The organism is Mycobacterium novum, assembly GCF_010726505.1.
Lineage (GTDB): Bacteria > Actinomycetota > Actinomycetes > Mycobacteriales > Mycobacteriaceae > Mycobacterium > Mycobacterium algericum.
The window spans coordinates 749731-805391 of record NZ_AP022562.1; the positions used below are offsets into that span (position 1 = coordinate 749731).

A 55661-nucleotide genomic window follows, 5' to 3' on the forward strand; every position below is an offset into this window, starting at 1 on the left:
CCGCCGCAGGACTCGCCGCAGCGCCGACGGGTTCGTCATCCGCGCTGCACCCACACCCGGAATCTCGCGCATGCCATATGCGCCACAGTAGCCGCCGGCCCGACGCGCGCAGGGCGCGCCCGCCCGGTCGTCAGGGTTCGCCGGCCGGCCGGCCGGCCGACAGCTGCAGGCGACGCCGCCACAGCAGCCACCCGGGCGGGGCGCTGCCCAGCACGATCATCAACAGCACGCCGTAGGCCATCACGCCGCGGTCGGCGAAGATCAGGTCATCGCCCGGCCCGCCGAGGGTCATCAGCGCGATCGTCAGCAGCCAGGTCCACAGCGGCAGCGCGGCCAGCCGCAGCGAGGACGTGCAGCGCAGGGCGACCCACAGCAGACCCGCATTGACCAAGCCGCCCACCAGTGCGCTGAGCGGAAACGGAACCGCGCCGATGTGCGCGGGCAGCAGCAGGGCGGTGGACACGGCGCAGAGCACGCCGTCGACGGCCAACAGGGCCAGCACCGGGTAGTTGACGGCCCGACCCGGCGGATCGGTGTTCATCGCGGGCTCGGTGAGCGTCGCGACCGGGCTCAAGTCGGGATGCTGTCCAGCTGGCTGACCATCGAACCGACCATCCACTGATAGCTGTCCAGCCACCACTGCCAGTGCTCCAAGTTCGGGTCCAGATCGGGATCCATGCCTTAACCACCTAGCCCTAACGTGTCGGGTACTTGCTCAGCAGGAGCTTACCGCCTGCCCCGCGCCAGCGAGCCCAAGTCCGGCCAGCAGATCGGTCTCCCACCCCCGGCCATCGCGCGGGCCGGCGCTGCCGGCGGCCAGCACGTAGTGCTCACTGTCCAAAATGGGCTGAGCCACGTTGTTGGACAACGCGAACGCCCGGCCGGTGGGGCCGACGGCCACCTGAGTGGCGTGCGCCGCCATGGCCGCCAGCTTGGCCGCGCGTGATCCGGGGGCCTCGATGACGGCGTCGATCCGGTCGTCGGGGAACTCCCCGACCGTGCTTTGCGTGTCGCCTTCGCCCGGCAACGACCAGTGCGGCAGCCGGTCGGGGTCCCGCAGGGCCCGCCGGGCGTCGCGCCAGGCGCTGGCGGCGGTCACCGTCCAGTAGAACTTCGGCGTGGCCCAGGCCCGGCCCGGGCCGGCGTCATCGGCGGCCGCGGCCGCCACCGCCGCGGTGGTGACACGGTGGGCGTGCACATGGTCGGGATGGCCGTAACCGCCGTACGGGTCGTAGCCGACCACGACGTGCGGCCGCACCCGCTGGATGACGGCCACCAGCGCCGGCACGGTCTCGGCGTCGGCGGCGTCGATGAATCGCTGCTGTCGCCGGGGCGAAGTGCCGGCCATCCCCGAGTCGCGCCAGCGCCCGGCGCCGCCGAGAAACTGCGGGTCACCGATCCCGAGTTCCCGCAGTGCGGTGGTGAGCTCGCTGATCCGGTAGCCGCCCAGCTGGTCGGCGTGGTCCACCGCCAGGTGTGCCCAGCGGTCGCCGATGACCTCACCTTCTTCGCCCAGCGTGCAGGTCACCACATGTACGTCGGCGCCGCGTGCGGCGTAGTGGGCGATGGTCGCGCCGGTGGTGAGCGTCTCGTCGTCGGGATGGGCATGCACGAACAGCAACCGTGGGGTCTGATCCGACACGGCCCGAACTCTACCGATCGGTCGAAGGACGCCCGGCTGTCAGAAGAGGCTCAGCAGGAAGCTCGCCAGGTAGCTCGGAATGTCGAGGTCGGTCAGCAGCAACGCGAGGTTGTCGTGCAGCACCGCCGAGACCACGTCCGGGCTGAAGGAGGCCAGCAGGGCATCCCAGTCGGCTCCGAACGCGGCGCTGCTGGCGTCGAAGTCGCCGAACAAGCTGTTGTGCAGGGTGTCCCCGCCGAGATCGATGCCGAGCAGACTGTTCAGCGCGTGCTCGTTCTGGGCGACGATCGAGTTGTTGGCCAAGAAGATGAAGTGGGCGATCTCGCTGGCCGCGCTGCCGTCGTCCAACTGCCCGATGACACTCAGTTGTGCCTCCACCAGGGCGTTGTTGAACGCCAATTCGGCGCTCGCAATGCCGGTGAGCAGCGACTGGTAGGCGGCCGGGAGGCCGTTGAGCGCCAGGGCGATGCTGGCGAAGGCGCTGGCAGCCGCGCTGCTGGCGGCCGTCTCGGTTCCGGTGAACGCGCTGACCGACGGGACCCCGATAACACCGAGGTCGGGGCCGAACGGCAGGGTGCCCATCACACTCTGCGCGTCGAATCCCCCGCTTTCGCCGAGCACGGCGTCCAGCGCGCTTTGGTCCAGGTCGCCGGCGTTGAACGGCGAGCCATCCCCGAGTTCACCGTCGCCGTTGCCGGTGAGCAGATCGCCGAGGTTGATCTGCTGTATCTCGTCGGTGCCGCCGCTGCCGGCCATGTCCGGGCGGACGTGGTTCTCGATGGTTTCGATGATCGAGTTCGTGTCGACGTTCGCCGCGGCCATGTCGATGTCATGAATCTGCACGTCGGGAAGGGCGGGTGTCGTCGACGTCAGTGCCGTGACAAGCCCGCCTACGGCCAGGGCTGCAGTCGCTACTGTGGCGCACCGGTGAGCGAGGTGTTCCATATGACCATCCCCTCCACGTGTCGGCGTGCAAGCTGCTTAATAATAACCAAGGATTATCTGTGCGCAAGCCCTCAGTTCGCCCGGCTTCGGCGGCCGACGCAGCCCCTTGCCACCCCGTTGGCCGACTCCCGTGCAGCGACCCTAACTCCGGACAGCCGATTCGCACCCGCCGCGGAACCTACTCTCAGCAAACCGGAAGTATTTGCTTCGCTTGATCTTCGGCCTTGCACCGCCGCGGTCGATGCCGCCGACGCGTCAGGGCCGCTTCACCCAGGTTCCGGCGTCACCGACGATCCCGACCGGCACCGCTCCCGTCAGGCTGACGTTCGCCACGCTCGGACCCACGGCCACGATCGTGGTGTCCTGCAAGATCGGCAGCACCGTCGCCATGCTCCACAGCCGGGGTTCGACCGCCGAGATCACCTCACCGATGGTCTTGCCGCCGTCGAGCGCCGCGTCGATCTCGGTCTGGATGCCGTGGTCGCAGACGCCGGTGACGTTCGACGGAGCCTGCACCAACGCGCCCGATCCGGCCGGGCGCGGCGGCGCCTGCGACGTCGGCGTCGGCGATCCCGTGACCGGCGGTGACGATGGCGCCGGAACCGGGGCGGGGGCGGGGCCGCTGGACGTCGGCACGGTGGTGGACTCCAGCGCGATGCAGCCGTATCGGGATGCCAGCAGCGTCGCCAGATCGCCCCCGGCCTGCTGCCAGCCGACGATGGCATCGACCTGATGGGTCACCAGCGCCTCCCGGTAGAGCTTCACCGGGTCCAGCGGCAACACGGTCGCGGCGATGCCGACGTTGCGCAGTTGGTCCGCGGCGGTGTTGGCGACCGCCACCGAGGTCGGATCGTTGGCCGCCACCCCGATGACCAGCGACAGTTGTTCGCCGTCCTTGCTGATCCGCCCGCGGGTGATCTCGGGCGGATGCGGCGGGGCGGGCTCGGCGCCCGCCGGGGGGACCAGCGCGGACGGCGGCGCATCCTTCTCGACGCGATAACCGGCCGCCTGCAGCAGCGCGAGCGCCGCCGAATCGGACATGGCCGGCGGCGCGGTCGGCACGTAGCCGGGGTCGCTGGGGGCGCGGATCTGGGCCTGCGCCAGGGTGACGGTGTTGTCGCTGCCCGCACCCACGGTGGCCAGCAACCCGACGTCGAGCAGCCCCAGGACCGCCCGGCGGACCCGCACGTCGGCCAGCTTGGGTTGTCCGGCCCGCAACGCCAACTGCATCACCCGCGGTGTGACCACCCGCGAGGTCTGCACACCCGGGATCACCGACAGTTGGGCGAAGGCCGCCGAACCGCCGTGCACCTGGGCCACCTGGGTGTCGCCGTTTCGAATGGAGTCGGCCAGCGCAGCCGGCGACCCGGCCCGGCGGAACAGCACCAGGTCCGGTTTGGCCGGCGGGCCCCAGTAGCGGTCGTTGCGGGCGAGCAGGATCGCGTCGCGCTGCGGATCGATGTTCTCCACCCGGAACTGGCCGCCGGTGACCGGCAGCGCGCGGGCCAGTCCGGCCGGGAAGCCGCCGGGCACGTCCTTGACGATGTGCGCGGGCAGGATGTTGCTGAACAGCTCCCGCCACGCCGGGTACGGCTTGGCGAAGGTGACCACCACCTGTTTGCCGCCCTCGACCGAGTGCACGCCGGTGATCAGGTCATAACCGGCCGGGTCGACGACGCCCGGCTGGCTGACCATCTGCTGCCACAGGTACCAGAAGTCGTCGGCGGCGATGGGTGCGTTGTCGGTCCAGGACGCCTCCGGTCGGATCCGGTAGGTCACCGTGAACGGCGCCTCGGCGGTCACCGCGGCCGACACCAACAGGGTGGGGTCCATCTCCCAGCGCGAGCCGGTCGGCGTGCCGGCGTCGGGGATCGGCCGGAAGGCGCTGGGCAACACCAGTGCGCTGATGGCCGCGGTGACCGCTGACAGGTCGGAGCGAAGATGCGGGTTGAAGCCGGCGCCGATCGAGTCGATGCCCATGATGATCTGGCTGACCCGTTTCGGCGGAGGCGCGGTGCTCTTCGGCGTCTCGGTGCTCTGCGGCGCCGGCGGCGGGTTGACGGTGCATGCCGCCGTGAGCTGCGTCAACACCAGCAGCATCACCGAAGCCAGTGCTCCCGCCATCACACGGGGACAGCGGACGGGCTTCGGCACGGCCACCAGGGTATCCGGGCGGCCCAAATCTATAGGTTCTTGGCCCGGGCGCGGCTGCGCGCCCGCAACGTCGAGTCCAGCTCGACCTTGCGCACCCGCACCACCTCGGGGGTGACCTCGACGCACTCGTCGACGGCGCAGAACTCCATCGCCTGCTCCAGGTCCAGCTCGATCGGGCGAGCCAACGTCTCCATCACATCGGCCGTCGAGGACCGCATGTTGGTCAGCTTCTTCTCTTTGGTGACGTTGATGTCCAGGTCCTCGGCGCGGGGATTGATCCCCACCACCATGCCCTGGTAGGTGTCCTGGCCCGGCTCGACGAAGAACTGGCCGCGGTCGGACAACTGGATCAGCGCGAACGGCGTGATGGACCCGGGCCGGTCGGAGACCAGCGAGCCGGTGTGCCGGGCGCGGATCTCGCCGGCCCACGGCTGGTAGCCGTCGAAGACCGCGTTGGCGATACCGGTGCCGCGGGTCTCGGTCAGGAAGTCGGTGCGCCAGCCGATCAGGCCGCGGCTGGGGATGATGAACTCCATCCGCACCCAACCGGTGGTGTGGTTGGCCATCTCGGTCATCCGGCCCTTGCGTGCCGCCGCCAGTTGGGTGATGGCGCCCACGTACTCCTCGGGGCAGTCGACGGTCAGGTGCTCGAACGGTTCGTGCACCTTGCCGTCGATCTTCTTGGTCACCACCTGCGGCTTGCCGACGGTCAGCTCGAAGCCCTCCCGGCGCATCTGCTCGACCAGGATCGCCAGCGCCAGTTCGCCGCGGCCCTGCACCTCCCAGGCGTCGGGGCGGCCGATGTCCACCACGCGCACCGAGACATTGCCGATCAGCTCGGTGTCCAGCCGGGTCTTCACCATGCGGGCGGTCAGCTTGTGCCCGGAGACCTTGCCCGCCAGCGGGGAGGTGTTGGTGCCGATCGTCACCGAGATCGCCGGCTCGTCGACGGTGATGCGCGGCAACGCGACCGGGTCGGCGGGGTCCGCCAGGGTGTCGCCGATCATGATCTCGCCGATCCCGGCGACGGCGACGATGTCGCCGGCGCAGGCCTCCTCGGTCGGGGTGCGCTCCACCCCCTCGGTGACCAGCAACTCGGTGATCTTGGCCGTGGTGGTCACCGGCTCGCCGTCGACCTCGCGCAGCCAGGCGACCTGCTGCCCCTTGCGGATCCGGCCGTTGGCGACGCGGATCAGCGCGAGCCGTCCCAGGAAGGCTGAGGCGTCGAGGTTGGTGACCAGTGCCTGCAACGGCGCTTCCGGGTCGCCGGACGGCGGCGGCACGTGCTCGAACAGCACGTCGAACAGTGGGTCGAGATTGTCCCCGTCGGGGATAGCGCCGTCGGCGGGCGCGGTGGTGCTGGCCACCCCGGCACGCCCCGAGGCGTACAGCGTCGGCAGTCCCAGCGCGTGCTCGGCGGCGGCCTGCGCCTCGTCGTCGAGGTCACTGGCCACATCGAGCAGCAGGTCGTGGCTGGCCTCGACCACCTCGGCGATTCGGGCGTCGGGACGGTCGGTCTTGTTGACCACCAGGATCACCGGCAGGTGCGCGGCCAGCGCCTTGCGCAGCACGAACCTGGTCTGCGGCAGCGGGCCCTCGGAGGCGTCGACGAGCAGGACCACCCCGTCGACCATGGACAGCCCGCGCTCCACCTCGCCACCGAAGTCGGCGTGGCCCGGCGTGTCGATCACGTTGATGACGGTGACGGTCCCGTCGGCGTGGTGACGGTGCACGGCCGTGTTCTTGGCCAGGATCGTGATGCCCTTTTCGCGCTCCAGGTCACCGGAGTCCATCACCCGCTCTTGCGCCTCGCCACGTTCGGCCAGCGCGCCGGACTGGCGCAGCATCGCGTCGACCAGCGTGGTCTTGCCGTGGTCTACGTGCGCGACGATGGCGACGTTACGAAAGTTCACCGGGCGATTCTGCCAGCGCAACCTGCCAATCGCGAAAACGTGAAAGCTATCTCACAATGGCTGTCACAGGCCCAGCGGGGACTCGGCGCTGAACCGCTCCAGCTCTTCGAGGTGCAGTTCGGTCAGCGCTTGCAGGCACTGCGCCGCCGCCTCGGTGAGCTGCAGCCGGATCACCCGCTGGTCCTCGTTGTCGCGGACCCGGATGACCAATCCGGCCGCCTCGGCACGCTGGATCAGCTCCCCGGCGCTGTGGTGGCGCAACAGCAGGTATTCCGCGATGTCACCGACCGTCGGCCCCCGCGAGTCGGCGTGCCCGCGGATCGCCAGCAGCAATTGGTGCTGCGCCGGGGTGAGCCCGGCGGCTTGGGCCTGGTCGGCGCTCCACCGCTCGAAGCGCCGCAGCCGGGTCCGGAACGTGAGCAGCCGGGTGTAGACGTCGTCAGGCAGGGCCACGCCGGTAACTTTATGCTGATCGGCCGGCTCGCGCGGAAATCAGCGCAGCCGTGCGGTGACCCGTACCTCGAGCGCGGCCCCCGGGGCCGCCAGTTCGGAAATCCCGACCGCGGTCCACGCCGGGTACGGCTCGCGCAGGAAGGCGTCCTTGACCGCGCAGAACTCGTCGAAGTGCGCGGCGAGGCCGACGTGGTAGGTGGTCATCTCCGTCACGTCGGCGAAGGTGAGCCCCACCTCGGCCAGCAGGCCGCGCAGATTCTCAAAAGCCAGGGTGAACTGCTCGGTCAGATTGTCGGGCACGGTCAGGTCGGGACGAAAGCCGATCATGCCCGAGCAGCGCAGGTACTCGCCGTCGATGACCGCAGGCGCGAAGTGATAGGCCTCGTACATCGGTTGCATCCACGCCGGAATCACGGTGCGGCCCATGGGATCTCCTCGCGCCGTCCAGCCATGCCCTAGGGGGCCGGAACCGGGTTCTGCACCAGCTGGTCCGGGCAGTAGGAGTGTGCCGCGATCCCGACGAACATGCTCCCGTGCTCGGTCGTCAGTCCGGGATTGCGCTCCTTGAGGCCGTCGAGCACCTCGGGGCTCGGTTTGCCCTCCGCGATGAACCTGCACACCATTTTCGCGGTGACGATGGCCTGATCCGGGCGGTTGTAGGTGATGCCGGCCGCCTGCAGGGCCGCCAGGAAGTCGGTGTCGACATCGGCCGGATCGGCCTGCGCGGGCCCGGCCGCCACCAGCATCAGCAGCGCCCCCAGCGGCGCGGCGAGGGCCTTCACCAGCCCCGCCTCGGCGCCCGGGAGCCCATCGGCTGATTCTTCTTCGCATAATCGCGGCTGCGGTAGACGATGTAAGGCCGGAACAGATAGCCGATCGGCGCGCTGAACGCGTGCACCAGACGGGTGAACGGCCACAGCGCGAACAGGATAAACGCGATCAGCACGTGCACCTGGAAGTAGATCGGGGCCTGCAACATCAGGTCTCCTCGCGGGTCAAGGGTGAAGATCGACCGGAACCAGACCGACACCGTCTGCCGGTAGTCGTGCTCCTCACCGTAGGCGGTGGTGCCCAACAGCGTGCAGCACATGCCGGCCACCAGCGCACATCCCAGCACCGCGTACATCAGCTTGTCGTTGACGCTGGTCGCCTTGAACACCGACCGTTCGGTGCGGCGGCGATAGATCAACAACCCGACGCCGACCAGGGTGGCGATACCGGCGGGAAGGCCGAGGATCAACGCCTGCAGGTGATAGACGCGGTCGCTCATTCCCAGCGCGCGGGTCCAGGACTCCGGGACGAACAGTCCCATGATGTGGCCCATGATCACCACGAAGCTGCCGAAGTGAAACATCGGGCTGCCGATGCGCAGCAGCTTGGACTCATACAGCTGCGACGAGCGGGTGGTCCAGCCGAACTTGTCGTATTTGTAGCGCCACCAGGTGGCCACGCCTGCGATGGCCAGCACGAAGTAGGGCACGATGTCCCACCACAGCTCCGCGGTGCTGACGATCGCTATATGCGTCATCGGGTCGGCACCTTCGGCATCCCCAGCGCAACGGTCGCCGAGTACGGCTGCAGCCCAACGGCTTCGGCCGGCGGGCCGGACGTCATCAGCTCGCTCACGTTCCGTACCTCCTGATCGGTTGCCGCCGGCAGCGTGTGGCACACCGCGGCGATGGTGTGGGCATACGGTGACCCGGCGTCGGTCAGCGACTTGTGCAGCACGTCGATCGGCACCCGGTGCGCCAGCAGCAGTCGGCGTCCGGCCTGCGGATCGACCTGCGCGGCGAACTCCAGCACCACCGGCAGGTGATCGGGTGCCTCCCCGGGCGGCGGCTCGGCGCCGGCGTCGCGGTAGGCGGTGGCGAAGGCCAACATCTGCATCCCCCGGTTGCGGGTGTCCCCACCGGTCCAGTAGGTCAGAAACAACGTCGAACGACGTCGCATGTCGAAGGTTTCGACGTAGTCGACGGCCGCGGCCATCGGGTCGGACGCGCGCAGCGCGGTCACGGTGCGCGCCAACAGGCCAGCCGGTGCCTCATCGGCGTGGACGAGCAGCGCGTCGACGGTGTCGAGTCGCTGGTGCAGCTGCTCGTCGGGATAGGCCAGCAGCAACGACGCGGCCTGCCACACCGCCCGGTCGGACGGCCCGCCGGGCTGCCGCCGCAGCGACCGGATGAACCGCTTCACCGGTGCTCCGGGAACATCTCGGGCACCGCCTGATCGCCGCCGCCCCAGTTGAGCAGGTTGGTCCGGCCCCGCGGCCGTTGGGCGTGCCCACCGTTCTCGACCATGTGAAACGACGACCCCGACTCGCCGTCGGCGCTCACGAACGGGTCGTCCTCGTACCCGTTGGGGCCGCCGGTGATGGAGCATCCCATGTGTTCGAGTTCGTGGGCCTTCTGGCTGTAGGCGGTCGGAATCACGTACCGCTCTTCATATTTGGCGATTGCCAGCAGTCGGTACATGTTGTACATCTGCTCTTCGGTCATGCCGACCGAGGCGGGGATGTGCGGCTGGGTGTCACGGCCCAGGCTGATGTCGCGCATGTAGGAGCGCATCGCCGCCAGCCGTCGCAGCACGTCTTCGATGACGGCGGTGTCGCCGGCGGTGAACAGTTCGGCGAGGTAGGCCATCGGGATGCGCAGCGCCTCCAGCGCTCCGAACAGGTTGCCCAGGTCTTCGCCGTCGTGCCCGTCGCGGCTGACGGCGTCGACGACCGGCGACAGCGGCGGGACGTACCAGACCATCGGCATGGTCCGGTATTCCGGGTGCAGCGGCAGCGCCACCTTATAGGTGTTGATCAGCGCGTAGATCGGCGACCGCTGCGCGGCCTCGATCCAGGTGTCGGAGATCCCCTCGGCGCGTGCGCCGGCGATCACCTCGGGGTCGGTCGGGTCCAGGAATACGCCGCACTGGGCTTCATAGAGGTCGGTGTCTTTCTCCACCGACGCCGCTTCGAGCACCTTGTCGGCGTCGTAGAGCACCAGCCCGATGTAGCGCAGCCGGCCCACACAGGTCTCCGAGCAGACGGTCGGCAGCCCGACCTCGATGCGGGGATAGCAGAAGTGACACTTCTCGGCCTTGCCGGTCTTGTGGTTGAAGTACACCTTCTTGTACGGGCAGCCCGACACGCACAGCCGCCAGCCGCGGCAGCGGTCCTGATCGACCAGCACGATGCCGTCTTCCTCGCGCTTGTAGATCGCGCCGGTAGGGCACGACGCCACACACGACGGATTCAGGCAGTGCTCGCAGATCCGCGGCAGGTAGAACATGAAGGTTTCTTCGAACTCGCTTTTGACCTGGTCGCTGACCTTGGCCAGGATCGGGTCGTTGACCAGGTTCTCCGGCGAGCCGGCGAGGTTGTCGTCCCAGTTGGGCCCCCACTCGATGTTCATCGGGTCGCCGGTGATCGAACTCCGCGGCGCGGCCACCGGGATGGTGTCCCCCAGTGGGGCTGACGTGAGGTTCTCGTAGTCGTAGGTCCACGGCTCGTAGTAGTCCTTCAAGCCGGGCAGGTTGGGGTTGGCGAAGATGTTCAGCAGCTTGTGGACGCGGCCGCCCGCCAGCAGCCGCAGCCGGCCCTTTTTGTCCAGCGTCCAGCCGCCCTTCCAGCGGCTCTGGTCTTCGTAGGTGCGCGGATACCCACCACCGGGGCGGGTTTCGACGTTGTTGAACCACACGTACTCGGTGCCCTCGCGGTTGGTCCAGGCCTGTTTGCAGGTCACCGAGCAGGTGTGGCAGCCGATACATTTGTCCAGGTTCATCACCATGGCCATCTGCGCCATTACTTTCATGCTCAGTACCTCACGTCCTGGTTGCGACGACGCCGCACCACCGTCACCTCGTCGCGCTGGTTGCCGGTCGGGCCCAGGTAGTTGAACGCGAACGCGTGCTGGCCGTAGCCGCCGGCGAGGTGACTGGGCTTGACCCGGATCCGGGTCAGCGAGTTGTGGGTGCCGCCGCGCTTGTTGTTGGTCTCTGAGCGCGGGGTGTCCACGGTGCGCTCTTGGACGTGGTAGACGAACACCACCCCGTCCGGCATCCGCTGGCTCACGATCGCCCGGCCGACGAAGATGCCGTTGACGTTGACCGCCTCGATCCAATCGTTGTCCTTCACACCGATTTTCGCGGCGTCGCCCGGGCTCATCCACATGGTCGGCCCGCCGCGCGACAGCGACAGCATGTACAGGTTGTCCTGGTAGGTGGAGTGGAACGACCACTTCGAGTGGGGGGTCAGATACCGCACGGTGATCCCGATGCCGTCGCCGACCTCACCGAGTTCGGGGGCGTCGAACAGCCGAGCCATGTCCAGCGGTGGGCGATACACCGGCATGTGCTCGCCGAGCTCCTCGATCCAGTCGTGCGCGGTGTAGAAGTGCATCCGTCCGGTCAGGGTGTGGAACGGCTTGAGGCACTCGATGTTGATCGTGAAGGGCGCGTAACGCCGGCCACCGGTCTCGCTGCCGGACCACTCCGGGCTGGTGACCACCGGCACCGGACGGGCCTGGGTGTCGGCGTAGGTGATCCGCTTCTCCTCGCTGCCCTCGGACAGGTGCGCCAGCCGCTGACCGGTGCGCTTCTCCAGCTCACGGAAGCCCTCCGTGGCGATCCGGCCGTTGGTGGTGCCCGACAACGCCAGCACCGTGTCGGCCATCCGGGTGGCCGTGGTCAGTGCCGGGCGGCCCTGTCCGGCGCCGGACTTCATCACCCCGAACCGGCCGGCCAGGTCGTCGACCTCCTCATGCGGGAACACGGTGTAGCCCTTGGTGGTCAGCCCCAGGGTCTCGACCAGCGGGCCCAACGTCTGCCACTTGTCGTGGATCGCGGCGTAATCCCGTTCCACCACGGTGACTTTGGGCATCGTCTTGCCCGGAACGGGTGTTTCACCGGTGCGCAGCCAATCGCGTTCGCTCCCTTCGGGATAGGCCATCGCGTCGGCGGTGTCGTGCAGCATCGCGGTCAGCACCACGTCGTTGCGGACACCCAGGTGCTTTTTGGCCAGCCCGCTGAAGGTCCGGGCGATCGCGCCGAAAGCGTCGTAGTCGCTGCGGGTCTCCCACGGCGGGTCGATCGCCGCGGCGAACGAGTGCACATAGGGGTGCATGTCGGTGGACGACAGGTCGGCCTTCTCATACCAGGTCGCGGCAGGCAGCACGACATCGGACATCAGCGTGGTCGAGGTCATCCGAAAATCGATCGACATCAGCAGGTCGAGCTTGCCTTCGGGAATGTCGTTGTCCCAGCGGACGTCCTGCGGTTTCACACCGTCGGCCGGCGGCTCGCCGAGCACGCTGGCGTCGGTGCCCAACAGGTGCTTGAGGAAGTACTCCCCGCCCTTGCCGGATGCACCGATCAGGTTGGCCCGCCACACCGTCAGCACCCGCGGCCAGTTCACCGGGTTGTCGGGGTCGGTCACCGACAGCTTGAGCTCACCGGCGGCGAGCTGCTCGGCGACGTACTCTCCGGCGTCGCGGCCGGCGGCCTCGGCCTCGTCGGCGACCTGCAGGCTGGACTTGTCGAACTGCGGGTAGAACGGGCTCCAGCCCATCGCGGTCGCCGAGGCCAGGATGTCCATGGTGTGCTTGCCGGCGAAGCGGCCGCGGCCCACCGGGGTGGTCAGCTTGTCCGCCCCGTAGCCGTCGTAGCGCCACTGGTCGGTGTGGGCATACCAGTAGGAGGTGCCGGGTACCTGGCGCGGCGGCCGCGACCAGTCATTGCCCGCGGCCATGGTCTGCCAGCCGGTGAGCGGCCGCACCTTCTCCTGACCGACATAGTGTGCCCAGCCGCCGCCGTTGCGGCCCATCGACCCGGTGAGCATCAGCAGCGCCAGCACCGCCCGATAGGTGGCGTCGCCGTGGAACCACTGGCAGATCCCGCTGCCCATGATGATCATCGACCGCCCGCCGGATTCCTCTGCGTTGCGGGCGAATTCGCGTGCAATCCGGATCGCCTGGGAGGCCGAGACCCCGGTGATCGGCTCCTGCCAGGCCGGGGTGTTGACCTGCGTGCCGTCGTCGTATCCGGTGGGCCATTCGCCGGGCAGCCCGGGCCGGCCCACCGAGTAGTTGACCAGCATCAGGTCGAAGACTGTGCAGACCAGGTGCTCGCCGACCTGACGGACCGGCACCCCCCGCTCGACGACGGTGCCGTGGCCGTCCACGGCGTCGAAGCCGGGCAGCGACACCAACGCGGTCCGCCGGTGGCCGTTGCGCTCCGTGGTATCCAGCACGGTCAAGGCCGGGCGCACCTCACCGAGGTCCAGGTTCCACTTGCCGATCCCCTCGTCGCCCCAGCGGTAGCCCAACGAGCCGTTCGGCACCATAACGCTGTCGGTGCTTTCATCCAGCAGGGCCGGCTTGAACGCGGCATTCTCCGATGCCGCCGCCGCCCCACCCAGATCGGCGGCGGTCAGGTTCTTGCCCGGCACCAGCCGGCCGTCGCGCTCCTCCAGCTTGATCAGGAACGGCAGATCGGTATAGCGACGCACGTAGTCGGTGAAGAACGGCACCTCTTGCTTGACGTAGCACTCGGAGAGGATGACGTGGCCCATCGACATGGCCAGCGCGCCATCGGTGCCTGCAGCGCACGGCATCCACTCGTCGGCGAACTTGGTGTTGTCGGCGTAGTCGGGGCTGACGCTGACCACCTTGGTGCCGCGGTAGCGCACTTCGGCCATCCAGTGCGCGTCGGGGGTGCGGGTGATCGGGACGTTGGAGCCCCACATCATCAGGTAGGCCGCATCCCACCAGTCGCCGGATTCCGGCACGTCGGTCTGGTCGCCGAACACCTGCGGGGAGGCGACCGGCAGGTCGGCGTACCAGTCGTAGAACGACGTCATCACCCCGCCGAGCAGCTGGATGAACCGCGATCCGGCGGCGAACGACACCATGGACATCGCCGGAATCGGCGAGAACCCGGCGATCCGGTCCGGGCCGTAGCTCTTGATGGTGTGCACGTGGGCGGCCGCGATCATCTCGGTGGCTTCGGCCCAGCTGACCCGAACCAGGCCGCCCATGCCGCGGGCCTGCTGGTAACGGCGGCGGCGTTCCGGGTCGGCCTGGATGTCGGCCCAGGCCAGCACCGGGTCACCCAGGCGGGCCTTGGCCTCCCGGAACATCTGCACCAGCGGTCCCCGGGCGTACGGGTAGCGGATGCGGGTCGGTGAGTAGGAATACCAGGAGAAGGACGCGCCGCGTGGGCAGCCGCGGGGTTCGTATTCGGGCCGATCCGGCCCCACCGAGGGATAGTCCGTCGCCTGGTTCTCCCAGGTGATGATCCCGTCCTTGACGAAGATCTTCCACGAGCACGATCCGGTGCAGTTGACCCCGTGGGTGGAGCGGACCACCTTGTCGTGGCTCCAGCGGTCCCGGTAGAAGCTGTCGGCCTCGCGGCCGCCCCGGCGGGTGACCGTGCGCAGGTCGGCGGAGACCTCCCCCGGCGTGAAGAATCGACCGCTGCGTTCCAGCAGTTCTTCAAGCGGGCCGCCGATACGGGGAGTGGGCGGCTTTGCCAGTGTCATCCGGGTACTCCTTAGCGGGTCGCCGCACTCAAGCGGTTCAGGTGGCAGGGCGGGGCCGCATCAGCACACCGTCTCAGGCCGAAACCCCAGCGTAGTGGGGTATATCGCCTAACGACCGAATTCATCGGCAGAATTAACAGAGCTGTTTCACCTACAGTGCCCGAGCCAGGTCGGCGAGCCAAGCTCTATCGGCGGGTACCCAGTCAACGTCACGCAACTCCACAGCTGTCACCCAGCGAAGCGCCTGGTGGTCGTCGGGCCGGGGCTCGCCGCATTTGAGGCTGACCTGGTAGGCACGCAGCGTCATCTGCGGATTCAGCACCACGTCGGCTCCGAGGCGTTCGCCCACCATGATCGCCGCGGCGTCCAGCCCCAGCTCTTCGGCGAGCTCGCGGACCAGCGCAGCCGGTTCGCTCTCGCCGGGCATGACCTTGCCGCCGGGCAGCTCCCAGAGACCCGCCAACTCCGGCGGGCGACGTCGCTGCGCGATCAACACCGTAGACCCGACGATCACGGCTCCGGCGACGACGATCTGGGTGGGCATGGCGTGTGAGGCTATCCCGTCCTACCGTCGGGTATGGCCTTGTTAACCGATGAACAAGTGGATGCCGCACTACCCGACCTCGACGGCTGGGAGCGGACCGACGGTGCGCTGCGCCGCTCGGTCAAGTTCGACTCGTTTTTGGCCGGCATCGAAGCGGTACGGCGGGTCGCCGAACGCGCCGAGGCGGCCGATCACCACCCCGATATCGACATCCGCTGGCGGACCGTGACGTTCGCACTGGTGACGCACTCCGAGGGCGGCATCACCGACAAGGACGTGGCGATGGCGGGCGAGATCAACCGGATTCTGGCGAGCTGACGCGGGTGGTGGCCATCCAGGCGAGGGTGGCCAGCACGCCGACGATGTAGACCAGGCCGGCCCACGCCAGATACCACGGCCGGCCGTCCTGCCAGATGGTCGGCTGCGCGAAACTGAGCAGCCACGGCACCCCGATCAGGGTCGCCGCCAGCCAGCCCCAGCCCAGCACCCGAGCACCCCGGCGATCCGAGTACGGGCCGTGCAGCAGCCAGATCATCAGCGGCAGCAGCCACACCCAGTGGTGGGTCCAGGAGATCGGCGATGCCAACAGCCCGAACAGCTCGACCACCAGCAGCAGGCCGAGCGGGTCGGGCCGGACGGGGTTGCTGTCCAGCGCACGCCATGCCAGCACCGCCAGCACCGCCGTGACGGCGATCGCGATCAGCACCAGCGGGCCGTAGCCGGCGTCATGGCCGAGGATCCGGGAGATCCCACCGCGCCAGGACTGGTTGAACGACGTTCCGATCGGCCCCACCCGGTGCGCATCACCGAGCAGCTCGGTGAAGTAGCGGCGGGCCTGGTCACCAGTGGCCCACACCGAGACCGCGACCGTGCCGGCGAAGACCACCGCCGAGAACACCGCGGCGGCCCAGCGCCGCGCCCCGGCCAGGTAGACCCCGGCGATCGCCGGGGTCAGCTTGACCCCGGCGGCCAGCCCGACACACAGACCCGATACCCACCACCGGCTGCTGTAGACCGCGTAGAGCACCGCCAGCACCAGGATCACGTTGATCTGGCCGTAGTCGAAGGTGCTGCGCAACGGTTCGGTCCAGATCCCGACCGCCGTCCACAGCATCGCAACCCGCCGGCCCGCGGTGGCCGATTCCCCGAGTAGTCGCTGGCACAGTCGCACCACGCCGTACACCGCGGCCATGGTCCCGATCTGCCACAGTAAGGCGACCAATCCGAACGGCAGGAAATGCAGCGGGTAGAACACCACCGCGGCGAACGGCGGATAGGTGAACGGCAGCGGGAAGTCCGGCGTCTGGTCGGCGTAGACGTAGTCATACAGTTCGCCGGGCCGGCCCAGCGCGGCCGCGCCGCTGATGTAGACGTGCAGGTCGACGAAGTTGGCGCCGCGTGGGGTGAGGTAGGTCCACGCGATTCGCGCCACGATGCTGACCGCCAGCAGCAGCGGGGCCGCGGCGGTCAATCGGTTCGCCCAGGAACGCGCGGCGGGGGGATCGAGGGTGGTGTCTACCGCCACGACTTTATCGAACAGCGGTCCGATCACCGTCGCGGCTCGGGTCCGTAACAGTCCCATAAATGACACTGGTGTCACTTGAGCCTCATCAGCAACAGGCTAGCTTCGAATTTCGTAGAAGCCACCGCCGAGGAATTGGGGAACCCATGTCGCGCTTCCGGACACTTTTCAACACCACCGCCACCGCGACCGTCGCGGTCGGCTCCTCAGCCGCGCTGCTCTTCGGCGGCCTCCCCGGCTTCGGCGCCATCGCTGCCGCCGACCCGGCGGTCCCGGCCCTGCCGCTGCCGGCCGCAGGGTTTCCCGGCCTTCCCGCGATCGAGCAGCTGAGCCCGGTGATCCAGCAGGCCGCGGCCGACCCGGCCGGGGCGTCCCAGCTGCTGATGGCCGCGGCCGCGGCGTTCGCCGGGAACTCCTCGGCCCCCGCCGGGTCCCGGCAGGTGGCCGACTCGGTGGCGCAGTTCGTGCAGTCGCCGCCCGAAGCGCCGGCCACGCTGCCGGGCCAGCACGTGCCGACGGCCGGATCGGCGCCGGGCCTGGTGGCCCACCTGCCCAGCGGTGTCGACCCCGCCAAATCGGTGGGACCGGTGCCCCAGGCCGCGCCGAGCGCACCCGAAGCCGTGCCGGCTCCCGCCGAAGCGATTCCCGCACCCCCGGAAAGCGCAGCGGCCGCCGCCGGCGCTGTCACCACGCCGCCGGCCGAAGCCGTCCCAGCCGAGGCCGCCGCGCCCGAGGCGACACCGGCCGCCGCCAACCCGGGATTCGGCCCGGACGCGCCGCCGACCCAGGACTTCATGTACCCGTCCATCGGCCAGAACTGCCTGGCCGACGGCGGCAACGTCATCGCCACCGCGCTGTCAGTGGCCGGCCCGGCCACCATTCCGACCCCGGGCCCCAAGGCCGGTCAGACCGCTTACGTGTTCACCGCGGTCGGCACGCCCGGCCCCGCCGAAACCCAGAAGCTGCCGTTGAACGTCACCTGGGTGAACCTGACCACCGGCAAGTCCGGCAGCGCGACCCTGCAGCCGCGCTCAGACATCAACGCCGAGGGTCCGACGACGCTGACCGCGATCGTCGACACCGGCTCGGGCAGCATCATGTCGACGATTTTCGGGCAGGTCAGCACCAAGGATCACCAGTGCAACTTCCTGCCCACCATCGGCTCGACGGTGGTGCCCTGAGCCGTCAGTAGGCCATGAACAAGATGGCGTCCCGGTCGTAGCTCATCCCGGGGTGCGCATCGGCGAGGTGCTTCTGGGCCAGGTCGACCAGGTCGTCTTCGTCCTTGCCGACGATGGCCTCGCCACACGGGCAGTTCAGGTGGGTCTTCATTGTCGCCGCCTTTCCGTTGCGCTCTCAGCTGTCCCGGGCTTGCTTTGCAGCCTGCTTCTGGGCCTTCTTGGTGGACCGCACCTGTTGCAACGACGCCTCGTCGACGACGTCGGCGATCGACAGATGAGTGCCGTCCTCACCGTAAGCTCCCGCGGCGGCCCGCCAACGCGGCGGGGTCACGTCGTACTGCTTGCCGAGCAGCGCCAGAAAGATCCGCGCCTTCTGCTCGCCGAAGCCGGGCAATGCCTTGAGCCGTTTGAGCACCTCGGCTCCATCGGGCTCACCGGCCGTCCACAGCGCGGTGGTGTCGCCGCCGTATTGGTCGATGACCGCGCGGGCCAGGGCTTGGATCCGGCCCGCCATTGATCCCGGAAACCGGTGCACCGCAGGTTTTTCCGCGCACAGTGCGGCGAATTCTTCGGGGTCGCGGCCGGCGATGTCGTGCGGGTCGAGCCCACCCATCCGGTCGGCGATCTTCTTCGGGCCGGCGAACGCGACCTCCATGGGGACCTGCTGGTCGAGCAGCATGCCGACCAGCAGCGCGAACGGGTCGGCGCCCAACAACGCATCGGCGTCGGTGTCACCCACCAGCTGCAGCTTCGGCACGCCGTCAGTGTAGAACGAACCCGATTCCGCGGTGCGCGTGTCTGTGTCGGTGGACTGTGGAACGGTATTAACGACAACCGACTTGCAGGAGGCAGCCATGAGACGTGGAGTGACAGCTCTGATCGGAGCGATGGTTACCGCACTCGCCTTGGCTGCCACGGCCGGTGCGATCCCCGAGCAGGGCACGCCCGAGTTCGACACGTATATGCAGGGCCTGGAACGCAACGGGTTCAACTTGAATCCCGATACGGCGTGGCGGGTCGCCCATCAGGCGTGTGAGGGCGGCCTTCCGGGTCTTATCGGGTGGGAGCTCACCGCGCAGGGAGTCATCGGCCCCGGAGCGGGCCAGCGGCTGATGGATGTGGCCCGCCAGTACGCCTGCCCCGTGCAGTAACTACCCGCTCTTACGGCGGAACTCCCGGCGGCTCTCCAACGGGCCATGCGACCTGGACTGCTTGGCACCGGCGTCCTTGTGCTCAGAACCCCCCGCCGATTTCGCGTTCTTGCGCTCCAACGCCTCGCGGAACTTGCGCTTGTTCTCGGCTGCGGCGGAATCTGATTCGGGCATGACCTGGAGCTTAGCGGGGATCGCAAGAGCGGCGCAGCCGGTCGAAGCGGGTCGCCGCCGTGGCGTAGCTCAGCGCATGCCCGGCGGCATGCCGTACAGGTGGGTGATCGGCAACGTCAGCAACACGCGGCGATCGGTGACCATCGCCTGGCGGTATTCGTCCCAATCCGGGTGCTCGCCGGCGATGTTGCGGTACAGCGCAACGAGCGCCTCGACGGTGTCGTCGTCGGGAGCGGCCGCCGGCGGCGTCAACGCAGCGTCGCCTTCGGCGACGGCATAGGCCCATCCGTCGTCGGAACTGACCAGAACCGACGCCCGCGGGTCACGCCGCAGGTTGCGGGTCTTGGCCCGCGGTTCGGTGACCGACACCTGCACCGTCACCGCGCGGGGATCGAAGTGATACTGCACGTTCGACAGCTGGGGGCGTCCATCGCGTTTGATGGTGGCAAGAACGCCGAGCGAGTTTCCGCTGATCAATGCCAGCAACTTATCGTCGAACACCTGGCGTCCCATCCTCGAAGCGTACCGATTGATGCGGGGCTTCGCCGTCGTTACCATCGCGCAGATGGTCCGGTACGCGGCGTTTCTGCGGGGTGTCAACGTCGGCGGAGTCAACCTCAAGATGGCTGACGTGGCCGCCACGCTGACCCAAGCCGGCTTCACCGGGGTCCGCACCGTCCTCGCCAGTGGCAACGTGCTGCTCGAATCGCCGAACGATGCCGCGACGGTGCGCACCACCGCCGAGGCCGCGCTGCAGGAGCGTTTCGGCTATCCGGCCCGGGTGCTGGTCTACGAGGTCGAGGCGGTGCGTGCGATCGTCGCCGCCTATCCGTTCGAACCCGAAGTGCCCGGGGCCCACTCCTATGTCACGTTCGTCGCCGACCCGGCGGTGCTGGCCGAGTTGTCCGCGCTGGCCGGGCTCGGCTCCGACGGAAAGATCACGCCCGGCGACGAGGTCATCTACTGGCAGATCCCCAAGGGCGACACGTTGGGGAGCACGCTGGGCAAGACGATGGGCGCCAAGCGGTACGCGTCGTCGACGACCACCCGCAATCTGCGCACCCTGAGCAAGGTGCTGCGCTGAGGTGCCGACGGTAAAGTCGCCCAGGTGAGCCAGGCACAGAAAGTTTCCCTGACCGGTGTCTCCGAGACCGCGTTGCTGACGCTGAACGCACGGGCGACCGAAGCCCGCCGTCCCGACCGCATCCTCAACGATCCGATGGCGGTCCGGCTGGCGGATTCGATCGACTTCGACTTCGCGAAATTCGGCTCGACGCGCCAAGACATCGCCGTACGCGCGCTGGGCATCGACGCCCAGGCCCAGCGCTTCCTTCGGCAACACCCGACGGGCACCGTGGTGGCACTGGCCGAAGGCTTGCAGACCAGCTTCTGGCGACTCAGCGAAGCGGTGCCGGATCCGCAATTCCGGTGGCTCACAGTGGATCTGCCCCCGATCATCGAGATCCGCCAGCGACTGTTGCCGAAGGAGCCGCGGGTGTCGGTGTGCTCGCAATCGGCACTGGACTACAGCTGGATGGACCAGGTCGACAATTCCGAGGGCGTGTTCATCAGCGCCGAGGGCCTACTGATGTACCTGCAGCCCGAACAGTCGCTGGGGCTCATCGCCGAGTGCGCGCGCCGCTTTCCGGGCGGCCGGATGATCTTCGACCTGCCGCCGGCCTGGATCGGCTGGCTGATCCGCCACGGCGTGCCGACATCGCTGCGCTACCGGGCGCCGTCGATGCCGTTCACGCTGTCTGCTGCCGACACCGCCAAGCTGGTGGACACCGTGCCGGGCATCCGGGCGGTCCACGACCTGCAACTGCCGCGGGGCCGCGGGTGGTTGTTCAACACCGTGCTGCCGAACGCCTACCGACTGCGATCCCTGGCCGATGCGCGGCCGTCGCTGACGCTGCTGGAATTCGGCTGACGACCACTCGTCTCGGCGTTGCCGAACGCCGCGTCGAGGTAGCGCAGCGCGTCGGCCTTGGCCAGGCCGACCGTGCTGGCCGCGGCGACGAAGGCAGCGGCCGCGGCCGTCATGGCCGCATCCGCCGGATCGCTGCTCGCCACGAAAGTGCCGAAACGGCCGCGGGTTTCGACGATGCCGGCAGCCTCCAGTTCCCGGTAGGCCCGCGCCACCGTATTGACCGCCAGACCGAGCTGCCCGGCCAGCTCTCGCACGGTCGGCAGCCTGGTTCCCGCCGGTAGGGCTCCTTGTCGCACCGCGTCGATCAGCTGAGTCCTGACCTGCTCGAACAGCGGCCCGTCCGGCCGCGTGTCGATCCGCAGCAGCTTGGTGAAGTCCATTCGCCCAGTATCCAGCTATGTTGGTGGCGTGCAGGTGGCGGTGTTCAGCGGTGCGGGGATCTCAGCGGAGAGCGGGGTACCCACTTTTCGTGATGACGAGAAGGGGCTGTGGTCACAGTACGACCCGTACGAGGTGTCCAGCATCGACGGCTGGAACCGGCAGCCGGAACTGGTCTGGGGCTGGTACCTGTGGCGCTGCCAGCTGGCCCGCCGCGTCGAACCGAACCTCGGTCATCGCGCGGTCGCCGACTGGGAGCAGCACGCCGAGGTCCACGTCATCACCCAGAACGTCGACAATCTGCATGAGCGTGGCGGCAGTTCCAGGGTCCACCACCTGCACGGCCGGATGTTCACCTTCCGTTGCGGGGATTGCGATCAGCCGCAGGACCCGGAGGTGCCGGTGATGACCGAGCCGGTGCTCGAGGTGGCGCCGCCGGTGTGCGAGTGTGGCGGATTGGTCCGCCCGGACGTCGTCTGGTTCGGCGAGAACCTGCCCGAGGAACCGTGGAACGCCGCGGTCGAGGCCATCGACAACGCCGACGTGCTGATCGTGGTGGGCACCTCCGGCGTGGTCTATCCGGCGGCCGGCCTGCCCGAGCGGGCGTTGGAGCTCGGCAAGGTCGTCATCGAGGTCAACCCCGAGCCGACCCCGCTGTCGGAGCGGGCCACGACGTACTTGCGGACGACCGCGTCGGCGGCGCTACCGGGGATGGTGCAGCGGCTGCCGTTCCTGCTGGGGCAGCGCTAGCGCGACTCCGCGTCGGTGTCAGCGCGGCTCAGGCCGGCCGGCTGGCGCAACCCAGCGCGAACTCCGAGACCGGCACCGGCGCCCACACCGGGAACTGGTGCCCGCGCCGCGACGTGCCGACGGTGAAGCCGGCAGCGGTGATCATCGCCTCGGTGTCGCGGTGGGTATGACAATTGCCGAACAGCCTCGGCCAGATGGTGGCGTCGGCCAGCCGCTGCAGCCCGCCACGCGCTCCCCTGCTGGCGACGTGCTCGAAGTAGCGCAGCTCGCCGCCGGGCTTGAGCAAGGCGTACAGCTGGCGCAGCACCTGTTCAGGCTGGTCCACCGAGCACAGCACCAGGGAGCAAACAATCGCGTCGAACGGTTCGCCGGCGTCCAAGGCCTCGACGGTGCTCGCCATGACCGTCACCGGCACCGGTGCGGCAGCGGCGGCCTCCCGGGCGGCCTCGCGCAGTCGCGACTCCGGCTCGGGGGCCACCACCTCGGTCACGGTGTCGGGATAGAAACCGAAGTTGCTTCCGGTGCCGGCACCGACTTCCAGCACTCGCCCGGACAGCCCCTCAAGGTTCTCGCGGCGCCGGTCACGCAGCCAGTCGGTCTCACGGCTGGACATGAACGTCCAGATCCGAGCGAACAGCGGATTGTCCAGAGTTACCGGTGATGCCATGCGGCCACCATAGCGGTGATCGCGAGCGCGGCGGAGCCGGGCGAAGCGGGTCACCGCCAACGGACCGCCTACCGGCCGATGTGATACCGATCACACCGTAGGTCAGCCCATTGGGCCGGTTTCATCCGAAAAGTCTGGCAAACACTACTCGTCAGTAGGATTGCCACTATTTCCCGAAACGTAACTCAAAGATCCCTTAATAGTGACCCATACGCTCAGGGTCATGTGGATCGATGACTCAAGTGCCGACGTGATCAAGGTTGACTTCGAGGCTCTCTACCACGGCGACCTCCTGGTCGAGGGCGACACCTCGGAGCAGCTCGACGACTGGCACCCGCTGGCCAGCTGACTGATCGGCGCCGCGTAATCGGCGCCTTTCAATCTGGTGTGCGCACCTCAGCTGCGGCTGATCATGCGCGACAGGGTTCGTACTGCGTGCCGGTTCGCCGAACGCTTCAACCGTTCAATCATCGGCTGCCGAATCGGCGCAGTCACAGTGCCGAAGCGCGGGAACAGCGTCAGGGCGTTGGTCCGGTCGATCGCCGCGCGAGTTGATCCGTCCAGTCCGACATAGGTCTCCAGTCCGGCGGCGAACAGTCTCCCGGCAGCAATCGGCGCGAACGGCCAGTCCGATCCGAATGTGACATGCCCGGGTTGGGCGAATGCCAGCAGGCTGGGCAGCGCGGCGGCACTGGAGGACAGCGCGGTGTCGAAGTAGAAGCCGGTGAAATCGTCGAGGGTGTCGGCGGGACTGGCCCCGGTGTCGGCCATGATCGCGACCGCCATCCGGTGGCTGGCATAGGGTACGAATCCCCCGGCGTGGCTCAGGATGAACCGAATCTTCGGATAGCGCCGCCGGACGCCGTTGCGCACCAACAGGTAGGCGGCCCGGGTGGTGTCGAGCAGGAAGTCGGCGGCGAAGGGCGCGACACCGGAAACGGTCGGCCCAGGTAGATCCGCGGGGTGAATGAACACGACCGCCGAGCGTTCATTGAGTACGGCGAACAGGTCGTCCTGGCCGTCCTGGCCCAGGTACGCGCCGGCGCTGTTGGCCAACAGCACTATTCCGTCGGCGTCGAGTTCGTCGAGTGCGCGCACCGACTCCGCCACCGCGAGGTCGACGTGCGGCATGGGGACGGTGGCGAAAAAGCCGAACTGCTCGGGATGTGCGGCGACCAATTGTGCCGCGTAATCGTTGAGATCCCGTGCCAGCGCGGCCGCGTCGGCCCCGGCCGGCAGGAACGTGGTGCCCGGCGTCGACACCGAAACGATGGCGGTACCGACGTCCAGCTCGGCCATCGCCTGCAACGATCCCTCCGGACTCCAGTCGGGCAGAGCCCGCCCGCCGGCTTCGTCGATACCGGCTCGCTGTAAGGCTTTTCGGTAGTCCGGCGGGATCAGATGATGGTGGGTGTCGATGCGTTGCATGATGGGCCCCTTGATTCAGTCGGGGATACCGGCGCCGGACAGCGCGGGTACGGTGTCTTCGCGGCGCCGCAGCGAGGCGGCCGCGGCCTTGAATTGGGTGAGCTTGTCGATGATGGTCTGCCCCTCCGGGCGGTGTCCCCAGATGCTGATGCCCCGATGCGTCGTCGGCTCCCAGGTTCTTTCGTCGACGACGATCGGGTTCCAGCCGACTTCCCATTCGAAGCCCGACGGGGTCTCGGCGTAGTAGGACAGCTCACGGTCATTGGTGTGCTGACCAACCCCCAGCGCCATGCGGAAGCCGAGTTGCTTGACCCGCTGATAGGAGTCGGTCATATCGTCGAGATCGGCGACCTGGACGTTCAGGTGCTGGATGCGGGTGCGGATCGGGTTGATCGGGGCCCGGTTCGCCGCCGCGATCGCCACCGAGTGGTGACGTTGGTTGACCCGCAGGAACCGGATCTTGACCTTGACGCCGCTGAGCGTCTCGTCGATGAAATCGCTGAGCCGGGCGTCAAAGACCGTGTTGTAGTAGCCGCGCATCTGGTGCGGTTTCTTCGTGGTGATCGCCACGTGGCCGATCCCGGCCTCCCCGGTGACAAATCCGCCGCGCACCGCCATCGTCAGCGGCGTGGCAGCACTACCGGCCCGGGTGAAGATCTCCTGGGCCATGCCGTTCGGACCGGGAAACCGCGCCAGGCGTTCGACGCCGCGCAGTTGTGCTTCCTCAGCGGTGCCCTCGGTGACGGGTACGCCGCGTCGGGTGACGCGGGAGACGACTTCGTCGAACACGGCGTGGTCATCGAGTTGCCAGCCGAGTGCGGTGACGTCCTCGCCCGCACCGCGTTGCAACAGGAAGCGACAGTCGTTGTCATCGAGGCGAAACCGCATCACGTCGGCAAGGGTGTCATCGACGTGCAGACCGATCGCGTCACGGCCGAACCGGCGCCAGTCGGCGAACTTGCGCGTCTCGATGACGATATAGCCCAGGTGGACCCTGCCGAAGATCATTTGTCGAACACCGAGGGAGTGCCGAGGAATTCGTTGACCAGCCGGTTGAACAACTCGGCGCGTTCCCACTGCATCCAGTGGCCGGTGCGCGAGGTCATCACCAACTCGGCATTGGGCATCGTGTCGAGCAGCAGCGGGCCGCCGGCGGGCTTGTTGACCTTGTCGTCGCGACCCCACAGGTGTCCGCAGGCGACGGAGTCGCTTGTCACGGGTGAGGTCCATGCGCCACAGCGTGCGCAGCGCCAGCGGCCCCGACGGGCGGCGCAGCGGCGGGTTCGCCACCACCTCCGGGTCGATGGAGGCCTGATACCGCAAGTCGATCAGCTCGTCGGGCACCGATGCGCCGTCGTACACCAGGTAGTTGCGGATAAAGGCTTCGAGTTTGTCGCGGCTGGGGCCGTCGCCGCCGTAGTAGGACAGCAGGCTGTTCAGGCCTGCGGTCGGGGCACCGCGGGTGGTGCCGATGCCTCCGGGTCCCATCAGCACCAGCTTGTCGACCCGGTGGGGGGTATCCAGCGCCAGCCGCAGCGCGGCCGCGCCGCCGTAGGAGTTGCCGACCAGATGCGCGGTGGTGACGCCGAGTTGGTCGAGCAGGCCGCGGGTCATGTCGGCGAGGTAGCCGAATGGGTCGTGCCGATCCACACGCTTCACCGAGCGGCCGTAGCCAGGCATATCCGGCACGATCACCCGGAACCGCGCGGCCAGCGCGTCGATGTTGCGGGAGTAGTTTGACACCCCCGAAGCGCCCGGGCCCCCACCGTGCAGCATGACCACCGCCGGCCCGGCACCGGCCTCGGCGAAGAAGATCGGTTTCCCGGCGACGCTGACGCTGCGTTCGGTCAAAGCGGTGATCATGCGGCGGCTCCAATCGTGAGTGTGCCGAAGCCCGCAGGCGGTGCGGGCAGCTGTTGCCCGGATTCTGCTGCGGCATAGATGAATCCGTCGGGGCGCACGACCGCCGCGGCCGCCTTCCTCTGCTGCAGCCAGCGAACCAGGCTTGGTTCGCTGATCCGGATCGCCGGCACACCGGTCCAGGCGCGTGCACCCGGTGGCAACAGGCCGGTGTACACGATGGCCCACTGCCCAGCGAGCAGGTCGTCGAGGCGGACCGTCGCTCCGTGGCCGTCGGTCACCCACGGCTGCGGGATCTGCCATCCGAGCGCGCGGTGGCGGCCGGCGGCGAAGAATCCATCGGCGTAGCGGGCGTGTGGAATCCACATCTGTTTTTGGGCGGCGGCCTCCAATCCCGGAATTCGGGCCAGCGCGCGCAGCAAGTGGTTGCGCACCACGGCGGCGACCCGGTTGCGCTCGGTGATGATCCGTCCCACCCGGCAGGCGCGCCGGGTGGTTTCGATGACGTGCGGTTTGCGTTCGGCCTGGTAGGAGTCCAGCAGCGCGTCCGGCGCCTGTCCGCTGACGACGGCCGCCAGCTTCCAGCACAGGTTGGCCACATCACGCACGCCGGCGGACATCCCCTGCCCGATCCACGGAGGCATGGCGTGTGCGGCATCGCCGGCCAGGAAGACACGCCCCACCCGCCAGCGGTCGGCGACCCGGACATGGTGGCTGTAAATCACTGCCCGCAGGATCTTGACGTGGTCACCGGTGATGCCCTGATCGCCCAGCACTTTCCAGATCGCGTCATCGCGCAGCAGGTCCCGCTCGTCCTCGCACGCACGCGCCGGGTACTCCCAGCGGTGGTGACCCAGCGGCGTCGGGCAGTCGACCGTGGGACGGGCAGGGTTGCAGTGAAACCGCAACCGGTCGTGGGCATCCCACTCCTTGATCACCTTGGTGTCGATGACCACCCAACGTTCGGTGTAGGTTCGCCCGGTATAGCCGATGCCCAATTGTCCGCGGGTGGGCGAGGATCCGCCATCGGCGGCGATCACATACGACGCCCGGAATCGTTTGAAGGTGTCGGTGCGCAAGTCGGCCACCATGAGTTCGACGTCGTCCTCGCCGTCCAGCACCCGCAGGCATTCGTGCTCCAGCAACACGTCGACGCCGGCGAAGCGGGACACCCCTTCGCGCAGCACGTGGTCGACCGCGGGCTGATACAGAAACTGCTGGGGCGGATGCCCGGTGCCGCGGGGCCTGATCTTCAGGTCGATGAACGGCACGCCGGCGGTGTCGACGAAGTTCAGTGGCCGATCGGGCAGCATGTCGCGCTGCAGCCGATCCGCCAACCCGACGGATTGCCAGATCCGCATCACCTCGTCATCGGTCGAGATCGCCCGGGCGCGCCCATAGACATCGGAGTCTCGTTCGATCACAAGGACTTTCAAACCATAACGACCGAGGAGGTTCGCGGCGGTAGCACCGGTGGGTCCATAGCCGATCACGGCGACGTCATAAACGGTCATGCTGCTTCCCCAGTCACACAGACCTTGTTCTGTAGTGTTCATTACGGTAGTGTAGCGATCACTACAGTGTCAATATCCTGACCGTGGAGGGCCCGATGGCAGAACCGGCACAGCCGAAGCGTCGCCGCACTCGTGCCGATGGCGAGCTCTCGCGCAACAGCATTCTCGACGCCGCCACCGAGATCGCCGCCGAGCGCGGCTATGAGGGCACCAGCATCGCGTTGGTCAGCGCGAAGTGCGGTCTGCCGGCCAGTTCCATCTATTGGCACTTCAAGAACAAGGACGACCTGATCGCGGCGGTGATCGCACGCAGCTTCAGCAGCTGGCTGTCGGCGTGGCAGGTCCCCGAGGGCGGCACCGCCGAGCAGCGGTTCGCGTCGGTGGCGACTCGCGCGGCCAAAGCCCTGCAGGATTCCCCGGACTTCATCCGGCTCGGATTGATGCTGGCGCTGGAGCGCCGCCCGGTGGAACCGCGGGCCCGAGCCATGTTCCTCGACACACGTATCCAGGCACGCCGGCAACTCGTCAACGACTTTCGGGACTTCCTGCCCGAGCTGACCGAGGCCAATGTGCAGCAGCTGGCCGACTACGCATTGGCCGGCGCCGACGGGCTGTTCATCGCCAAGGAGATCGGTGGCGACACGGTGGACCTGCTGGCGCTGTTCGAACTGCACGGCCGCGCCATCTACGACACCGCTCACCGGTTGCTGCGCGAACAGGACGCCCGATGACCGGCGATCATCCCGGGCGGGCGCGCAATCCGCTGATTAAAGTCCATGATCTGGCCTGGCTGGAATTCGAGAAGCCGAACCTGGCGCGGGCCGAGATCTTCGCGCAGGCTTTTGGTTTCACGACCGCACTGCGCACCGACAACGAGCTGCAACTGCGTGGCGCCGACCCGGGGGCGCCGTGTGTGATCATTCGGCACGGCAACCGAAGCCGCTTTCATCGCGTGGCATTTCAGGCATCCGATGCCGGGGACTTGACCCGACTGGCCGACGCGACCGCCGGTCGCATCGCTTCGCTGCCCGACTCCACCGGCGGACTCGCTGTCGATCTGATCGACCCCGGCGGCCTACCGGTCCGCGTCGTCGCCGGCACCCGCCAGCTGCCCGCACTACCGGCGCAGACTGCGCACACCTACAACGTCGGCGCCGAATTGCGACGCGTCAACGCCACCCAGCGCCCGCCGCGCACACCGGCGATCGTGCAGCGCCTCGGGCACCTGGTGTTACAGCGCACCCGATACCGTCAGACGCTCGACTGGTATCTGGACACTCTCGGCATGATCGTCAGCGACTTCCTGTTCTTCCCCGGCCAGCGTGATCTCGGACCGACGATGAGCTTCATCCGCTGCGACCGCGGTTCGGCCCCGGCCGACCATCACACCCTGGCGCTCGCACTGGGTCCGGCCGACCGGTACGTGCACTCGGCGTATCAGGTCTGCGACCTCGACGCGCTGGCGGCCGGCGGCGAGCACCTTAAAGATCTGGGTTACCAACGGTCTTGGGGAATCGGTCGCCACATCCAGGGCAGTCAGATCTTCGACTACTGGCGCGATCCCGACGGTCTTCTGGTGGAGCACTTCACTGACGGGGATCTGTTCGACAACACCATGGAACCGGGCTGGGCGCCGTTCACCGCGTCCGGGCTGGCCCAGTGGGGGCCCCGGGCGAGCAGGGATTTCCTCGGCACCGGTGCCAGATCCGCCCCGCGAGAAGCCCGCGCGATCCTCAGCGCACTGCGCGGTCGCAACGAGTTCGGCGTCCGGCGCCTGGCCGGCCTGGCGAAAGTTGCCTCCTCATGACCATTTCCGTGCTCCGCACCTCCGACGGCTGGTGGGTGCGCACCCCGGCCGGCGCCGCCCGGATCGAGAGCCGCGCCACCACCACCGGGCAACTCCTGGCCAACCGGACCGCCATCGAGGCCGCGGCGAACAGCACCGACACTGTGCCGATTGACACTCTCGGAATGCTGTCCCCGGTGACCGCCCCGTGCCGGGTGATCGCCCAGATGACCAACTTCGCCTCGCACGTGCGCGACGCCGGCATGAATCCCGCGACGGTTCCCCTGACCTTCTTTCGCAAGGCCTCGGCGTCGATATCCGGTCCTTACGACGACATCGTCAAACCCGGCCACGTCAACCTGCTGGACTACGAGGTGGAAATCGGTCTGGTCATCGGACGCGACATCCCGGTCGGCGCAACGATTTCCGAGCGTGACCTACCCGACCTCATCGCCGGCCTGGTGGTCACCAACGACGTGTCCGCCCGCGACGTCCAGCTGCCGCAGACCCAGTTCTACGAGGCGAAGTCCTATCCTGGGTTCACCCCGGTCGGTCCGGCCCTGGTGCTGCTCGACGCGGCGGAGCTGGCACGGTTCGGGGAGCTGCGGCTGCGGCTGGCGGTCAACGGCAAGGTTCGCCAGAACATGACCGTGGCCGGCGACATGTTGTACCGGCCGCTGCAGGCGCTGCAGGCGCTGACCCGGTTCCAGAACCTCGCAGCCGGAGATTTGATCCTGACGGGCACCCCGATTGGCACCGCGCTGAGCGCACCACCCAAGCCGATCGAGATCCTCGGCTCAGTGCTGCCGCCGGCGCTCAAGTGGAAGACCTTCTTCAAGCGACAGGCCGGCAATCCGAAATACCTGCAAGACGGCGACGTCATCGAGGCCGGCGTGGCGACCGACGACGGCGCGATCGACCTGGGCACCCAGCGCAGCATCGTGCGGTACGCGGCGGCTCACTCGCCCGAATAGCTCCAAGCCCGCAACCGCTCGGCGATCTCGCCGAGATCAGCCAGCCCACCGGTGGCAACGGCGATCACGAACTCGAACCGGTCGTCCTCGGGCGCGCGGATCCCCACCTCGTTGATGGCGAGAAATGTCCGACATGCGGTCCAGGCCAGCCGCTTGTTGCCGTCAGCCAGCGCGTTATTGCGCGCCAGCGACTGCATCAGTGCGGCGGCCTTGACGTGCAGGTCCGCGTAGGCGTCCTCGCCGAACACCGACGCACGCGGGCGAGCCAACGCCGATTCGAGCAGGCCGTAATCCCGGACCGCGACGTCTTCGCCGACGGCGGCGCAGGCGATCTCAAGCAGGTCATCGAGATCCAGGTACTCGATCATGCGTCCTTCAGACGCTCCAGAACCCCTGCTTCCTCACGAACGACTCGCTGCAGTGTCTCGGAGACCTTGGCCTGATGCGTCCGGCGCGCAATGTACTCATCGATAGCCGCCAATGCGACGGCCTGCATCGACCGGCCCTCTGCGGCAGCCTGCCGCCGCAACGCCTCGGCCTGCTCGTCGCTGGTGCGCAGCGTCATGCCCATGACAAGCATGATACCGGATTGATACCACCCGGCTAAGCCACGTTCTCCTCGTCCTCGTCCTCGAGCATGCCGCCCAGCCGGTCGGTGATGATCTCCTCGGCCTCGGCCACGATCCGCGACACCAGCTCCCCGACGGTCGGGATGTCGTTGATCAGCCCCATCGCGGTGCCCACCGACCAAATACCGGCCTCGACGTCGCCGTCTTCGAAGACCTTGCGGCCCCGCACGCCGGCCACCAACTCCTGCACGTCGGGGAATTGGCCGCCCTTGTCCAGGATCTCGACGACCTCACGCGACACGGTGTTGGACGCCACCCGGGCGGTGTTGCGCAGCGGCCGGAAGATCAGCTCGGTGCCGCGCTCGTCGCCGGCGACGATGGCTTCCTTGACGTTCTGGTGGATGCAGGACTCCACGGTGCACATGAACCGCGACCCCATGTTGATGCCGTCGGCGCCCAACGCTAGCGCGGCGACCAGGCCGCGGGCGTCGGCGAACCCGCCGGAGGCGATCATCGGGATCTCGATCTGGGCGGCCGCGGCCGGGATCAGCACCAGACCCGGGATGTCGTCTTCGCCGGGATGCCCGGCGCACTCGAAGCCGTCGATGCTGATGCCGTCGACCCCGAGGCTCTGCGCCTTGACCGCGTGGCGCACCGAGGTGCATTTGTGCAGCACCTTGATGCCGTTGTCGTGAAACATCGGCAAGTGTGGCGCGGGGTTGGACCCGGCGGTCTCGACGATCTTGATACCGGCGTCGACGATCACCTGGCGGTACTCGTCATAAGGCGGCGGGTTGATCGTCGGCAGGATGGTCAGGTTCACCCCGAACGGGCGGTCGGTCAGATCCCGCGTCTTGGCGATCTCGTTGGCCAGATCCGCCGGGGTCGGCTGGGTGAGCGCCGTGAGAAACCCGAGGGCGCCCGAGTTCGCTACCGCCGCAACGAGTTCCGCGCGGCCCACCCACTGCATGCCGCCTTGGGCGATGGGATGCTCGACCCCGAAGACCTCGGTGAATTTCGTCGTGATGGTCATATCGGCTCCTTAGTTCTGCTCAAAACTCGTCGCGCACGCGCTCATCGGGGTGCCATGCGGATCGCGCCGTCGAGGCGGATCACCTCGCCGTTGAGCATAGGGTTGCTGATGATGTGCTCGGCCAGCGCGCCGTACTCGTCGGGGTCGCCGAGCCGAGCCGGGTGCGGCACCTGCCCACCGAGCGAGCGCTGCGCCTCCTCGGGCAGCGAACCCAGCAGCGGCGTCTTGAACAGACCGGGCGCGATGGTGCAGACCCGGATCAGCTCGCGGGACAGATCCCGCGCGATCGGCAGCGTCATGCCGACCACGCCGCCCTTGGACGCCGAGTAGGCGGCCTGGCCGATCTGTCCGTCGAACGCGGCCACCGAGGCGGTGTTGATGATGACGCCGCGCTCCTCCCCGACCGGCTCGGTCTTGGCGATCCGCTCGGCGGCCAGCCGCAGCACGTTGAACGTGCCGATCAGGTTGACCTGCACGACCTTGGTGAACTCCTCTAGCGGGAACGCGCCGTTTTTGCTCAGCGTCTTGATCGCGTTGCCGATGCCGGCGCAGTTGACGTTGATGCGCAGCGGCCCCAGCGATTCGGCGACGTCCAGGGCCGCGGTGACAGCCTCGGCATCGGTGACGTTGGCCTCGGCGAACCGGGCCCGGTCACCGAGTTCGGCGACCGCGTCGGCGCCCCGCAAGTCGATCACCACCACCTGCGCACCGGCGTCGAGCAGGCGTTTCGTCGTCGCCAAGCCCAGCCCGGAAGCGCCTCCGGTGACGACCGCCACCGCATCCTTGATCTGCACGTGCCATCCCTTCGTCGACCAACCACCTGGTTGGTCGGGACTATACCCAGTCCCCCAGGATGGTGTCGTTGTCGGCCCCCAGTACCGCCGGCGGCGTCGGGACGTCGGGAACGCTGCGGGAGAACCGCGGCGCCGGCCTGGGCTGCAGATAACCGTCGACGTCGTAGAAGGTGTCGCGTTCGGCGATGTGCGAGTCGGCCAGCACCTCGCCGAACGCCAGCACCGGCGCCACACAGGCATCGGAGGTGGCGAACACCTTCGCCCAGTGGTCACGGTCGTGCGCGGCGAACGCCTTGGTGAACACCTCGCGCAGCTCCGGCCAGCGGCTGGTGTCGTTCTGCGCGGGCAGCTCCGCCGGGTCCAGCCCCAGCTTGGCCAGGAGTTCGGCGAAGAACTGCGGCTCGATCGCGCCCACCGACATGTAGCGACCGTCGGAGCACTCGTAGGTGTCGTAGTAGGGGGCACCGGTGTCGAGCATGTTGACACCGCGCTCGTCGCTCCAGAGGCCTTGCGCACGGAAGCTCCACATCATCGCCCCGAGCATGCTGGAGCCGTCGACCATCGCCGCGTCGATCACCTGCCCCTTGCCCGAGCTCTGGCGCTCCCACAGCGCCGAGAGGATCCCGACCAACAGGAACATCGATCCGCCGCCGAAGTCGCCGGCCAGGTTCAGTGGCGGCACCGGGCGCTCGCCCTTGCGGCCGATCGAGTGCAGCGTGCCGTTGAGCGAGATGTAGTTGATGTCGTGGCCGGCCTGCAGCGCGCGCGGCCCGGTCTGCCCCCAGCCGGTCATCCGGCCGTAGATCAGCTTGTCGTTGATCTTTGCGCAGTCCTCCGGTCCCAGTCCCAGCCGCTCGGTGACACCCGGACGGAAACCCTCGATCAGCACGTCGGCCTTGGCGACCAGTTTGAGCACCAGGTCGCGGCCCTCCGGCGACTTCAAGTCGGCGGTCACCGAACGCCGGTTGCGCAGCATGGTGTCCTTCGACGCCTCGGCGCCGAATTTGGGCGGCCGATCGACGCGCACCACGTCGGCTCCCAGGTCACCGAGGATCATCGCCGCGTGCGGCCCCGGCCCGATCCCCGCCAGTTCGATGACCCGCAAGCCCGCCAGTGGTCCCGCCATAACCGCCTCCTCGTCGTCTGCGCCTGTGATGTGCATCCTAAGGTGACACTCATGACGACTATCGACTCCGGGATCGACACCCTGGCACCGGTGGAGGGGCTGTCCGTGACCCTGGCCGACGGCGTGCTGTCGGTGACCATCGACCGCCCCGACAGCCTGAACTCGCTGACCACCGGCGTCCTGGCCGGCATCGCCGACGCCATGGAAGGCGCCGCCCGCGATCCCCGGGTGCGGGCGGTGCGCCTCGGCGGCGCCGGACGTGGCTTCAGCTCGGGCGCAGGGATCAGTGCCGAGGACGCCTCCGACGGGGTGCCGACGGAGATCATCGTCGAGGCCAACCGCGCGATCCGGGCGATCGTGGCGCTGCCGCGGCCGGTGGTGGCCGTGGTCCAAGGCCCGGCTGCCGGTGTCGGGGTGTCGCTGGCGCTGGCCTGCGACCTGGTGCTGGCCTCCGACAAGGCATTTTTTCTGTTGGCGTTCACCAAGATCGGGCTGATGCCCGACGGCGGTGCCTCGGCTCTGGTCGCCGCGGCGGTCGGCCGGATCCGGGCGATGCGGCTGGCGCTGCTGGCCGAACGGCTGCCGGCCGCTGAGGCTTTGGAATGGGGATTGATCAGCGCGGTGTACCCGGCCGAGGAGTTCGACGCCGAGGTGGACAAGGCACTGGCCGGGCTGCTGGCCGGGCCGGCGGCGGCATTCGCCAAGACCAAGCACGCCATCAACGCGGCGACGCTGACCGAGCTGGATGCGACGCTGGACCGCGAGTACGTCGGCCAGTCGATTCTGTTGAGCGCCCACGACTTCCGGGAAGGCACCCGGGCGTTTCAGGACCGGCGCACGCCGAACTTCACCGACTCCTGAGGGTTGGGTTCGTACCCCGCGAGAGTGCGTAATCCCGGTTAAAACGTCGGCGTGTCGACCGGGGACGCGCACGCTCGCGACAAAAATGGGGCGGCTACATCCCGAAGATCGAGGGCAGCGCGAGCACCATCACCAGCCCCCACACCAGATGTGTCAGCACCGGCGCCAACACCCCACCGGTGGCGCGGCGCTCGATGGCGCACACCGTGCCGAGCACCAGCGCGGCGACCCCGATCATCAGATTTCCGGCGGCCATCATCGCCGCAATGTAGAGCAGCGTCGAGAACACCAGCGGGTAACGGCGGCCGAACGCGCTGAAAAGCGCACCGCGGAAGAACATCTCCTCGGCGATCGCATTGACGATGGCGATCAGCACCACCAACCGCCAGGAGACGTGGGTGGTGTAGTCCAGGATCGCGATCACCTGGTCGGCCAGCGGAGGAATCTGCTGCACCACCAGCCCGGCCAGCAAGAACACCCCGCCGAGCACCAGTCCGACGCCGGTACCGGTGAACACCGGCCGCTCGTTGCGGCCCCGGAACCGCACCGCGCCGAGGTGCAGCGGACCGGCCACCACCGCGCCCACCGCCCAGATCACCGCCAACGCCAGCGAGAGCTGGTAGAACGCCGCGTCGCCGGGGTTCTTGGTGTGCATGAAAGCCAGCACCGCGGCGCCGAGCAGCACCACCACCGCGACGACGACACGACGACGCTGCACGACGGCCCGTGACTCGTGGTACGGCGCGGAGACCTTGGACAAGATGTCGGTGAACTCACGCAGCAGGCCGGGCCGGGCCGAACTGGTCTGGGTCATGCCCTAGAACGTAGCGGCCCGACACCGCTCGGTGGCCTGATTGCGTCAGTTCGCCCGGTGCACTTCGATCAGCCGCCGATAGGCCGCGGCGTTGTGCCGGTTATTGCGGATCTCGGCCTCGCTGAGCTCCCGTCGCACCCGGCCCGGCACCCCCGACACCAACGACCGCGGCGGCACCACCGTGCCCTGCGGGATGACCGCACCGGCCGCGATCAGGGAGCCCGCACCCACCACAGCACCGTTGAGGATGATGGCTCCCATCCCGATCAGCGAGTCGTCCTCGACGGTGCAACCGTGCAGCACCGCGTTGTGCCCGACGCTGACGCGGGCCCCGACCCGGATCGGGAACTCCTTGTCGACGTGGATGGTCACCCCATCCTGGATGTTGGTGTCGACGCCGATCTCGATCGGCTCCACCTCGGCGCGCAGCGTGGCCGAGTACCAGACGCTGGCCCGGGCGGCCAGGCTGACCTGGCCGATGAGGCTGGCGTTGGGCGCCACCCACGACTCGGGGTGAAGCTGCGGGGCGTGCCCGCGAATCGGAATGATCAGCGGCCCGGTCACCGGGCCTTCCACACCGGTGCACGCTTCTCGGCGAACGCCCGCGGCCCCTCCTTGGCGTCCTCGGAGCGCAGCAACGCACTGAACTCACGGCCGGTCCGGGCCCAATCGGCCGCCTCACCGGCCATGACACCGTCGTCGACGCCGTAGGCGATCCGCTTGCTGGCCCGCACCGACAACGGTGCGTTGCCGGTGATCCGTTCCGCCAGTTCCAGCGCTGCCTCCAGCGCCCCGCCGTCGGCGACCACCTGGTTCACCAGCCCCCAGCGGGCGGCGTCGGCGGCCGACATCGGCTCCCCGGTGTAGAGCAGCTCCAGGGCGATCTTGCGGGGCAGCTGGTCGATGATGCGGAACACCCCGCCGGCGCCGGCGATCAGGCCCCGTTTGACCTCGGGCAGCCCGAACTGGGCGCGCTGCTCGGCGATCACCAGGTCACTGGCCAGCGCGATCTCGGTGCCGCCGCCCAGCGCGGTGCCGTTGACCGCGGCGATGGTGGGCTTGTCGATGAAGTGCTGTACGTAGCCGGCGAAACCCCACTCCGGGTGTTCGGGGTGATAGATGTTCTCCCGGTTGGCGATCGCCTTGAGATCGGCTCCGGCGCTGAAGGATTTGTCCCCGGCGCCGGTGAGCACCACCGCCCGCACCTCGTCGTCGCTCTGCGCCTGCGCCAACGCGTCGCCGATCCCCGCGCTGACCGCGCCGTTGATGGCATTGCGGGCTTCGGGCCGGTTGATGGTGATCAGCAGGACGCCACCGTCGCGCCGCTCGACGAGAACGGCCCCATCACTCACAGCAGCTCCATCACTCACAGCAGCTCCAGGATGGTGGCGTTGGCCTGACCGCCGCCCTCGCACATGGTCTGCAGGCCGTAACGAATTCCGTTGGCGCGCATGTGGTACAGCATGGTGGTCATGATCCGGGCGCCGGACCCGCCCAGCGGGTGGCCGAGCGCGATCGCCCCGCCGTTGGGGTTGAGCTTCTTCGCATCCGCGCCGATCTCGGCCAGCCAGGCCATCGGCACCGGGGCGAACGCCTCGTTGACCTCGAACACCCCGATCTCGTCGACGCTCAGGCCGCTGCGCTGCAGCGCCTTCTGGGTGGCCGGGATCGGGGCGCTCAGCATCATCACCGGGTCGGCGCCGGCCAGCGTGGCGGTGTGCACCCGCGCCAGCGGGGTCAGCCCCAGCTCGCGGGCCTTGGCCGCCGACATGAACAGCAGCGCCGCTGAACCGTCGGAGATCTGACTGGAGTTGCCGGCGTGGATCACACCGTCCTCCTTGAACGCCGGCTTGAGCTGGGCCATCTTCTCGACGGTGGTGCCACGCCGGATGCCCTCGTCGGCGTCGACTGTGCTGTCTGGGTTGCCCGCAACCGTGATGCCCACGATCTCGTCTTTGAACGCACCGGAATCCTGTGCGGCGGCAGCTTTCTCGTGCGAGGCCAGCGCGAACTCGTCGAGCGCGGTGCGGTCCAGTCCCCACTTCTCGGCCATCATCTCCGCGCCGATCCCCTGGTTGGGGGTCTGGCTGTAGCGGTGGCGGAACGCGTCGGGGTAGGGGTGCCCGCCGTTGGCCAGCGACGAGCCCATCGGGGTGCGCGACATCGATTCGACGCCGCCGGCGACGACGACGTCGTAGTGGCCGGCGACCACACCGGCGGCGGCGAAGTGCACCGACTGCTGGCTGGATCCGCACTGGCGGTCCACCGTCACCCCGGGCACCGTCTCCGGCCAGCCGGCGGCCAGCACCGCGGTGCGCCCGATGTCGAGGGCCTGCTCGCCGGCCTGCATCACGCAACCCCAGATCACGTCGTCGACCAAGGCGGGGTCCACACCCGCCCGGGTGACCAACCCGTTGAGCACCTGGGCGGACAGTTCCGCCGGGTGGACCCCCGACAGACCGCCGTTGCGCTTGCCGATCGGCGAACGCACCGCTTCTACGATGACTGCTTCGGCCATGGGTGCTCTCCTTTGTCAACGAAGGTTCGTGACGTCGATTGTCAACCAACCCACCGAGGACACTCACGGGCGGGGTCGCCAGAGCCTGGTCAGCCGACCGGATTGAACTCCAGGTGCAGCTCCTGCAGGCCTCGCATGATGAAGGTCGGCTCGTAGCTGTAACGGCGGGCGTCGGGCGGACCGTGGCGCTCCTCGCAGATGCGGATGTCGGCCATCCGGTCCAGGATGCGGTTGAGCGAGATCCTGCCCTCGGCGCGGGCCAGCGGCGAGCCCGGGCACGAGTGCACTCCGCGCCCGAACGCCACGTGCTCGCGCACATTGGCTCGGTCGACCCGGAACTCGGCAGGGTCGTCGAACTTCCGTGGGTCGCGGTTGCTGGCGCCCGGCAGCAGCATCACCGTGGTGCCGGCCGGAACGGTGACGTCGCCGACCGTCGTGGTGGTGCGCGCCATCCGGAAATGCGCCTTGACGGGGCTCTCGGTGCGCAGTGTCTCCTCCAGGAACACCGGGATGCGGCTACGGTCGCTGCGCAGCAACGCCTGGATGTCGGGCTGTTCGGCGATCACCCGCAACCCGGCACTGAGCAACTTGACGGTGGTCTCCTGGCCGGCGGCGAACAGGAACGTCGACACCCGCACCACGTCGATGACCTCCGGTGTCGACCCGTCCTGATATTTCGCCTGGGCCAGTTCGGTCAGCACGTCGCCGCGCGGCTGCCTGCGCCGGTCTTCGATGTAGGCGGAGAACATGTCGTCCAGCCACTGCAGCGGGTTGTGAGAGACCGGGTCGTCGTCCAGGGAGCCCACGTGCTCGCCGGCCATCACCCGGCGGAACTCCTGATGGTCGGCGGTGGGCACCCCGAGCAAGTCCGCGATGACCAGCATCGAGAACGGTTTGGCGTAATCCTCGATGAACTCGGTGCTGCCGCGGGCGACGAATCTGTCGAGTTGCTCATCGGCCAGCCGCCACATGAACTCCTCGTTCTCCTTGAGCCGCTTGGGGGTGAGCAGCCGACTCAGCAGGCCCCGGGTTCGGGTGTGCTCGGGCGGGTCCTGGGTGACGATGTGCTCGCTCATCGGGATCTGGTCCCGGTGCTTCTCGATCAGCTCACTGACGTCGTCACCGGTGGGCTCGAACGACAGGCCGGAGAACGGGCCGGCCACCGAGACGCACGCGGAGAACGCCGGATCCTTGTACACCGCAAGGGCTTCGGCGTGTCCGGTGACGGCGAGAACCCCCTGGTGCGGTTCGTGCACGATCGGGCACTTGGCCCGCAGATGGTCGAAATACGGGTACGGGTCGGGGATCAACGACTGGTCGGTGAAGAAGTCGACCGACTCGAAATCGCTCACGGGGCGCCTCCTACGCTGCTCACTGCACCATCTCGGTGACGGCGGTCACCTGGGCATCAGAAATGTTCATGATCTGCTCGAGGTTCTCGGCGATGTCCTCTGCGCTCAGCGGCGACTTCGTGATCCCCGCGGTACGCACCACGGCGAGCCGAGCGACGCCACCCATGCCGATCTGCAGCACCTCGCCATTGAGCGGGCAGTCCTCATGTGCCAGGAAAGCCGCTGCGGGCGCGCATAATTCCGGCGGCATGCTGGCGTTGATGGTGTTCATGACGTCCGTGGGGATGGACAGCTGAGCGGCCACGGAGTCCGAGTGCGACGCGGACATCCGGGTGTTGGCGCGCGGCGCGACGGCGTTGACGCGGATGCCGTGCCGGATGCCCTCGGTCGCCAGATTGCGAGTCAGACCGAACACCGCCCCTTTGGCGGCGCCGTAGCTGGTCAGCTCGGAGATGCCGCCGAGCATGGCTTCGGAGACCGTGTTGACCACGCGGCCGTAGCCCGCCGCGACGAAATGCGGCCACGCGGCGCGACAGACCGCCACGGTGCCCAGGTAGTGCACGTCGAGCATGCGGCGGAACTGCTCGACCGAGAGCTCCGTGAAGAGGCCGGGGTCGTGGATGCCAGCGTTGTTGACCACCACGTCGATTCGGCCGAACGTCTCGATCGCGGTGTCGATGATCGTCTGCGCGTCTTCTGGTTCGGCGACCGACGCATAACACGCGACCGCCCGACCCCCGCTCTCGGAAATCTCACGCACCACCTCGTCGGCCGGTTCCGGCGAGGAGCCGCCGCCGTCGATGCCGACGCCATGATCGGCAACGATGACGCGAGCGCCCTTGGCCGCCAGCAGCTTCGCGTGGCTGCGTCCCACCCCGCGCCCGGCGCCGGTGACGACGGCGACGCGTTCGTCAAAGCGCAGCGGGGTCATACGGCATCGAAGAGCACCGGCAGCGACGTGGGCGAGCGGAACACCTGGCCGCGGATGTGCGGGTCTGTCCCGTCGGGGTCCAGCCGAAGATTCGGCAGCCGGTCGAACATCGCCCCGAGCGCGTCGCGCATCTCCATGCGGGCCAGGTGGCTGCCCAGGCAGACGTGGGCGCCGTGGCCCCAGGATGCGTGGACTTTGGACTCGCGGAAGATGTCGAACGCGTTCGGGTCGGCGTAACGGTCTTCCTGACGGTTGGCCGCCCCCAGCATCGGCATCACCGCGGAGCCGGCCGGAATCTGCACGCCACCGAGTTCGGTGTCGCGGCTGGCCACCCGGGTGATCGTCAAAAGCGGTGCGTCCCAGCGCACCCCCTCTTCGATGGCCTGCGGCAGCAGCGACCGGTCGGCCCGCACGGCGTCGAGTTGGTCGGTGTGGGTCAGCAGTGCGAACAGCAGGTTGCCCAGCGAGCGGTAGGTGGTCTCGATGCCTGCCGGCAGCAGCAGCCGCAGAAACGAGAAGATCTCCTCGTCGGCGAGCTTCTCGCCGTCGATCTCGGCGTCTGCCAGCCGGCTGATCAGGTCATCCCGCGGCTGGCCGCGCCGAGCGGCCAGGATCGGGGCGAAGTAGTCGCGTAACGCCTCCGATGCGGCGCGCCCACGCTCGGGGTTGATGGTGAAGGACAGCAGCGAGATGGACCAGCGCTGGAACTGCTCGTAATCCTGCTCGGGCAGGCCCAGTATTCGGGAGATGATCCGGGTCGGGTACTCGAAGTTGAACTCCTTGACCAGATCGGCGTGGCCGCGACCGGCGAAGCGATCGATCAGCAGATTGGCGACCGGTATCACCAGCTCGTGTTCCCAGCCGGCAACCGCCCGCGGCGAGAACGCCTTGGACACCAGCGCACGCTGCCGGCCGTGTACCGGCTCGTCCATGCCCAGCATCACGGTCTTGCCGAGCACATCGCCGAAGGTGTCGATGACGATCGCCGACGAGAATGTCTCGTTGTCGCGCAGCATCGCGATCACATCCTCGTGCCGGTACACCATGAACACCGGTTTGGACTCCTCGTGCGGCATCCCGGAGATGTCGATGCGCTGCACCGGATCCTCACGGCGCAGCCGGGCCAGTTCGGTGTAGGGATCCCGGACGTCTCCCGAAACCACGTCGTCGAAGGCTCCGAAATCCTCCAGGTCGTCAAACAACTGCATCATTGCTCCTCTTAACCCGCCGCTTGATTCGGCGGTCCAGCTTCGGCTCTCCTCCGTCGAGCCTCGCTAACCGCCGGGTAAGCAACGGATTTGATCTCGGTGTACTGGTCGAACCCCGCGGTGCCGTTCTGGCGGCCGACGCCGCTGGCCTTGTAGCCGCCGAAGGGTGTGTCGGCGCCGTAGCCTGCCGCCCCGTTGATGCCGAGGAATCCGGCGCGCAGCCGTTTGGCCACGGCCAGGCCGTGTTCCACCGAGCCCGACATGACGTTGCCGGCCAGCCCGTACACGCTGTCGTTGGCGATGCGCACCGCGTGGTTCTCGTCGTCGTAGGGAATGACCGCCAGCACCGGGCCGAAGATCTCCTCTTGGGCAATCGTCATGGAATTGTCGACGTCGACGAACAGCGTTGGCTTGACGAAGAATCCCCGGTCGAGCCCATCGGGCGGCTCGGCTCCCCCAACCAGCAGCTTGGCGCCCTCGGCGATGCCCTTGTCGATGTAGCCGCGGATCCGGCTGCGCTGTTTGGCCGAGATCACCGGCCCGCACAACGTCGCCGGATCCTGCGGGTCGCCGGGGGCGACGCCCTCATAGATGCCCTGCAGGATGGCGACGCCCTCGGCGTAGCGCGACCGCGGCAACAGCAACCGGGTCGGGTTGGCACAGCCCTGGCCGGCGTGCACGCACGGTGCGATGCCCATCATGGCGCCCAGTCCGAGATCGGCGTCCTCCAGCACGATGGTCGCGGATTTTCCGCCGAGTTCCAGAAAGAGCCGTTTCATGGTCGCCGCGCCCTTCTCCATGATGCGTTTGCCCACCGCGGTGGATCCGGTGAACGAGATCATGTCGACTTTGGGCGACAGCGTGAGCTCCTCCCCGATCAGCGGGTCCGACGCGGTGACCACGTTGACCACACCCGCCGGGATATCGGTGTTCTCGGCGATCAGCCGACCCAGCCGGGTGGCGTTGAACGGGGTGTCCGGTGCCGGTTTGAGAACCACGGTGTTGCCGGTCGCCAGCGCCTGGCCGATCTTGTGGATGGTCACTTCGAAGGGAAAGTTCCACGGCACGATGGCGCCGACCACGCCGACGGCCTCCCGCCACACCATGCGGGTGGTGTTGGCGCCGGTCACCGAGACGAACGCGTCTCCCAGCGACGTCTCCCACGGGTAGTCATCGATCAGCTGGCCCGGGAATCTCAGGGCATCCGAGAGCGGTGCGTCGAGTTGCGGGCCGTAGGTGATGGCCCGCGGGCAGCCGGCCTCTGCGATGAGTTCCTCGCGCAGCTTCTCCTGTTCGCCTTCCAGCGCCTGCTGTAACTGCACCAGACAGCGCTGGCGGAACTTGTGATCGACCGACCAGTCGGTGTCGTCGAAGGCACGCCGGGCCGCGTCGATCGCCCGGTGCATGTCGGCCGCGGATGCGTCAGCGACCTCGCCCAGCACCTCCTCGGTGGCCGGGTTGACGTTGCTGAACGTGCCGGCTTGCCCGTCGACGAGTGCGCCGTCGATCATCATCTTGGATTCGAAGCGCGGGTGCTCAGCCATGTGCGTCCTTGCTCAGCGCGCCGAAGCGCGGTAGCCCCATCATCACCCGGATCATCTGATGCAGGCCCGGGCCGGGCAGTAACCGGTTGGCGATCAACAACATTCGCGCATCGGGGCCAACCGGGCGCCGGACGAACGGCTTCCGTGACCCCAGCGCCTTGGCCAGTCCATCGGCGAACCGTTGCGGTGAGCGAGCGGCGACCTTCATCGCGAAGCGGCCCCGTTTGTCCATCGTGGCGTGGTGGCGCGCATAGGGCCCGGTGAAGTCGCGACAGTCGGTGGTGCCGGCGTCGGTGATGATCTCAGTGTCGTAGGTGCCGGTGACCAGGATGGTGACGCCGAGACCGAACGGGGCGATCTCGCCGGCCAGCGATTCCCCCCACCGCTCCAAGGCGCCTTTGGCCGCGGAGTACGCCGCGGTGGCGGGCATGCCGCGCACCCCGCCCTGACTCGACACCAGCACGATCCGGCCCCGCCCGGCCGCCCGCATCGACGGCAGCAGCGCGTTGGTCAGGGCGACCGGCCCGAACACCGAGGTCGCGAACATCCGCTCCCACAGTTCGGCCGGTGTTTCCTCGGCCATTCCCGCCGCCGAGATCCCGGCGTTGTGTACGACAGCATTCGGGGCGCCGACCGCGGCTTCGATCGCCTTGGCCGCCGCGGCGACCGACGCGGCATCGGTGAGGTCCAACGGGATCCCGATCAGCCGGGCATCGTCGTCACCCGCGCCGGTAGCCTCCCGCAGCGCGGGCAGTCCCCGGTCCGGCGATCGCATCCCGGCCACCACCCGCCAGCCCCCGCGATAGAGGTGAGCCGCCGATGCCAACCCGAGTCCCCGCGAGGCACCGGTGATGACAACAGTGCGGGGCTCACCCATTGCCGGGTCCGCAGCGGTCTCCGTCGGCGCCCAGTTCGACGTCCGGGCGCCCGTCCGGCTGGCCGCTCAACCAGGTCGACCAGATGCCCACCGAGTAGGGGCCGGGTTGGCCCTGCTTTTCGTAGAAGCCTTGCGGGTCATAGATCTTGGCTTCGGGGTAGGGCCATGCACACGCCACGGTCCGCGACAGGTGGGCGGCTTTGACCAGGGCGAACGTGCCGCCGTAGCAGAAGTAGCCGAGGTTGATCAGCACCAGCATCACCGTGAACATGCCGAGGGTCGGGCGGCTGGCGAAGATTTTCGCCCGCTGGGCCAGTTTCTCGGCCACGGTGCGGCCGGTGTCGTCGCGGTAGAGCAGCACGCCGGCCGGCACCATCACGAAGTTGACCGCGAGTATCTCGAAGATGAACGGGAACTGGTGGGTCTGGCCGACGAAGATCGAACCGAACGGGACCTGGGAGTAGATGTACATTCCGGTCTGCACCAGGGTGATCTCCAGCGCCGCGTCCAGCAGCATCCCGAAGGGCAGGATGCAGATCGCCAGGCTGATCAGCGGGTGGCGCCACACGAAGGAATCGACGGGCCGACGCGCCTGAATCCGGCGCAGCAGCCAGATCCCCGGGAAGTAGGGCAGCAGGTAGAACATGATGTAACCGAGGACCACGAACGGCTCGACGGTCGGTGACAGTGACACCAGCGGCCAGTCCTCGGGCAGGTGATGCAATTCGGGGTTGTAGACCGCGAACGGCGCCCAGTTCATGATCGGGTCCTGCCAGACGATCAACGTGGTGACGATGCCCATCAGCAACACCGGGTGATAGGGGTGCCGGCGCCACGCGATCACGTAGGTGATGGTGATGCCGAGCATCACCACGACGGTGAACGCCTCCAGGACTCCGAGCCAGTGCTCGAACCCGAACAGCACCGGCACCGGCCGCGGCGGCGGTGTCTCGGTGACCGCGGCGTTGCGGACCCGATCCGAGCTCAGGCCGGTTTCGGCGTTGGCGAGCAGGAAGGCAAGGAAGCCGAACGCGGCTGCCGCCCAGGCCCATACCCACGGTGATCCCTTACGGGGTTCCGCGGGCGCGGGGCGGGTCGACGACGGCGCCGTCTGCTCTGCGGTCATGGCTTATTCCTCTCCGAAACGGTCGACGAGATGCGAGTTGACGCCGTCGGCGTCGAGCCTGCGGGCCACCAGGTAGCCGGCGCCCATCCAGGCCCGGCGCGTCCAGTTTCCGAACGACACGCGGGTGCCCGGGGCGCCGGAGGCGGCGGGCATCATCTTCACCCGCTCCAAGGCCTCTTTGACCCCGCGCGGGCTCAACGGGTGGGCGTCGCCCAAGGCCCGCACCAATGTCATTGCGACGTCGCGGTTGACCACCGACACGCACCACTCGGTGCGGCGGCCGTAAGCCCGCTGGTAGTCGTCGAGGAAGGCCTGGCCGACCGGATTGCCCTCGTCATACTGGTCGATACCGGTCCAGCCCAAAAAGGCGTTCCACATGACCGGGTTGATCCAGGCGTTCTGGAACGCGGTGCTGGTGAATCGCGGCGGATCCCAGTTCAGCTCCTGCAACGCCGGATTGATGAAGACGATCCCGAATCCGAAACCGCAGTGCACAATGGCTGGCGCCTTCGCCTCGTACAGGGCGCGCACCGCCGCCGAGACATCTTGTGCGGTCTGCGCGATCGTGGCTTCGGCGACGATCCGGATGCCCTTGCGCCGGCACGCGTCACGGAAGTTCTTCAGGTAGGTCTCGCCGACCAGCGACTGCTCCTTGAGCACCCCGACTTCCGCGTGTCCGCCTTTGGCCAGCAGGTCCGTCCAGAAGATCGGCTCGTCGGTCAGGGAGCCCTGCGGGAACGCGAAGAACCACTCGCCCAGCGCGTCGTCGGAACCGGTGACGCTGATGCACGGCACCTTGAAACGTTCCTCGATCGCCTCGCTGGTCGGCACGCAGTTGTCGGTGATGTGCGGCCCGAATATCGCCAGGCAGCCCTCGTCGCACAGTTCGCCATAGGCGTCGATGACGGCTTTGACCGAGCCCTTGGGCAGCCCCTCGACCTCGCGGTAGACGATCTCGACCGGCCGGTCCAGCAGTCCCTGTTCGGTCGCCTGCCCGAAGACCAGGTCGAACGGCTGGGTCAGGTCCTCGAAATAGGTTCTCGGGAAGCCTTCGGGGAGCCGGAAGTCCATCAGATAGCCGATCTTGATCGGTTCCGCCGTGCTCTCGTAGGACATCGCGCCTCCGTGACGAACCTAATATTTGTTCAGACCCTAGCGTGCGGTTGGGTGACCGTCAATCACCGCTCCGGCAGGTACACGTCGATCATCTCCACCAGACCGCCGGTCACGACGGAGTCGTCGGTCAGCGGGCCCGCAATGGCGGCGCGGGCGGCCTCACGAGGGGCCAGGCCCTCGGCGATGAGCCGCCCGGCGGCGATCAGTACCCGTGTCGATGCCACTTCGCGCAGGCCCCCGGTCTCCACCCGCCGAATCGCCTGTCCCAGCCGGACCAGCTCAGCGGCGCGCTCGTGGTCCACACCGGCCTCGCAGGCGACGATCTTCTCCTCGACGTCGGTTGCGGGGAAGCCGAATTCGATGGCCACCATGCGTTGCCGGGTCGAGTCCTTGAGGTCCTTGAGCACACTCTGGTAGCCCGGGTTATAGGAGACCACCAGGCCGAACCCCGGTGCGGCGTCGAGCGTCAATCCGAGCCGCTCGATCGGCAGCTGGCGGCGGTGATCGGCCAGCGGATGCAGCACCACGGTGGTGTCCTGGCGCGCCTCCACCACCTCATCGAGATAGCAGATCGCACCGTCACGCACCGCCCGCGTCAGCGGCCCGTCGACCCACTCGGTGTCGCCACCGCGCAACAGGAACCGGCCGACCAGATCGGCAGTGGTCAGGTCATCGTGGCAGGCGACGGTGATCAGCGGCCGGTCGAGGTCGTGGGCCATCGCCTCGACGAAACGGGTCTTGCCGCACCCGGTGGGGCCTTTGAGCACGATCGACAACCCTTGCCGGTAGGCCGCTTTGAAGACCTGCTCCTCGTTGCCGGTGGACACGTAGTAGGGGCGCGGGCCACGGACCGCAGTTGCCATGTCGTTCATACCCTTCTCTTCACGCCACACGGCGTCGTAAGTCGGCGGAGCACAATGCCGAACGGAACAGCGGCCCGATGACCCGGTTGAGTTGGTCGAGCCGGGGAATGGTGGCGTGCGCGGCGCTGCCGAACACCCGGCGCAGCTCGTCGGCATCGGTGGCCGCCCCGACGGTCAGGCACAGACAGCCGGTTCCGGAGCGGCGCGCCTCGGCCAGGGCGCGGCGGGCGTCGGCGGCACCGTAGCCGCGCTCGTAGCCGTGGTCGTAGGCCAACCCGTCGGAGATCACCACGAGCAGTCGCCGCGGGGTACCGGCACGGCGTTCCAGGACGGCGGAGCCGTGCCGGATCGCGGCGCCCAGCCGCGAGTAGGCACCGGGCTTGAGGCCCTGTAACCGCCTCATCGCAAGAGCGCCGAATGCGTCGTCGAAGCGCTTCACCGGCCGCAGGTGCACTGCCGATCGGCCCTGGGAGTGAAATGCGTAGAGCGCCAGTCGATCCCCCAGGTCGTGTAGCGCGGTGGCCAATGCCGCGGCCGCCGCGCGCTGCTGCGCGTGGACGGTTTGACCGACGGTGCCGGGCTCGTCTGCCGAGCCGGAGACGTCCAGCAGTATCAGCACGGACAGATCACGGCGGCGGCGCAGGCTGTCCAGGTAGACCGCCTCGTCGGGCGCCGACCCGGCCAGCACTTCGACCCGGCCCTCGATCGCGGCGTCCAGGTCGATGTCGTCGCCCTGCGCCTGCCGGTGGTAGCGGTCCAAGCCGACGCCGAGCCGGGCCAGCGGCCTGCGCAATCCGTAATCGGCCGGCCGCGGCACCGGACCGAGATCCGGGGTCGGCGCGACTTCGGATACGGTGCACCAGTTCTGCCGGTAACACCGGCGATGAACATCCCATTCGTGATACGTCGCGCCTGCGGCGTCGCCGGCTGCGGTGTCGTCGTCGACCGCACCGACAGTGGCCGACGACACCGCGCTGCCGCCCCGCCGCCCGGAGCGGGTCCGGTGCGTGGGCGAATCCGCGCCGGGTGGCCCGCCTCCGCCGAGCCGACGGGTGACCTGGAGCATCTTGGCGACCAGCCGGCCGAGAGCACCGCTGCCCCCGACCGGACTCGAGAAGATGTCCACCGTGTCGTCGGCGCCCTCGGTGTCGGCGTCGTCGTCGAGCTCGGACAGCGGCCTGCGCTGGTTGCGCGGCTGATGCGCCACACCGGCATTCGCCTTGTCGGCATTTTTGTGCTCGGCCAACAGCTTTCCCGGGTGAATGGCACCGAATGCGGATACGGGAACGCCGTTGACCTCGTCGGCCAGTTCCAACGACTCGACGGGAGATCCGCTGCGGGCGGCCAGCTCGTGGTCGATCAGCGACGCGACCGCGGGCGGCAGCAGCTCAGCGTTGGCCATCAGCGCCCGATGCCCTTCGATCGCAAGGTAGCGGGCCGCCAGCGCACGCCGCCGCACCAGTTTGCGCACCACGCCGCGCTGCAGGCTTCCGGCCGACAGCAGGCAGGCCTGGACCGCCACCGCCTCGAGCTGACGGGCCCCAGGCAGGCCCGCATCGACGAAGACAGTCTTGCCGTCGGTCCACGCGCGTTCACCGGCACCGGCGGCCATCACCTGAACCGGGAGCCCGGATAGCGCGGACGCCAACAGGTTCCAGCGCTGCACCGATTCGGCTGCTTCGTGGGGGCTCGTCACGGACTCCCTCATCCGCCAGTTGACCAAATATCTGTTCCACCGTAGAGTCCGGCGGGACCGCAGTCAATCAGTTCGAGGGGTAGGCGCCGCGATGATCGACTTCACCGACCGGGTCGTCGTCGTCACCGGCGCAGGACGCGGCCTGGGCCGGCTCTACGCGCTGGAGCTGGCTCGTCGCGGCGCCTCGGTAGTGGTCAACGACCTCGGTGGGTCGATGGGCGGCGACGGCGCCGATAGCAGTATCGCCGACCTGGTGGTCGACGAGATCACTGCTGCCGGCGGCGTCGCCGTGGCGTCGCACGACTCGGTGGACAGTCCCGCGGGCGGCGAGGCGATCATCGCGACCGCCGTCGAGCGATTCGGCCGGCTGGATGCCGTGATCAGCAACGCCGGGATCTTCAACAGCATTGCGTTCGAGGACATCTCCGCCGACGACTGGCGCCGCATGTTGCGGGTCCACCTCGACGGTGGCTTCTACCTGAGTCAGCCGGCCTACCGGATCATGGCGAAGCAGGGGTATGGCAGATTCGTGTTCGTCTCGTCGTCCGGTGGGATGTTCGGCCAGCCACTGGAAGCCCACTACGCCGCCGCCAAGGCCGGATTGGTCGGGTTGTCGAATGTCATCGCGATCGAGGGCGCCGCACACGGCATCGCGTCCAATACGGTACTGCCGTTCGGGTTTTCCCGGATGGTCACCGATACGGTCGGCGACCCCGAAGCGGTGGAGAAGACCGGGTTTCTGCAGGCCATTCGCCCCGAGTTGGTGGTGCCGATGGTGGTCTATCTGGCCAGCCGGGACTGCGAGCTCACCCATCAGAACTACTCGGCTTGCGCCGGCCGGTTCGCGCGGGTCTTCATCGGCCTCGGGCACGGCTGGCTCGCCGAAGCCGATGACTTACCCACCGCCGACGACATCGCCGCGAATCTGGCGCGGGTGGCCGCGACGGATCCGTTCACCGTTCCCGGCTCCATCTTCGAAGAGGTCTTCGGCGTCTGCGACCGGCTCGGCATCGCATGAACCCTTCATCCGGTGACCACGGGCAGCCGCGCCCAGCCCCGCACGCTTGCGGTATGCGCGCGTTCGGCACTCGCGTAGTCGACTTCCCAGTCGGGCCAGCGCTTCAGGACCTCTTCGAAGGCCACTCGGGCCTCCAGCCGGGCCAGCGCCGATCCGAGGCAGAAGTGCACGCCCTTCCCGAAGCTGAGGTGGGCGCCCTCGCGGTGAATGTCAAAGCGGTCCGGGTCGGCGAAGTGCCGATGGTCACGGTTCGCCGAACCGTTGAGCAGCAACATGTAGGAGCCTTCCGGCACCACGCGGCCGTAGTGCTCGGCGTCGCGGGCGACATAGCGCGCCTGCACCGGTGACGGCGGCTCGTAGCGCAGCGTTTCCTCGACAGCGCCCGGGATCAGGGCCGGGTCCGCGACGAGCTCGCGACGTTGATCCGGATGATCCGACAACAGTTGTGCCATGAATCCGATCAACCGGGCCGTGGTCTCGTTCCCGGCGCCGGCGATCATCGCGGTGTAGGCGAGTACCTCGGTGCGCGACAACGGACGTCGGGTCCCGTCGGCCTCATCGACCTCGGCCCGCAGCAGGTCGGTCATCAGGTCATCGGAAGGATGGTCGGCCCGCCACTCGATGTACTCGGCGAACATCACGATGGTGTCGGCGAAGACCTGCTGGGTGACGTCACCGGGCTCGCGACCCTCGGCCATCTCGATGAAGGAGCCGTTGCGGTCGCGGATCGCCTCCTGGTCTTTCTCCGGGATGCCCAGCAGGTAGCCGATCGTGCGCATCGGCATCACCGCACCGAGGTCGGCGATGAAGTCAAAGCCTCCGGCGCCGACGAGCGGGTCCAACTCCCTGATGCAGAACTCCCGGACCAACGGTTCCACCGCCAGCATCCGGCGCGGGGTGAAGACCCGCGAGAGCAGGCTGCGGTGCAGGTCGTGCAGCGGCGGGTCCTCGAACAGCAGGATGCCCGGTGGCACTTCAAGATTGTTGAACAAGATGTCGGCGGTGGTCCCCCGGCCGGACCGGTAGGTCTGCCAGTTCGGCAGTTCACGGATGACGTCTTCGTAGCGGCTCAGGGCGTAGAAGTTGTATTTTTCGTTGTAGTACAACGGCGCTTCTTCACGCATCCGCTGCCATACCGGGTACGGATCGTCGTCGATGTCCCGGTCGAACGGGTCGTAGTACAGCTGGGTCACATTGGCGCCGGCCATGGTCACCTCTCCTGGTTGTCGCGGTGCAGGAAGCCGTGCAGCGTGGCCTGGGTGAGTTCTTCGACGATCACTTTTCGCGACGGCGGCCTGGAACCGAAGTAGGTCGAACGCAGCGCCGCCATGCCGGCGATCATCGCCACGGTGGAGTGCGCCGGCAGGTTCGGGTGCGCCGACCCGATCGATCGCAGGTTCATCCCCTCCGCGCTGATCTGGCCGAGCAGTGTGATCGCCCGCCGCACATCGGCGATACCGGCCTCGACCATCTCGTCGTCGGTGAGCGAGTCTGGCGCCATCAGTGTCACCAGCAGGCCCTGGTGACCGACGAACACATCGTAGAGTCGCCCGACGAAATGACGGGCCAGCTCCTCTTCGCCGGTCTGCTCCGGATCCAGCGCTTGCCACGTGCGGCCGAACTCGTCGATGAAGCTGGTGAACGGCTCGACGAGCGCCTCGCGGAACAGCGCCGCCTTGGAGCCGAAGTGGCGAAACAGCAGCGGTTCGGTGACCCCGGCCGCCCGGGCGATCTCCCGTGTCGTGGTGCTGCGATAGTCCTGCCGGGCGAAGAGCTCACGTGCGGCGTCGAGCAGCAGCCGGCGCGCCTCGCCGCGGGGCCGACGGGTCGCCGTGGCGCTTCGGGAACCGGACGCTGGCTGGGACAACCTTTTTCACTCCTGGGGCATCGACGGCGGATAAATTTAGGATAGTATCCACTACCTCAATTGGATAGTATCCACTACCTACCGGATTACTGTGAAGGAGGCGCGAGGTGGGCGCTGTCATCATGTTGGGCACGTTGTTCGGACTGATCGCACTGATCTACGGCGTGGTGCTGCGCCTCGACCCGGAAGCCCGCCGGTGAACGCCGGCCTGGCGCCATCGTTGGCGGCCGCCCAGACCTTCGCCTACCTCAGCGGAGTCGCGTTCTTCGCGACCGGCGTCTACCTGAGTTTGCGGCGACATCACCTGCACCCACTGCTGTTGCTGAGCATCTCAGCCATCTCCTTCTCCTGGATCGAAGCGCCGTACGACTGGGCGGTCTATGCCCAGTTCCCGCCGGCGCTGCCCCGGATGCCGTCGTGGTGGCCACTCAACATGACCTGGGGCGGCCTGCCGTTGGCCGTGCCCATCGGATACATCTCCTACTTCGTGCTGCCCGCGCTGATCGGGGCCTGGCTCGGGCGGCGGGTGTCGGCGAGATTCGGTTGGCGACGGCCGCACACCCTGCTGACGGTCGGACTCGCCGTCGGGTTCTGCTGGGCGTTCATGTTCAACGCGATCCTGGGAGCACGCCTGGGCAACTTCTCCTACGGTTACGTGATCCCGGGATTGGCGCTGTGGGAGGGCACCCCGCAGCAGTACCCGCTGTATGACTCGCTGGCCATGGGCGTGCAGATGATGGTCTTCACCTACCTGCTCGGGCGAACCGATGAACAGGGACGAAACGTCATCGAGATGTGGGCCGACAAGCGCTCGACAAGTCGGCTGCAGTCATCGGTGCTCTCCATCGTCGCCGTCGTCGTGATCGGAAACGCCCTCTACGGAGCGGTGTTCGCGCCTCATCTGGTGACCAAGCTCGGCGGCTGGGTCAATTCGGGTCCCACCGAGCAGTTGTTCCCGGGTGTGCCGAACCAGCCACTCGTGGGTCGCTGACCCGCCTGAAATCGTTGACCACGCCGACACCGCACGATAGGCTCCGCTGACCAGACCAAATATTGGGTCCGCTGGCGACCGGTCGGGTCGCCACGGTACTCAGGTGTCGGTATTCGCGGGTCGGTCATCGGCCCCGCGTCCGATGGTGACCTCCGGGTCGCGGTCGTCGAGCAGAACGGGGAGGGTCCGCTGACTGCCTCATCGGAGCGCGAAGACGCCATCGGCGCGCGATCGTCTCTTGCCGAAGTCGGCGCGTGGGCCCAGTCCTACACCCGGTCGCATCTGCTGCGGTCGCTGGGAACCGTAGGCGGCCAGACGACCCTGGGCCTACGCACCGTCCAGTACCTGTTCACCGATCTGTTCACCGGCCGCTTCCCGATAGCGGAGTTCATCAAACAGGCCGCGTTCATGGCGGGCACCGCCCTGCTGCCCACACTGCTGGTGACCATTCCGGTCGGGGTCACGTTGTCGATTCAGTTTGCGGTGCTGGCCGGGCAGGTCGGCGCCGAGTCGCTGTCCGGCGCCGCCAACGGGCTGGTGGTGATCCGTCAGGGCGCTCCCCTGGTGGCCGCCATCCTGCTGGCGGCGGCGGTGGGTTCGGCCGTGAGCGCCGATCTGGGCTCGCGGACGATGCGCGAAGAGATCGCCGCCATGGAGGTGATGGGGGTCTCGGCGATCCGCCGACTGGTCGTGCCTCGGTTCGCCGCACTGATCTTGGTTGGGGTCGCGCTGACCGGGTTGGCGACGTGCGCCGGTTTCTTTGTCGGCTACCTGTTCAACGTGTACGTGCAGAGCGGTACCCCGGGATCATTCGTCGCGACCTTCGCTTCGTTCGCGACCGTCGACGACCTCACCCTGGCCATGGCCAAGGCAATCGCCTTCGGAGCGATCGTCGCGGTGATCGCCTGCCATAAAGGCTTGGACGCCCACGGCGGGCCGGCCGGCGTGGCGAACTCGGTGAACGCCGCGGTGGTCGAGTCGATCCTGCTGCTGATGATCGTCAACGTCGGAATGAGCCAGCTTTACCTGCTGCTGTTTCCCCGAGCGAGCTTGTAACCACTATGACCGTAGCCGTCTACCGCCCCCGTGCGGTTCACCACGCCCTTCGAGCAGCCGAGGTCATGTGGGCGCCCATCTGGCAACCCGTGGCCAAGGCCGGGCACATGCTGGACTTCATCTGCCGTGTCGTGTTTGCGGTCCCGGTCATGCTGGCTCGCTACCGCCGGGAGTTCGTCCGCAACCTGTCCGACATCGCCTGGGGCAACGGGGCACTCGTCGTGGGTGGCGGAACGATGGGAGTGGCTCTGGTACTGGGGATCACCGCCGGGGCATTGCTGGCGATCGAGGGCTACAACGCGCTGAACCTGCTGGGACTGGGGCCGGCCACCGGGCTGTTGTCGTCGTGGGGATCGACGCGGGAGTTGGTGCCCGTCATGATCGCGATCGCGTTCACCACCCAGGCCGGTTGCCGATTCACCGCCCAGCTGGGAGCCATGCGCATCGCCGAAGAGATAGACGCGATGGATGCGTTGGCGATCAAGCCGATCCCGTACCTGGTGACCACCCGGGTCGCGGCATCGGTGCTGGCCGCCGTACCGCTGTTCTTGGTGTGCCTGGCGGCGGCATACGTGTCTGCGCAGCTAGTGGTCGGCATCATCGCCGATACCTCCGCAGGAACCTACGGGCACTACTTCTCGCTGTTCAGCAGTGGGCGTGACGTGTTCTACGCGACGATCAAGGGAGTCATATTCATCTTCTTCGCCGCCGTGATTCAGTGCTACTACGGCTATTTCGCCGCGGGGGGCCCCCAGGGAGTCGGGGTGGCAGCCGGCCACGCGATGCGGGCAACCATCACCGTGGTGATCATCTTGAACGCGCTGCTGACCATGGCGATGTGGGGCGTCAACGCCGGCGCGAGGTTCGGAGGCTGACGATGCCGAACTCCTTCGACGCCAATGACGGTGGCCCATCCAACGCCCGGTTGTTCTTCGACGGGCTGGGGTTGCTGGCAATCGTGGTGATCGCCGTCACCTTGATGATCGCGCAATCTCAGGGCGTTCTGCAGCACTCCGTGCGGGTCAGTGCGGAACTCACCAATGTCGGCGACGGCCTGCCGGTGAAGTCCGACGTCAAATTCCGGGGCGTGCTCGTCGGGTTCGTATCGGGCGTCACTCCGGCGGCGGCCGGCCACCCCAACATCGTGCGCATCGACCTGCGCCCGGCCTATGCCGCCGGTATTCCCGACTCGGTCACCGCCCGTGTGGTGCCGTCCAACGTCTTCGCGGTGTCATCGGTGCAGCTGGTCGACAACGGCGCCGCTGCGGCTCCGGTCCGTCCCGGTGCCGTGATCGCAGAAGACCAGACGCTGCCCACGGTGCTCTTCCAGACCACGCTGAACAAGTTCCGCCAGCTGCTCGCCGCCGTCGGCCGCCAGCCCACCGCCGACAGCGTCGGTTGGCTCACCGCCCTGGGCGACGCCACCAGCGGCCGCGGCGATCGGCTGCAGCATGCCGGTCACGACCTGAACCAGATCGTCGACCAGCTCAACACCATCGTCACCGGAGACGAGATCGGCCCATCGACGATGTCCGCGCTGACCGAGGCCACCGCCGCACTGGGCCAGGCAGCTCCGGAGCTCCTCGACGCGCTCGACGGCGCGGTCCAGCCGATGCGCACGCTCGCCGAGAAGCGTTCGGAGCTCTTGGGCCTGCTGTCCGTCGGGCTGGGAACGGCCGGCACGCTCGGCGATGCGTTCGACAACAACACCGAGCGGATGATCGAGATCTCCACGAACCTGACACCGGTGCTGGGCGTGCTGGGCGATCACGCCGAGACAACCCATGACATCGCGGCCCGGCTGACGACG

Annotated in this window: 59 protein-coding genes and 2 pseudogenes (2 of these 61 only partly in view); 16 read left to right on the forward strand and 45 right to left on the reverse strand. The window is 68.0% G+C overall.

Features of this window, described 5'->3' with window-relative positions; translation table 11 throughout:
- The 14 genes from G6N19_RS03355 to G6N19_RS03420 form a co-directional block, all read right to left on the reverse strand.
- On the reverse strand, nucleotides 1-72 hold the 5' end (the start) of the coding sequence (locus tag G6N19_RS03355) for a bifunctional FO biosynthesis protein CofGH (RefSeq protein WP_193465764.1). It extends 2508 nt beyond the left edge of the window; only the first 72 of its 2580 coding nucleotides appear in the window; it begins with the start codon at nucleotides 70-72; the stop codon falls past the left edge of the window.
- 58 nt (nucleotides 73-130) lie between these two features.
- Nucleotides 131-541, reverse strand: coding sequence for a hypothetical protein (locus G6N19_RS03360; RefSeq protein WP_041319630.1), 411 nt, complete (start codon nucleotides 539-541; stop codon nucleotides 131-133).
- 174 nt (nucleotides 542-715) lie between these two features.
- Complete coding sequence (gene mshB, locus G6N19_RS03365; RefSeq protein ID WP_013828101.1) at nucleotides 716-1642, reverse strand: N-acetyl-1-D-myo-inositol-2-amino-2-deoxy-alpha-D-glucopyranoside deacetylase; 927 nt, start codon at nucleotides 1640-1642, stop codon at nucleotides 716-718.
- Between the two features lie 39 nt (nucleotides 1643-1681).
- A complete protein-coding gene (locus G6N19_RS03370; protein WP_193465765.1) occupies nucleotides 1682-2485 on the reverse strand; it encodes a hypothetical protein in 804 nt (267 codons plus the stop codon).
- A 357-nt stretch (nucleotides 2486-2842) separates the two neighbouring features.
- Nucleotides 2843-4747, reverse strand: a complete 1905-nt coding sequence (locus tag G6N19_RS03375; RefSeq protein ID WP_193374417.1) for an ABC transporter family substrate-binding protein — start codon at nucleotides 4745-4747, stop codon at nucleotides 2843-2845.
- Between the two features lie 23 nt (nucleotides 4748-4770).
- Nucleotides 4771-6654, reverse strand: coding sequence for a translational GTPase TypA (gene typA / locus G6N19_RS03380; RefSeq protein WP_013828098.1), 1884 nt, complete (start codon nucleotides 6652-6654; stop codon nucleotides 4771-4773).
- 63 nt (nucleotides 6655-6717) lie between these two features.
- Nucleotides 6718-7107 (reverse strand): MarR family winged helix-turn-helix transcriptional regulator, encoded by a 390-nt coding sequence (locus tag G6N19_RS03385; protein WP_013828097.1) that lies wholly within the window; start codon nucleotides 7105-7107, stop codon nucleotides 6718-6720.
- Nucleotides 7108-7146: 39 nt separating this feature from the next.
- A complete protein-coding gene (locus G6N19_RS03390) occupies nucleotides 7147-7533 on the reverse strand; it encodes a RidA family protein (protein WP_013828096.1) in 387 nt (128 codons plus the stop codon).
- A 29-nt stretch (nucleotides 7534-7562) separates the two neighbouring features.
- A complete protein-coding gene (locus G6N19_RS03395; protein ID WP_013828095.1) occupies nucleotides 7563-7889 on the reverse strand; it encodes a DUF732 domain-containing protein in 327 nt (108 codons plus the stop codon).
- Nucleotides 7886-8635, reverse strand: a complete 750-nt coding sequence (gene narI / locus G6N19_RS03400; protein ID WP_013828094.1) for a respiratory nitrate reductase subunit gamma — start codon at nucleotides 8633-8635, stop codon at nucleotides 7886-7888. Before narI ends, G6N19_RS03395 begins: the two co-directional genes overlap by 4 nt.
- Nucleotides 8632-9300, reverse strand: coding sequence for a nitrate reductase molybdenum cofactor assembly chaperone (gene narJ, locus G6N19_RS03405; RefSeq protein ID WP_013828093.1), 669 nt, complete (start codon nucleotides 9298-9300; stop codon nucleotides 8632-8634). The genes narI and narJ overlap by 4 nt, the downstream gene beginning before the upstream one ends.
- Complete coding sequence (gene narH / locus G6N19_RS03410) at nucleotides 9297-10907, reverse strand: nitrate reductase subunit beta (protein WP_041317387.1); 1611 nt, start codon at nucleotides 10905-10907, stop codon at nucleotides 9297-9299. The genes narJ and narH overlap by 4 nt, the downstream gene beginning before the upstream one ends.
- A gap of 2 nt (nucleotides 10908-10909) precedes the next feature.
- Complete coding sequence (locus tag G6N19_RS03415) at nucleotides 10910-14632, reverse strand: nitrate reductase subunit alpha (RefSeq protein ID WP_193465766.1); 3723 nt, start codon at nucleotides 14630-14632, stop codon at nucleotides 10910-10912.
- A gap of 151 nt (nucleotides 14633-14783) precedes the next feature.
- The gene (locus G6N19_RS03420) at nucleotides 14784-15176 is read right to left on the reverse strand and encodes a (deoxy)nucleoside triphosphate pyrophosphohydrolase (RefSeq protein WP_013828090.1); all 393 of its coding nucleotides are present in this window, start codon (nucleotides 15174-15176) and stop codon (nucleotides 14784-14786) included.
- Between the two features lie 33 nt (nucleotides 15177-15209).
- On the opposite strand from G6N19_RS03420, the gene G6N19_RS03425 reads away from it, so the two are divergent.
- Nucleotides 15210-15494, forward strand: coding sequence for a 4a-hydroxytetrahydrobiopterin dehydratase (locus tag G6N19_RS03425; RefSeq protein ID WP_083038391.1), 285 nt, complete (start codon nucleotides 15210-15212; stop codon nucleotides 15492-15494).
- Here G6N19_RS03425 and G6N19_RS03430 read toward each other — a convergent pair.
- Nucleotides 15472-16758, reverse strand: coding sequence for a mannosyltransferase (locus G6N19_RS03430; RefSeq protein ID WP_049792856.1), 1287 nt, complete (start codon nucleotides 16756-16758; stop codon nucleotides 15472-15474). The two genes, G6N19_RS03425 and G6N19_RS03430, sit on opposite strands and share 23 nt — an antisense overlap.
- 86 nt (nucleotides 16759-16844) lie before the next feature.
- On the opposite strand from G6N19_RS03430, the gene G6N19_RS03435 reads away from it, so the two are divergent.
- Complete coding sequence (locus tag G6N19_RS03435) at nucleotides 16845-17879, forward strand: Rv1157c family protein (RefSeq protein ID WP_013828087.1); 1035 nt, start codon at nucleotides 16845-16847, stop codon at nucleotides 17877-17879.
- Between the two features lie 4 nt (nucleotides 17880-17883).
- Here the strand turns inward: G6N19_RS03435 and G6N19_RS03440 are convergent, their stop codons facing one another.
- The gene (locus G6N19_RS03440) at nucleotides 17884-18030 is read right to left on the reverse strand and encodes a hypothetical protein (protein ID WP_013828086.1); all 147 of its coding nucleotides are present in this window, start codon (nucleotides 18028-18030) and stop codon (nucleotides 17884-17886) included.
- Nucleotides 18031-18054: 24 nt separating this feature from the next.
- Nucleotides 18055-18636, reverse strand: coding sequence for an HhH-GPD-type base excision DNA repair protein (locus G6N19_RS03445; protein ID WP_013828085.1), 582 nt, complete (start codon nucleotides 18634-18636; stop codon nucleotides 18055-18057).
- A gap of 97 nt (nucleotides 18637-18733) precedes the next feature.
- On the opposite strand from G6N19_RS03445, the gene G6N19_RS03450 reads away from it, so the two are divergent.
- Nucleotides 18734-19030, forward strand: a complete 297-nt coding sequence (locus tag G6N19_RS03450; RefSeq protein WP_041317379.1) for a hypothetical protein — start codon at nucleotides 18734-18736, stop codon at nucleotides 19028-19030.
- Here G6N19_RS03450 and G6N19_RS03455 read toward each other — a convergent pair whose 3' ends face one another.
- Complete coding sequence (locus G6N19_RS03455; RefSeq protein ID WP_013828083.1) at nucleotides 19031-19204, reverse strand: DUF5302 domain-containing protein; 174 nt, start codon at nucleotides 19202-19204, stop codon at nucleotides 19031-19033.
- A 69-nt stretch (nucleotides 19205-19273) separates the two neighbouring features.
- On the reverse strand, nucleotides 19274-19717 hold the full coding sequence (locus G6N19_RS03460) for a PPOX class F420-dependent oxidoreductase (RefSeq protein ID WP_041317373.1): 444 nt from the start codon (nucleotides 19715-19717) through the stop codon (nucleotides 19274-19276).
- Nucleotides 19718-19769: 52 nt separating this feature from the next.
- On the opposite strand from G6N19_RS03460, the gene G6N19_RS03465 reads away from it, so the two are divergent.
- Together G6N19_RS03465 and G6N19_RS03470 are read left to right on the forward strand one after the other, a co-directional pair.
- Nucleotides 19770-20288, forward strand: a complete 519-nt coding sequence (locus G6N19_RS03465; RefSeq protein ID WP_193465767.1) for a DUF1697 domain-containing protein — start codon at nucleotides 19770-19772, stop codon at nucleotides 20286-20288.
- Between the two features lie 24 nt (nucleotides 20289-20312).
- Entirely contained in the window at nucleotides 20313-21134 is an 822-nt protein-coding gene (locus G6N19_RS03470; protein WP_013828080.1) for a class I SAM-dependent methyltransferase, read from the forward strand.
- Between the two features lie 20 nt (nucleotides 21135-21154).
- Here the strand turns inward: G6N19_RS03470 and G6N19_RS03475 are convergent.
- Nucleotides 21155-21514, reverse strand: a pseudogene (locus G6N19_RS03475) (GntR family transcriptional regulator); the annotation flags it as partial.
- A 28-nt stretch (nucleotides 21515-21542) separates the two neighbouring features.
- On the opposite strand from G6N19_RS03475, the gene G6N19_RS03480 reads away from it, so the two are divergent.
- Nucleotides 21543-22262: an NAD-dependent deacylase gene (locus G6N19_RS03480; protein WP_013828079.1), complete on the forward strand. Its 720-nt coding sequence runs from the start codon at nucleotides 21543-21545 to the stop codon at nucleotides 22260-22262.
- 28 nt (nucleotides 22263-22290) lie between these two features.
- On the opposite strand, the gene G6N19_RS03485 is transcribed toward G6N19_RS03480, so the two are convergent.
- Complete coding sequence (locus tag G6N19_RS03485) at nucleotides 22291-22929, reverse strand: class I SAM-dependent methyltransferase (protein WP_013828078.1); 639 nt, start codon at nucleotides 22927-22929, stop codon at nucleotides 22291-22293.
- Nucleotides 22930-23152: 223 nt separating this feature from the next.
- On the opposite strand from G6N19_RS03485, the gene G6N19_RS21515 reads away from it, so the two are divergent.
- Entirely contained in the window at nucleotides 23153-23278 is a 126-nt protein-coding gene (locus G6N19_RS21515) for a hypothetical protein (protein ID WP_013828077.1), read from the forward strand.
- Between the two features lie 47 nt (nucleotides 23279-23325).
- Here the strand turns inward: G6N19_RS21515 and G6N19_RS03490 are convergent, their stop codons facing one another.
- The 4 genes and pseudogenes from G6N19_RS03490 to G6N19_RS03505 form a co-directional block, all read right to left on the reverse strand.
- Nucleotides 23326-24357, reverse strand: coding sequence for an amidohydrolase family protein (locus G6N19_RS03490; RefSeq protein WP_193465768.1), 1032 nt, complete (start codon nucleotides 24355-24357; stop codon nucleotides 23326-23328).
- Between the two features lie 15 nt (nucleotides 24358-24372).
- Nucleotides 24373-25365: a VOC family protein gene (locus G6N19_RS03495; protein ID WP_193465769.1), complete on the reverse strand. Its 993-nt coding sequence runs from the start codon at nucleotides 25363-25365 to the stop codon at nucleotides 24373-24375.
- Between the two features lie 138 nt (nucleotides 25366-25503).
- A pseudogene (locus G6N19_RS03500) lies at nucleotides 25504-26220 on the reverse strand (alpha/beta fold hydrolase); the annotation flags it as partial.
- Entirely contained in the window at nucleotides 26217-27731 is a 1515-nt protein-coding gene (locus G6N19_RS03505) for a bifunctional 3-(3-hydroxy-phenyl)propionate/3-hydroxycinnamic acid hydroxylase (protein WP_193465770.1), read from the reverse strand. The gene G6N19_RS03505 and the pseudogene G6N19_RS03500, both read right to left, overlap by 4 nt.
- Nucleotides 27732-27826: 95 nt before the next feature.
- Between G6N19_RS03505 and G6N19_RS03510 the strand changes: the two genes are divergently transcribed.
- Genes G6N19_RS03510 through G6N19_RS03520 form a run of 3 tightly spaced genes read left to right on the forward strand, consistent with a single transcriptional unit; the run spans nucleotide 27827 to nucleotide 30491 of the window.
- Entirely contained in the window at nucleotides 27827-28462 is a 636-nt protein-coding gene (locus tag G6N19_RS03510; RefSeq protein WP_013828071.1) for a TetR/AcrR family transcriptional regulator, read from the forward strand.
- Entirely contained in the window at nucleotides 28459-29538 is a 1080-nt protein-coding gene (locus G6N19_RS03515; RefSeq protein WP_193465771.1) for a VOC family protein, read from the forward strand. Before G6N19_RS03510 ends, G6N19_RS03515 begins: the two co-directional genes overlap by 4 nt.
- Nucleotides 29535-30491, forward strand: a complete 957-nt coding sequence (locus G6N19_RS03520; protein ID WP_193465772.1) for a fumarylacetoacetate hydrolase family protein — start codon at nucleotides 29535-29537, stop codon at nucleotides 30489-30491. Before G6N19_RS03515 ends, G6N19_RS03520 begins: the two co-directional genes overlap by 4 nt.
- Here G6N19_RS03520 and G6N19_RS03525 read toward each other — a convergent pair.
- Genes G6N19_RS03525 through G6N19_RS03545 form a run of 5 tightly spaced genes read right to left on the reverse strand, consistent with a single transcriptional unit; the run spans nucleotide 30476 to nucleotide 34013 of the window.
- Nucleotides 30476-30859, reverse strand: a complete 384-nt coding sequence (locus tag G6N19_RS03525; RefSeq protein WP_193465773.1) for a type II toxin-antitoxin system death-on-curing family toxin — start codon at nucleotides 30857-30859, stop codon at nucleotides 30476-30478. The two genes, G6N19_RS03520 and G6N19_RS03525, sit on opposite strands and share 16 nt — an antisense overlap.
- The gene (locus tag G6N19_RS03530) at nucleotides 30856-31062 is read right to left on the reverse strand and encodes a hypothetical protein (RefSeq protein WP_013828067.1); all 207 of its coding nucleotides are present in this window, start codon (nucleotides 31060-31062) and stop codon (nucleotides 30856-30858) included. The genes G6N19_RS03525 and G6N19_RS03530 overlap by 4 nt, the downstream gene beginning before the upstream one ends.
- A 32-nt stretch (nucleotides 31063-31094) precedes the next feature.
- Nucleotides 31095-32093, reverse strand: coding sequence for an NAD(P)H-dependent flavin oxidoreductase (locus G6N19_RS03535; RefSeq protein WP_193465774.1), 999 nt, complete (start codon nucleotides 32091-32093; stop codon nucleotides 31095-31097).
- 41 nt (nucleotides 32094-32134) lie between these two features.
- Nucleotides 32135-32887: a 3-hydroxyacyl-CoA dehydrogenase gene (locus G6N19_RS03540; RefSeq protein ID WP_013828065.1), complete on the reverse strand. Its 753-nt coding sequence runs from the start codon at nucleotides 32885-32887 to the stop codon at nucleotides 32135-32137.
- Nucleotides 32888-32927: 40 nt separating this feature from the next.
- A complete protein-coding gene (locus tag G6N19_RS03545; protein WP_193465775.1) occupies nucleotides 32928-34013 on the reverse strand; it encodes a CaiB/BaiF CoA transferase family protein in 1086 nt (361 codons plus the stop codon).
- A gap of 51 nt (nucleotides 34014-34064) precedes the next feature.
- On the opposite strand from G6N19_RS03545, the gene G6N19_RS03550 reads away from it, so the two are divergent.
- Nucleotides 34065-34874 (forward strand): enoyl-CoA hydratase, encoded by an 810-nt coding sequence (locus G6N19_RS03550; RefSeq protein WP_013828063.1) that lies wholly within the window; start codon nucleotides 34065-34067, stop codon nucleotides 34872-34874.
- Nucleotides 34875-34968: 94 nt separating this feature from the next.
- Here the strand turns inward: G6N19_RS03550 and G6N19_RS03555 are convergent, their stop codons facing one another.
- The 13 genes from G6N19_RS03555 to G6N19_RS03615 all read right to left on the reverse strand — a co-directional run bounded on the left by G6N19_RS03555 (nucleotide 34969) and on the right by G6N19_RS03615 (nucleotide 48835).
- Nucleotides 34969-35688 (reverse strand): CPBP family intramembrane glutamic endopeptidase, encoded by a 720-nt coding sequence (locus G6N19_RS03555; RefSeq protein WP_013828062.1) that lies wholly within the window; start codon nucleotides 35686-35688, stop codon nucleotides 34969-34971.
- A gap of 45 nt (nucleotides 35689-35733) precedes the next feature.
- Nucleotides 35734-36252, reverse strand: coding sequence for a gamma carbonic anhydrase family protein (locus G6N19_RS03560; protein ID WP_193465776.1), 519 nt, complete (start codon nucleotides 36250-36252; stop codon nucleotides 35734-35736).
- A complete protein-coding gene (locus tag G6N19_RS03565; RefSeq protein ID WP_013828060.1) occupies nucleotides 36249-37040 on the reverse strand; it encodes a crotonase/enoyl-CoA hydratase family protein in 792 nt (263 codons plus the stop codon). Before G6N19_RS03565 ends, G6N19_RS03560 begins: the two co-directional genes overlap by 4 nt.
- 14 nt (nucleotides 37041-37054) lie before the next feature.
- Nucleotides 37055-38206, reverse strand: coding sequence for a thiolase family protein (locus G6N19_RS03570; RefSeq protein WP_013828059.1), 1152 nt, complete (start codon nucleotides 38204-38206; stop codon nucleotides 37055-37057).
- An 89-nt stretch (nucleotides 38207-38295) separates the two neighbouring features.
- Nucleotides 38296-39558 (reverse strand): cytochrome P450, encoded by a 1263-nt coding sequence (locus G6N19_RS03575; protein WP_193465777.1) that lies wholly within the window; start codon nucleotides 39556-39558, stop codon nucleotides 38296-38298.
- Between the two features lie 19 nt (nucleotides 39559-39577).
- On the reverse strand, nucleotides 39578-40489 hold the full coding sequence (locus G6N19_RS03580) for an SDR family NAD(P)-dependent oxidoreductase (protein ID WP_193465778.1): 912 nt from the start codon (nucleotides 40487-40489) through the stop codon (nucleotides 39578-39580).
- Nucleotides 40486-41700 carry a cytochrome P450 gene (locus tag G6N19_RS03585; protein WP_041317368.1) on the reverse strand — a complete coding sequence of 405 codons (1215 nt, stop codon included), beginning with the start codon at nucleotides 41698-41700 and terminating at the stop codon, nucleotides 40486-40488. Before G6N19_RS03585 ends, G6N19_RS03580 begins: the two co-directional genes overlap by 4 nt.
- Nucleotides 41701-41708: 8 nt before the next feature.
- Complete coding sequence (locus G6N19_RS03590; RefSeq protein ID WP_193466290.1) at nucleotides 41709-43211, reverse strand: aldehyde dehydrogenase family protein; 1503 nt, start codon at nucleotides 43209-43211, stop codon at nucleotides 41709-41711.
- Between the two features lie 22 nt (nucleotides 43212-43233).
- Nucleotides 43234-44118, reverse strand: a complete 885-nt coding sequence (locus tag G6N19_RS03595; protein ID WP_193465779.1) for an SDR family oxidoreductase — start codon at nucleotides 44116-44118, stop codon at nucleotides 43234-43236.
- Nucleotides 44111-45244: a spirocyclase AveC family protein gene (locus G6N19_RS03600; protein WP_013828053.1), complete on the reverse strand. Its 1134-nt coding sequence runs from the start codon at nucleotides 45242-45244 to the stop codon at nucleotides 44111-44113. The genes G6N19_RS03595 and G6N19_RS03600 overlap by 8 nt, the downstream gene beginning before the upstream one ends.
- 3 nt (nucleotides 45245-45247) lie before the next feature.
- Complete coding sequence (locus G6N19_RS03605) at nucleotides 45248-46360, reverse strand: ABC transporter substrate-binding protein (protein WP_013828052.1); 1113 nt, start codon at nucleotides 46358-46360, stop codon at nucleotides 45248-45250.
- Between the two features lie 62 nt (nucleotides 46361-46422).
- Nucleotides 46423-47232, reverse strand: a complete 810-nt coding sequence (locus tag G6N19_RS03610) for a CbbQ/NirQ/NorQ/GpvN family protein (protein ID WP_013828051.1) — start codon at nucleotides 47230-47232, stop codon at nucleotides 46423-46425.
- Nucleotides 47233-47242: 10 nt separating this feature from the next.
- Nucleotides 47243-48835, reverse strand: a complete 1593-nt coding sequence (locus tag G6N19_RS03615) for a nitric oxide reductase activation protein NorD (RefSeq protein ID WP_232062647.1) — start codon at nucleotides 48833-48835, stop codon at nucleotides 47243-47245.
- Between the two features lie 175 nt (nucleotides 48836-49010).
- Here G6N19_RS03615 and G6N19_RS03620 point away from each other — a divergent pair, with 175 nt between their 5' ends.
- A complete protein-coding gene (locus G6N19_RS03620) occupies nucleotides 49011-49937 on the forward strand; it encodes an SDR family NAD(P)-dependent oxidoreductase (RefSeq protein WP_193465780.1) in 927 nt (308 codons plus the stop codon).
- A 5-nt stretch (nucleotides 49938-49942) separates the two neighbouring features.
- On the opposite strand, the gene G6N19_RS03625 is transcribed toward G6N19_RS03620, so the two are convergent.
- Together G6N19_RS03625 and G6N19_RS03630 are read right to left on the reverse strand one after the other, a co-directional pair.
- Entirely contained in the window at nucleotides 49943-51145 is a 1203-nt protein-coding gene (locus tag G6N19_RS03625) for a cytochrome P450 (protein ID WP_013828048.1), read from the reverse strand.
- A 2-nt stretch (nucleotides 51146-51147) separates the two neighbouring features.
- A complete protein-coding gene (locus tag G6N19_RS03630; RefSeq protein ID WP_013828047.1) occupies nucleotides 51148-51804 on the reverse strand; it encodes a TetR/AcrR family transcriptional regulator in 657 nt (218 codons plus the stop codon).
- Nucleotides 51805-52012: 208 nt separating this feature from the next.
- On the opposite strand from G6N19_RS03630, the gene G6N19_RS03635 reads away from it, so the two are divergent.
- The 4 genes from G6N19_RS03635 to G6N19_RS03650 all read left to right on the forward strand — a co-directional run.
- Nucleotides 52013-52795 (forward strand): spirocyclase AveC family protein, encoded by a 783-nt coding sequence (locus tag G6N19_RS03635; protein WP_408632480.1) that lies wholly within the window; start codon nucleotides 52013-52015, stop codon nucleotides 52793-52795.
- A 189-nt stretch (nucleotides 52796-52984) separates the two neighbouring features.
- Nucleotides 52985-53851 (forward strand): MlaE family ABC transporter permease, encoded by an 867-nt coding sequence (locus G6N19_RS03640; RefSeq protein ID WP_081465485.1) that lies wholly within the window; start codon nucleotides 52985-52987, stop codon nucleotides 53849-53851.
- Nucleotides 53852-53856: 5 nt separating this feature from the next.
- On the forward strand, nucleotides 53857-54726 hold the full coding sequence (locus tag G6N19_RS03645; protein ID WP_041317361.1) for an ABC transporter permease: 870 nt from the start codon (nucleotides 53857-53859) through the stop codon (nucleotides 54724-54726).
- Between the two features lie 2 nt (nucleotides 54727-54728).
- Nucleotides 54729-55661 carry the 5' portion of an MlaD family protein gene (locus G6N19_RS03650; protein WP_193465781.1) on the forward strand. The gene runs 510 nt beyond the window's last position, so only the first 933 of its 1443 coding nucleotides appear in the window; its start codon is at nucleotides 54729-54731; the stop codon falls past the right edge of the window.

Excerpts from the sequence above, each read along its gene's own strand:
- G6N19_RS03610 (WP_013828051.1), bottom strand. The coding sequence starts at position 47,232 with ATGAACGACATGGCAACTGCGGTCCGTGGCCCGCGCCCCTACTACGTG.
- G6N19_RS03600 (WP_013828053.1), bottom strand. The coding sequence starts at position 45,244 with ATGACCGCAGAGCAGACGGCGCCGTCGTCGACCCGCCCCGCGCCCGCG.
- G6N19_RS03535 (WP_193465774.1), bottom strand. The coding sequence starts at position 32,093 with ATGACCATCACGACGAAATTCACCGAGGTCTTCGGGGTCGAGCATCCC.
- G6N19_RS03420 (WP_013828090.1), bottom strand. The coding sequence starts at position 15,176 with ATGCCCACCCAGATCGTCGTCGCCGGAGCCGTGATCGTCGGGTCTACG.
- G6N19_RS03615 (WP_232062647.1), bottom strand. The coding sequence starts at position 48,835 with ATGGCCGCCGGTGCCGGTGAACGCGCGTGGACCGACGGCAAGACTGTC.
- G6N19_RS03625 (WP_013828048.1), bottom strand. The coding sequence starts at position 51,145 with ATGGCCGGCGCCAATGTGACCCAGCTGTACTACGACCCGTTCGACCGG.
- G6N19_RS03435 (WP_013828087.1), top strand. The coding sequence starts at position 16,845 with ATGTCGCGCTTCCGGACACTTTTCAACACCACCGCCACCGCGACCGTC.
- G6N19_RS03515 (WP_193465771.1), top strand. The coding sequence starts at position 28,459 with ATGACCGGCGATCATCCCGGGCGGGCGCGCAATCCGCTGATTAAAGTC.
- G6N19_RS03495 (WP_193465769.1), bottom strand. The coding sequence starts at position 25,365 with ATGATCTTCGGCAGGGTCCACCTGGGCTATATCGTCATCGAGACGCGC.
- G6N19_RS03415 (WP_193465766.1), bottom strand. The coding sequence starts at position 14,632 with ATGACACTGGCAAAGCCGCCCACTCCCCGTATCGGCGGCCCGCTTGAA.
- G6N19_RS03490 (WP_193465768.1), bottom strand. The coding sequence starts at position 24,357 with ATGCAACGCATCGACACCCACCATCATCTGATCCCGCCGGACTACCGA.
- narH (WP_041317387.1), bottom strand. The coding sequence starts at position 10,907 with ATGAAAGTAATGGCGCAGATGGCCATGGTGATGAACCTGGACAAATGT.
- G6N19_RS03590 (WP_193466290.1), bottom strand. The coding sequence starts at position 43,211 with ATGATGATCGACGGCGCACTCGTCGACGGGCAAGCCGGCACGTTCAGC.
- G6N19_RS03430 (WP_049792856.1), bottom strand. The coding sequence starts at position 16,758 with ATGGGACTGTTACGGACCCGAGCCGCGACGGTGATCGGACCGCTGTTC.
- G6N19_RS03580 (WP_193465778.1), bottom strand. The coding sequence starts at position 40,489 with ATGACCCCGCTGCGCTTTGACGAACGCGTCGCCGTCGTCACCGGCGCC.
- G6N19_RS03585 (WP_041317368.1), bottom strand. The coding sequence starts at position 41,700 with ATGATGCAGTTGTTTGACGACCTGGAGGATTTCGGAGCCTTCGACGAC.
- G6N19_RS03645 (WP_041317361.1), top strand. The coding sequence starts at position 53,857 with ATGACCGTAGCCGTCTACCGCCCCCGTGCGGTTCACCACGCCCTTCGA.
- G6N19_RS03450 (WP_041317379.1), top strand. The coding sequence starts at position 18,734 with ATGAGACGTGGAGTGACAGCTCTGATCGGAGCGATGGTTACCGCACTC.
- G6N19_RS21515 (WP_013828077.1), top strand. The coding sequence starts at position 23,153 with ATGTGGATCGATGACTCAAGTGCCGACGTGATCAAGGTTGACTTCGAG.
- G6N19_RS03620 (WP_193465780.1), top strand. The coding sequence starts at position 49,011 with ATGATCGACTTCACCGACCGGGTCGTCGTCGTCACCGGCGCAGGACGC.
- G6N19_RS03530 (WP_013828067.1), bottom strand. The coding sequence starts at position 31,062 with ATGGGCATGACGCTGCGCACCAGCGACGAGCAGGCCGAGGCGTTGCGG.
- G6N19_RS03455 (WP_013828083.1), bottom strand. The coding sequence starts at position 19,204 with ATGCCCGAATCAGATTCCGCCGCAGCCGAGAACAAGCGCAAGTTCCGC.
- G6N19_RS03605 (WP_013828052.1), bottom strand. The coding sequence starts at position 46,360 with ATGTCCTACGAGAGCACGGCGGAACCGATCAAGATCGGCTATCTGATG.
- G6N19_RS03505 (WP_193465770.1), bottom strand. The coding sequence starts at position 27,731 with ATGACCGTTTATGACGTCGCCGTGATCGGCTATGGACCCACCGGTGCT.
- G6N19_RS03465 (WP_193465767.1), top strand. The coding sequence starts at position 19,770 with ATGGTCCGGTACGCGGCGTTTCTGCGGGGTGTCAACGTCGGCGGAGTC.
- G6N19_RS03390 (WP_013828096.1), bottom strand. The coding sequence starts at position 7,533 with ATGGGCCGCACCGTGATTCCGGCGTGGATGCAACCGATGTACGAGGCC.
- G6N19_RS03570 (WP_013828059.1), bottom strand. The coding sequence starts at position 38,206 with ATGGCCGAAGCAGTCATCGTAGAAGCGGTGCGTTCGCCGATCGGCAAG.
- G6N19_RS03520 (WP_193465772.1), top strand. The coding sequence starts at position 29,535 with ATGACCATTTCCGTGCTCCGCACCTCCGACGGCTGGTGGGTGCGCACC.
- G6N19_RS03460 (WP_041317373.1), bottom strand. The coding sequence starts at position 19,717 with ATGGGACGCCAGGTGTTCGACGATAAGTTGCTGGCATTGATCAGCGGA.
- G6N19_RS03550 (WP_013828063.1), top strand. The coding sequence starts at position 34,065 with ATGACGACTATCGACTCCGGGATCGACACCCTGGCACCGGTGGAGGGG.
- G6N19_RS03545 (WP_193465775.1), bottom strand. The coding sequence starts at position 34,013 with ATGGCGGGACCACTGGCGGGCTTGCGGGTCATCGAACTGGCGGGGATC.
- G6N19_RS03525 (WP_193465773.1), bottom strand. The coding sequence starts at position 30,859 with ATGATCGAGTACCTGGATCTCGATGACCTGCTTGAGATCGCCTGCGCC.
- G6N19_RS03360 (WP_041319630.1), bottom strand. The coding sequence starts at position 541 with ATGAACACCGATCCGCCGGGTCGGGCCGTCAACTACCCGGTGCTGGCC.
- narI (WP_013828094.1), bottom strand. The coding sequence starts at position 8,635 with ATGACGCATATAGCGATCGTCAGCACCGCGGAGCTGTGGTGGGACATC.
- G6N19_RS03510 (WP_013828071.1), top strand. The coding sequence starts at position 27,827 with ATGGCAGAACCGGCACAGCCGAAGCGTCGCCGCACTCGTGCCGATGGC.
- G6N19_RS03485 (WP_013828078.1), bottom strand. The coding sequence starts at position 22,929 with ATGGCATCACCGGTAACTCTGGACAATCCGCTGTTCGCTCGGATCTGG.
- G6N19_RS03440 (WP_013828086.1), bottom strand. The coding sequence starts at position 18,030 with ATGAAGACCCACCTGAACTGCCCGTGTGGCGAGGCCATCGTCGGCAAG.
- G6N19_RS03425 (WP_083038391.1), top strand. The coding sequence starts at position 15,210 with ATGGCCTTGTTAACCGATGAACAAGTGGATGCCGCACTACCCGACCTC.
- G6N19_RS03595 (WP_193465779.1), bottom strand. The coding sequence starts at position 44,118 with ATGGGTGAGCCCCGCACTGTTGTCATCACCGGTGCCTCGCGGGGACTC.
- G6N19_RS03555 (WP_013828062.1), bottom strand. The coding sequence starts at position 35,688 with ATGACCCAGACCAGTTCGGCCCGGCCCGGCCTGCTGCGTGAGTTCACC.